We start from the raw sequence: 53857 nt of genomic DNA, 5'->3' as shown, positions 1-53857 counted from the left end.
TCGATCCTCGCGTTCATGAAGCAGGACTACAAACTCTATCGCTACTTCGACAGCGCCGCCCGCACCGTCGCGTTTGACGCGATGATGGAAGACCTCGCCGCGGTGAAAGCCGGAGATGTGGTGCTGCTGCACGGCTGCTGCCACAACCCGACCGGGGCGAACCTGACGCTTGAGCAATGGGCCGCCGTGGCTGACCTGCTGGAAGCGAAGGGCGCCGTGCCGATGATCGACCTCGCCTATCAGGGCTTTGGCGACGGGCTGGAGCAAGATGCCGCCGGCACCCGCCTCATTGCGGCCCGCCTGCCCGAGGTGATCATCGCCGCCTCCTGCTCGAAGAACTTCGGCATCTACCGCGAGCGCACCGGCTGCCTGATGGTGCTCTCGGATGCCGCGTCGAAAGAGGTCACGCAAGGCACGCTCGCCTATCTCAACCGGCAGAGCTACTCCTTCGCGCCCGATCATGGGGCGCGGCTCGTCACGATGGTGCTCACCGATCCGGCGCTGAAAGCGGACTGGATGGCGGAGCTGGAAGAGGTGCGCACCGGCATGCTGGGCCTGCGCGAACAGCTCGCCGCCGAGCTGCGCCAGCTCTCCAACTCCGACCGGTTCGATTTCATCGCCCGCCACCGCGGCATGTTCTCGCGGCTGGGCGCGAGCCCCGAAGCGGTGGAAAAGATGCGTGTCGACAATGCGATCTACATGGTGGGCGATTCGCGGCTCAACATCGCCGGGCTGAACGCCAAGACGGTGCCGCTGCTCGCCCGCGCGATCATCGCCGCCGGCGTCTGAGCACCAACACAGCGAATTGTCCGGGCGGCCCCTGCGGGGGCCGTCTTTTTTTGATTATATCACTTGATTTAATAAGCACGCTTACAATATACACGCTCACCTCATGGAGGATGCGATGAGCGATTGTGAGATACCCCGGGAGAGCCTCGGCTTTCTGTTGCAAGACGCAACGCGTCTGATGCGGCGGCGTTTTGAGATGCGCGCCGCAGAGCTTGGCCTCACCTCGTCGCAATGGCGGCTTCTGGTAACACTGATGAAGCGCGGCCCCCAGCCCCAGGCCCGGCTGGCCGAATTTCTCGAAATCGAGCCGATCTCGCTGTCGCGCCTTGTCGACCGGATGCAGGAAGCGAGCTGGGTCGAACGCCGCCCCGACCCGACAGACCGGCGCGTGCGGATCGTTTATCCGACCGAACGCACGAAAACCGCGATTTGCGAGGTCAAGACGATTGCCGAGGCCATCTATGCCGATGCGCTTGATGGCCTTTCTCCCGAAATGCGGCTGAGCCTGATCGACTCGCTGCGCAGGATCATTTCCAACCTTTCTCAAACGACCGAGACCGCCGATGAGTGCTGATATTCAAAGCTCGAAAAGAAAACCGAAAACCCTGCTGATGGTGGCGCTTCCGCTGGTGCTGGTCGTTGCGGGCCTGTGGGTCTGGCTGTCCTCGGGGCGCTACGAGAGCACCGACAACGCCGCCGTGCAACAGGCGCGGATCTCTGTCGCCTCCGATATTTCCGGCCGGGTGACCGAGGTCTTCGTGGCCGACAACGCGGTGGTGAAAGCGGGAGATCCGTTGTTCCGCGTCGATCCCGAGCCCTACCGGCTGGCACTGGCGCAGGCGCAGGCCGCGCTGGCGCAGGCGCGGCTTCAGGTGGAGCAGCTTCGCGCCAATTGGGCCGCAGCCGTGGCGCAAGAAAAGGTCGCCCAGGATGACGCCAGTTACCGCGCCACCGAACTCAAGCGCCAGGAAGCCATCACCGGGCGCGGCGCGGGCACGGAATCCGCGCTCGACGAGGCGCGCCACAATGCCAATGCCGCGCAGCAAACGCTGGCCGCCGCAGCGCAAAACGTGGCCGCGGCCCTCGCTGCCCTTGGCGGCGACCCCGGGGTCAAGACCGACGATCACCCCATGGTTCAAGCCGCCCTCGTGGCGCGCGACACCGCCGCCTACAACCTTGGCCTCACCACCGTCAAAGCGCCGGCGGATGGGGTGATCTACCGCGCCGACAGCTTCAAGACCGGGCAATTCGTCAGTGCCGGGGCGGCGCTCTATTCGCTCGTGGAAACCGGCGACACCTGGATCGAGGCCAATTTCAAGGAAACGCAAATCGGCCATATGGTCGCCGGGCAAAAGGCAACGGTCGAGTTCGACACCTATCCGGGCAAGGAATATGATGCCGTGGTGAGCGCCGTCGGCGCCGGCACCGGGGCGGAATTCTCGATGCTGCCCGCGCAAAACGCCACCGGCAACTGGGTGAAGGTGACGCAAAGGGTGCCGGTGATGCTGCGCCTCGCGCCGGGCACCGAAGTGAGCGGGCTGCGCACCGGGCTCTCGGCCTATGTCACCATCGACACCAAGGCCAGCACGCATTTCGATGCGCTGCTGAGCACGGTCGAGGCTTCTACGGCGCAGGCCGCGACGGCCGAGTAACCGGAGAGAACCGCGATGAGCGCCCCCGCCTCCGACGGCCCCTCGATCGTGGTCAAGCATCACGGGCTGATCACCGCCTCGCTGATGCTGGCCACGATCATGCAGGTGCTCGACACCACGATTGCCAACGTCGCCCTGCCCTCGATGCGCGCCGATCTCGGTGCCTCGTCGGATACAATCAACTGGGTGCTGACCTCGTATATCGTCGCCTCGGCAATCGCGACGCCGCTCACCGGCTGGTTCTCCGAACGCTTCGGGCGCAAGGAGATCTTCATCGGCTCGGTGATCGGCTTCGTGCTCAGCTCGATGCTGTGCGGCATCGCCTGGAGCCTTGAGGCGATGGTGGTCTTCCGCATGCTGCAAGGCGTGTTCGGCGCCGCCATCGTGCCGCTTTCGCAGACCTTCCTGCTCGATATCAACCCGCGCGAAAAGCACGGTCAGGCAATGGCGATCTGGGGCGCGGGGATCATGGTCGGCCCGATCATCGGCCCGACCCTCGGCGGCTATCTGACCGACACGATCAACTGGCGCTGGGTGTTTTACATCAACGTTCCGCTCGGGGCCGTGGCGCTGCTGGGCTGCATCGCCTATCTGCCCAATGCCGCGCGCCGGATCCGGCGGTTCGATTTCATCGGCTTCGCCGCGCTTGCCATTGGCGTGGGTGCGCTGCAATTGCTGCTCGACCGCGGCAGCGAGGTAGACTGGTTCAACGCGGCCGAGATCTGGATCGAGCTTGCTGTCTCGATCAGCGGCTTCTGGGTCTTCATCATCTGGATCCTTGGCGCGGCGCAACCCTTCCTTGAGCCGCGCATGTTCCTGGACCGCAACTTCGCCACCGGGCTCGTGTTCATCTTCGTGGTCGGGATCATCCTGTTGTCCTCGCTGGCGCTGTTGCCGCCGATGCTGTCGAACATCTTCAATTACCCGATCGTCACCACCGGGCTTGTGATGGCGCCGCGGGGGGTGGGCACGATGATCACGATGGTGCTCGCGGGCAAGCTCGTGCGCATCATCGACCCGCGCAAGCTCGTGGTCGCCGGGCTGTTGCTCGCCGCCTGGTCGCTCCACATCATGACCGGCTTCGGCCCGCAGATGGATTCGACGCTGATCATCGTCTCGGGGCTGGTGCAGGGGCTCGGGCTCGGGCTCGTTTTCGTGCCGCTCTCCACCGTCGCCTTTGCCACGATCGAGGCGCGCTACCGTGGCGATGCCACCGCGCTCTTCAGCCTTGTGCGCAATATCGGCTCTTCGATCGGGATCTCGCTCGTCACCTTGCTGCTCACCCGCAACACGCAGATCAACCACACCGATCTCGTGGCCAGCATCTCGCTGCTCGATCCCGAATTCTCCTCGCTGGCAAACGGCTCGCTCTCGGGGCTGATGCATTCGCTCACGCTCAGCCGCGGCGAAGGCGCGTTCTGGTCCTTCCTCAACCAGTTGGTGACGCAGCAGGCGATGATGATTTCCTATATCGACGACTTCAAGCTGCTGACATGGATCACGCTCTCGGCGATCCCGCTTGCGCTGTTGCTGCGCAAACCCACCGCGGCCCCGCCCGGGGGCCTGCCGGCGGCGGCGGACTGAGCCCGGCACGGGCGCATCAAAAAAGGCCCGGGGTCGCCCCCGGGCCTTTCTTTTGATGTGCCGCTCTTACGAGTGGTAGGCGCTTTCGCCGTGGGTCGTGAGGTCGAGACCCTGACGTTCGTCATCCGCCGCCACACGCAGGCCGGTAACCGCCTTGACGATGTAGAGCAGGATCAGCGAGCCGACGCCCGACCAGACGATGGTCACGAGAACCGCCTTGGCCTGGATGAACACTTGCGAAGCGATCGAGAAATCGTCGCCGCCCGTGCCGCCGAAGGCCGGAGCCATCAGCACGCCGGTCATGATCGCGCCGACCATACCGCCCACACCGTGCACGCCGAAGACGTCGAGGCTGTCGTCGTATTTCAGCATCGCCTTCACTTTGGTGACGAAGAAGTAGCAGACCGGGGAGACGATCAGGCCGAGCACGATCGCACCCACCGGGCCCGAGGTGCCGCAAGCCGGGGTGATCGCCACGAGGCCAGCCACCATGCCCGACGCCGCGCCGAGACCCGAGGGCTTGCCACGGAACAGCGCTTCAACGGCAACCCAGCTCACGACGGCGGCAGCAGTGGCCACGAAGGTGTTGAGCAGCGGCAGCGCGGCAGCGGCGGTCGCTTCGAGGTTCGAACCGGCGTTGAAGCCGAACCAGCCAACCCACAGCATCGCGGCGCCGGTCATGGTCAGCGTCATCGAATGCGGGGCCATGTTCTCTTTGCCAAGGCCGATGCGCGGGCCGATCACGAAGGCGAAAACGAGCGCGGTGATGCCGGCGTTGATGTGCACAACGGTGCCGCCCGCGAAGTCGATGGCGCCCCAGTTGAAGATCAGGCCCGAGCCATCCCACACCATGTGCGCGATCGGGAAGTAGATCACGGTGACCCAGAGGATGGTGAAGAGCACCACGGCCGAGAATTTCACCCGCTCGGCGAAAGCGCCGACATAGAGCGCGGGCGTGATCGCGGCGAAGGTCATCTGGAAGGCGATGAACACATATTCGGGCAGCACCACACCATCGGTGAAGGTGGCGGCGGTCGAATCAAGGTTCACGCCGGACAGGAAGAGCTTGCCAAGGCCGCCCCAGAACGGGTTGGTGCCGCCGCCAAAGGCGAAGGAATAGCCCCAAAGGACCCAGACGATCATCACCACCGAGGTGATCATCGTGGTCTGCATCAGCACGGAGAGCATGTTCTTGGTGCGCACGAGGCCGCCGTAGAACAGCGCGAGGCCCGGCACGATCATGAACAGAACGAGCACCGAGGCGGTCATCATCCACGCCACGTCACCCTTGTCGATGACCGGCGCGGCCTCCACCACTTCGGCCACGGCTTCGGCCGCAACGGCCGTCTCCTGAGCGAAAGCGGGCAGCGCGAGCGCGGAAAGCGCCGCGGCAAGGCCCGAAATTTTTGCGAGGTTTTTCATTTGTCTCTGGTCCCCCTGAGCTTGCTTAGAGCGCGTCGTCGCCGGCTTCGCCGGTGCGCACTCGCACCGCCTGGTTGACGTCGAGCACGAAGATTTTGCCATCGCCGATCTTGTCGGTCTTGGCCGCTTTCAGGATCGTCTCGACGACTTCATCGGCGAGGCCATCGCCGACCACGATTTCGAGTTTCACCTTCGGTACAAAATTCACCGCATATTCGGCACCGCGATAAATTTCCGTGTGGCCCGACTGAGCGCCGAAGCCCTTGATTTCAGTCACCATCATGCCGCGCACGCCGATGGCGGTGAGCGCTTCGCGCACCTCCTCGAGCTTGAACGGCTTGATTGCTGCAATGATGAGTTTCACTGGATGTCCCTTCCTATTGTCAGCACTCCCCGATGCCCCGGAGGCACCGCACGGACGTAGAAGGCGCGGGAAGGGGGGTTCGCACAAGGACACCCGCCTCATTCCTGAGCAGCGTAAATCCGATTCTCGACGCCGGAGGCACAATTTGGGCAAACCGCATAAAAATTGAGCATATGAAAAACCGAATCGTGATGCGTTGCGGCTCGAAATGGCCGCGGCCTGCGTGTAAGTTGCCCAAAACAACGGGCATGGACGGACAATGGCAGGATCGGGCGGGCGGCGCGGACCCTTGGTCGCGGACAAGCGATATGCAGCGAAACAAGGCGCGAACGCGCCGCCGAAGCCAGCCGCAACTGCGGCGCGCAAACCTGCGCGCAAGCCCCGCAAACCGCGGCGCAGCGGGCCGATCCGCGCCTTCATAGGCGGGCTTTTCGGGCTCGTCTGGCGGGTGATCTGGGGCTTCACCTGGCGGTCGGGCGCGATCCTCGGGCTGATCCTCGGCCTTGCCACGTTCTACTTCTACAGCCAGCTGCCCGATTACACGGCACTTCTCGATGGCCGCAACCGCGGCTCGGTGACGATGCTGGACCGTGACGGCAAGGTGTTTGCCTGGCGCGGCGAGACCTTCGGCGGCCAGACCACGGCGGACAGCGTCTCGCCCTATCTGCGCAACGCCATCGTCGCCACCGAGGACAAGCGCTTTTACCACCATTTCGGCGTCAGCCCGCGCGGCATCATCTCGGCGATCCGCATCAACCTCTCCGAGGGGCGCGGCCCGCTCTCCGGCAACGGCGGCTCGACCATCACCCAGCAGGTGGCCAAGCTCCTCTGCCTTGGTGTCCCCTATGACCCGAAGCTCTGGAAGACCGAGGCTGAATACGAGACCGACTGCCGCTCCGGCGGCGTGAAGCGCAAGATCAAGGAGATCCCCTATGCGCTCGCGATGGAGGTCAAATATTCCAAGGCGGAGATCCTGACGATCTACCTCAACCGCGCCTATCTTGGCGCGGGGGCGCGCGGGTTCGAGGCTGCGGCGCAGCGCTACTTTGGCATCTCCGCCGCCAATGTGAACCCGCAGCAAGCGGCGATGCTGGCGGGGCTTTTGAAGGCCCCCTCGACCTATGCGCCCACCACCAACCTCAAGCGCTCGCAAGAGCGCGCGGGCATGGTGCTCGCGCTGATGCATGATCAGGGCTACCTGACCGACGCGCAATGGAGCGAGGCACGCGCCCATCCCGCCACGCTCTCGGAGGCGGCGCAGGCGCGGGCGGGCGGCTATTTTGCCGATTGGGTGATGGATTCGATCCCGGATTTCCTTGCCAAGGACACAACCGAGGACGTGGTGATCCGCACCACGCTCGACCAAAGGGTGCAGGCGGCGGCAGAGACGGCGCTGAAAAGCGTGTTCGAGACCAAGGTCAAGGAAGGCTCGGAGGCGGAAGCCGCAATCGTGGTGATGTCGGCGGATGGCGCGGTGCGCGCAATGGTGGGCGGGCGCGCCTCGAAAGTCTCGGGCGCGTTCAACCGCGCCACCCAGGCGCGCCGCCAGACCGGCTCCACCTTCAAGCCTTTCGTCTATGCGGTCGCGCTCGACATGGGCTGGACGCCCGACACGATTGTGGAGGATGCGCCGCTGACCATCAACGTGCCCGGTTCCGGCCCCTGGACGCCGAAGAACTACGACAAGGATTACCTCGGCGCGATCCCGCTCTGGAAGGCGCTCGCCAGATCGATCAACACCGCCACCGTGCGCGTGGGGCAGGCCGTGGGCTTTGACGCGGTGCGCCGCGCCGCGACGGATTTCGGCTTCGCCTCCGATCTCGCCAAAGGCCCTGCCGTGGTGCTCGGCGTCTCGGAATCGACCCTGCTCGAAATGACGGGCGCCTTTGCGGGCATTCTCAACGGCGGCTCCTCGGTGCGGCCCTATGGTCTCACCGATTTGCGGCTCAAGGGCGACAGTGATCCGCTGTTCGGCGCGGGCGGCGGCATGGGTGAGCGGGTGATCTCCGAGACCGCCGCGCGCGAACTGATGTGGATGATGCACCAGGGCGTCGAGCAAGGCACCGGCATGCGCGCGCGCCTTGATGGCCGCGAGGTTGCGGGCAAGACGGGCACGACCCAGGCCGCCCGCGATGCCTGGTTTATCGGCTTCACCGCCGATTATGTGGCCGGGGTCTGGATGGGCTATGACAACAACCGCCCGCTTGCCGGCGTCACCGGCGGCGGCCTGCCTGCCGAGATCTGGCACGAGGTGATGGCGCGGGTCGAAGAGGGCCAGCCGGTCAATCCGCTGCCGATGGCCAGCCCCGAGGAATGGCGGGGCGCCGGGGGCAACAATGCCTATGCCGGGCAAAGCTGGAACTCCGGCGACCCGATCCCGGAGGGCGGCGTGCCGGTGGTGAATGGTCAGTTGATGGCGCCGGGGCAAGTGCCGCCGCAGCCCGACAACCGCAGCAGGCCGCAAAGCGGCCTGGGTCAGGCAATCGATTCCCTGCTGCGCGGGCTTTATTAAAAAAACGCGGCCCATTAAAAAAAACGCGACCCGGGGGGCCGCGTTTCAGATCCGGTTTCTGTGCCAGCGCTCAGCTTGCCGTTTTCAGATCGGCGATCAGCGCATCCAGATTGCCCCGCCGGGCATCGAGCATGGCGCCGATCTCGGTGCGCTCGGCGGCGAGCATGTTCACACCCTCGATGATGATGTTGAAGAACAGGTTCTTGCCCGACTTGTCGGAGACATGCCACAGCGCCTCGAACGGCGCCTGGCCACGCAGATGCGCCACCGTGCTCACTTCATAGAAGGTCTTGACCTTGCGCGCGCCTTCCACCTCGAAGCGCGCCCCGATGAACTCGCGGAACCGCTTGCCGTATTTGCGCGAGATATAGCCGCGGAACGCGGTGGTGAAGGCCGCCATCTGGCTCGCGCTCGCCTGACGCGCGGCGACACCCAGCGCCGAGCGCGCGATCGTCGGCACATCGGCATATTTCACGAAGATCGTCTCGAACAGCGCATAGAGCGCCGGGCCGGTTTTGCCCGAAGCGATCGCGGCGTTGATGTCACCCACGGCTTGGCCGATCAGCGCACGCGCCTGACCATCGTCGAGCGCGAAGGCTGCGCCCGGGCGCAACACACCCGCCGCCATCAGCCCCGCTGCGCCCGCGCCCATCAGCACGCGGCGCCGGTCGGCGCGAATCTCATTGAGCATCGGGCTCTCCATAAGGATCGGCATAGGGATCCCAGGCTTCCTCATCATTCGTCTCCTTCGCCCCCACCTGATGGCGGCGCATCTGCAAATAGAGCAGGCGTTCCTGCGCATAGCTGTCGGCGCTGTCATAGAGCACCGATTCGATGATATCGCCGTGCTGTTTACGCTCGGCCACCTTGCCACCCACCGTGACCGCGGCCGCCGCACTCGCCTCTCGGCTGTCGAACACATTTCCGAGCGGATCGAACGCCATGTCGACCACACGGCCAACGGCATCGCGCGCGGTCGAGGGGCCGAGGATCGGCAGCTCGACATAAGCGCCCTCTCCCACGCCCCAGACCGCCAGCGTCTCGCCAAAATCAGTATCGGTCTCGGGCAGGGCCAGCGCATGGCCCGCCGGATCGAAGATCCCGCCAATCCCGATCGTGGTGTTGATCACGAAGCGGAAGGTATTCTTTGCTGCGGGGGCCGGGCGGCCCTGCAACAGCGAGTTGACCACCTTACCCGGCAGCGAAAGGTTGGAACTCGCGTTCGAGAAGCCGCGATAAACGGCGTTGTCAACCGAGCGCGGCTCGCCCTCGCGCGCTTTGAACAGGGCGCGGTCAACGCCCTTGTTGAAGGCGTGGATATGCCGGTTCGTGCCCTCATAGGGGTCGTTTATGCCCCCGGGCGTGGAAGGCCCCGCAGAAGTGGTCCCGCCACCACATGCCGCCAGAGTGATACTCGCAATAAGGCAGAGACCGAATATTTTCCGCATCGTTCCCCCGGCTGCCATGCGCCGGATGCGTCAAGGCAGGTGACAATCGCTGTTTTTTGGGCCAAACCCCTGCCAAGCATTAAGGACGCAGCGCGGAGGAAACAAGGCGCTGACGCATATTTTATGGTTTGGTTGCGCCGGACGGGCCGCCCGCATGTGCGGCTCGGCGGGGAATCGCCGGTGGGGGGCGGGGACGAGGGCATGAAAAAAGACGAACTGGCGGCAGGCAAAGCAGAGCTCCGCGCCGCACGCCGCGAGGACCGACAGCTGTTCTGGGCCGTGGGGCTGTTTTCGGCCTTTGTGAACCTGCTGATGCTGACCGGCCCCATGTTCATGCTGCAGGTTTATGACCGGGTGCTGGGCGCGCGCTCGGTGGAAACGCTCACGGCGCTGTTCCTTCTGGTCGCGTTCCTGTTCGCGGCGATGGGGCTTCTTGATTACGCGCGCGCACGCGTTACCGCGCGCATCGGCGCGCGTCTGCAGGCGCGGCTCGAAGCGCGCGTGTTTGATGCGGCGCTGCGGCGCAATGCGCTTGCCCCCAATGATGCGGTCTCGGCTGCCGGATTGCGCGATCTTGATTCTGTCAACCGCTGCCTCTCCGCGCCGGTGTTTCTCGCGCTGTTCGACCTGCCCTGGGTGCCGGTTTTCCTCTCGGCGATTTTTCTGTTCCACCCGATGCTCGGCCTGCTCTCCATCACGGGGGGCGTCTTGCTCATTTTCGCCACGCTGCTCAACCAGACCCTGAGCGCCCGCCCGCTGTCTGAAGCGACCGGCACCCAGCTTCGCTCGGACCGGCTCGCCGACCAACTGCGTGACGAGGCCGAACTGGTGCAGGCGCTCGGCATGCGCGGGGCCGCGTTTCGCCGCTGGCAGCAAGCGCGCAGCCGCGCGGTGGAAGCCAGCCTCGGCGCCGCCGATCTGAGCGGCGGCTTTTCCACCTTCACCCGCACGTTCCGGCTGTTTTTGCAATCTGCTATCCTCGCTCTCGGCGCGTGGCTGGTGCTGCAAGGGGAGCTCACCCCCGGCGCGATGATCGCGGGCTCGATCCTGATGGGGCGCACCCTTGCGCCGGTTGAGCAGGCGGTGGCAGGCTGGGCCATTCTGGCGCGCGCGCGCGACGGATGGGCGCGGCTCTCGCTTCTGCTCACCGCGACCCCGCTTGAGCAGCCGCGCACATCTTTGCCGCGCCCGCGGGCAAGGCTGGAGGCACAGGCCCTCACCGTGGTGCCGCCGGGCGGGCAGGTGCCGACGCTGCGTGCCGTCACCTTCCGCATCGATCCGGGGCAGGCGCTTGGCGTGATCGGCCCCTCGGGCGCAGGCAAATCAACCCTCGCACGCGCCATCTGCGGGCTTTGGCGCCCCGCCAACGGCGCGCTGCGCCTTGATGGTGCAACGCTCGACCAATACGACCCGGATGTTCTGGGCCATCTGATCGGCTATCTGCCGCAACGTGTTGGCCTGTTTGACGGCACAATCGCCGAGAACATTGCCCGCCTCGCCGAAAAGCCCGATCCGGCGATGGTGGTCGATGCTGCCAAACGCGCCGCGGCGCACCAGCTCATTCTCGATCTGCCCGAGGGCTATGACACCAAGGTCAGCCAGACCGGCGGGCGGCTCTCGGGCGGGCAAATCCAACGCATCGGTCTGGCCCGCGCCCTTTACGGCAACCCGGTGCTGCTGGTGCTCGACGAACCGAACGCCAATCTCGACAACGAGGGCAGTCAGGCGCTCAACGCCGCGGTGCGGGGCATGAAAGCCGCGGGGGGGGCCGTTTTGATCATGGCCCACCGCCCCGCCGCGATTGCCGAATGTGACACGCTGCTCGTGCTCGACAACGGCACGCGGCGCGCCTTTGGCCCGCGCGAGGACGTGCTCAAGGCGATGGTTCAGAACGCCAACGAGATCGCAACCGCCACCAAACCCGGAGGTGTGGCATGACCCGCAAGGAAGACGCGGAAAACGGCCAACTGCCGGAAACATCCAATGCCGCGACCGATCTGGTGCACAAGGCGATGCCCCCGCGCCCCGAAAAGCGCGGCCTCGCGGGCACGTTGCAACGTGCGCTCGCGCCAGCCGCGCCCAGCGAGCCCGCGCCGGGGCCCTCGGCCCGGCTCTCGCCGCGAGCGGCGCTTGTGCTTGGCTTCCTGACCCTTGCCCTACTGGTCGGCGGCTTCGGCGCATGGTCTGTCTTTTCCTCGATTGCCGGGGCCGTGGTCGCCTCGGGCCGGGTCGAGGTGGACCAGCATCGGCAGGTGGTGCAACACCCCGATGGCGGTGTGGTGGCCGAGATTGCCGTGAAGGAAGGCGATCGCGTTGCCGCCGGCCAGCTTTTGATCCGGCTTGACGGGGAGCTTGTGCAATCCGAACGGTCGATCGTTGAAGGGCAGTTCTTTGAAGTTCTCGCGCGGCGCGGGCGGCTTGAAGCCGAGCGCGCCGATGCCGCCGAAATCAGCTTCAATGCGGAACTGCTCGAAGAGGCGACCAAAAGCGCCAGTGTGGCCGAACTGGTCGAGGGCCAGCGCAGGCTCTTTGCGGCGCGGCTCGATACGCTGCAAAAATCGCTCGAACAAGTCGCCAAGCGGCGCGAGCAGACGCAATCCCAGATCGACGGCATCGAGGCACAACGTGCCGCGCTGGAGCGCCAGCAAGCGCTGATCGAGCAGGAACTCGTCGACCAGCGCGGGCTTTACGACAAGGGTCTTGCGCAAGCGAGCCGCGTGCTGGCGCTGGAACGCGAAGCCGCCAATCTGGCGGGCGACATGGGCGAGCTCACCGCCGAGAAGGCGCAATCCGAAGGGCGAATCACCGAGCTGGAGCTGGAGGCGCTGCGGCTCTCCTCGAAGCGGCGCGAAGATGCCGAGAGCGAGCTGCGCGACATCGGCTACCGCGAGCTGGAACTCGCCGAGCGGCGCCGCTCGCTGACCGAACAGATCAACCGGCTCGAACTGCGCGCCCCCGTGGAGGGCCGGGTCTACGAACTCGCGGTGACCACGCCTCGCGCGGTGATTCGGGCCGCCGAGCCAGTGCTTTACATCGTGCCGCAAGATCGCCCGCTCGTGGTGATGGTGCAGGTCTCGCCGATCAATATCGACGAAATCACCGTGGGCCAGCCGGTCACCTTGCGCTTTCCGGCCTTTGCCAGCCGCACCACGCCCGAGATGTTTGGACAGGTCACGCGCATTTCCGCCGATGCGATCACCGATGAAACAACCCGGGCAAGCTATTTCCGCGTTGAGGTGATGCTGAACCCGGGCGAGATAGACAAGCTTGGCGGGCTCGTGCTGCTGCCGGGCATGCCCGCCGAGGCCTATATCCGCACCGGCGACCGCAGCCCTCTGGCTTACCTCACCAAGCCCTTCACCGACTATTTTGCCCGCGCCTTCCGCGAGAATTAAAGCTTCGAGAGCAGCGTCGGCGTTGGCCAGGCATCGGCGGGCAGGCCCAGGCGGGTCTGCTCGCGCTGCACCGCCTCGCGGGTCTTTTCGCCCAGAATCCCGTCGATCGGGCCAACATCATGGCCGCGCGCTGCGAGCTTCTTTTGCAGCGCCTTCATCTGCTCGACGCCAAGCCCCGGCTCGGCCGCGCGCGGGTCGAGCCGGGGCGCGCCTTCCAGCCGGGTCGCAAAATAGGCGGCCGTGGTCACATAGACAAAGCTCTTGTTCCACTCGAACAGCACCTCGAAATTCGGATAGGCGATAAAGGCCGGCCCCTTGCGCCCCATCGGCAAGAGCACCGCGCCCTGGCGCCCCTGAAAGGCGCCCGAGCGGGGCCGCACCCCCATCCGCGCCCATTGATCGGTCGAAAGGCTGTGGTTGAGCCCGGTTTGCGCCCAGTCCATCTGCTCGGGCACGGTGATCTCCTGCAGCCAAGGCTCGCCCCGGCGCCAGCCCATGCCCGAGATCATCTTTGCGCCCGACATCAGCGCATCGGCGCTCGATCCTTTCAGGTTCACATGGCCGTCGCCGTCGCCATCCACGCCGTTGCGCAGAATATCGGCCGGCAGCATCTGCACCTGCCCGACCTCGCCCGCCCAGGCGCCGATGGTGCGCGCGGGGTCAAAATCGCCCCTCTGGTAAAGCTGCGCCGCGGCAATGACCTGCGGCCGGAACAGATCCGGGCGGCGGCAATCATGCGCAAGGGTGACGAGGGCATCGCGGGTGTTGAAATCCCCCTGCACCTGCCCGAAATCTGTCTCCAGCCCCCAAAAGGCCAAAAGCACCCCGCGCGAGACGCCATAGTCCCGCTCGATCCGGTCGAACACCGCATCATAGCGCTGCGCCATTTTTGCGCCCGTGCTGAGCCGGTTTTGCGAGATCACCGCAGAGGCAAAATCGACAAAACTCTTGCGGAACACGCCCTGTGCCCGGTCTGCCTTGAGCACGCGGCCATCCTGCCGCACGCCCTTGAAAAAGGCATTCGCCTCGGCGGCGCTCAATCCGGCGCGCTGCGCCTCGGCCTTGAGCCCGGCCACGAAGCTGGAAAAATCGCCGCCGCATTGCGCCTGCGCCGCAAGCGGCAGGCAGGCGGTCAGGCAAAGGGCAGAAAGGAAAGCGCGCATGGAGACCCCCGTCAAAGCAATGCCGGCAAGCTAGCCGCGGCACGTCCGCAGGGCAACCGTCGCACCGGCACACGGTCGTGTCGAGCGCGGCACGAACGGAAAATCTTTGCGGCATAACGCGACGATCCGCTTGAATTTTAAACTTTATGTTACAGATTTAGCTTAAGCGTTCTGGGGAGAGGGCGCGTGACTTGGGGGCCCGATTGGGAGGGTGCGATGGAGTTCTTGCCGAACGACATTCTGGATGGTCTGCAACAGGCGCGTCGCCGGGAGACGAAGCGCCCCTTGCGTTTGAGCGTGCATGCGGCGGGGAAGGTCTGGCCGGTGCTGCGGCGCTGGGTGGGCGGCTTCTCGCTGGATGCTGAAGGTGTCAGCAAACTGCGTGGCCACGTTGATCTTTATGAGGGGCCGCGCCATGTCTCGACGGCGCTGATCATGGCCTCGGAGGTCGAGGGCAGCGAGCTTCTGTGCACCACCAAGCGCGAAACCCCGGTGCGTCAGGGACCGGCGCTTGATTTTGTGCGCGATGAGAATGCGCCCGCGGGCTATCTGCCCTCCGCCTGATCCCCGAATCAGTCGAGCCGGTCGGGGAGCGTCAGCCCCTTGAGCACCTCGCCCGCCGGCATCGGTTTCTTGCCCTCGCGCTGGGCTTCCAGCACGCGCAGCGCCCCCGTGGCACAGGCAATATCGAAGCCCTCGAGCACCTGACCGGGCGCGCCCGCGCCCTCTGCAATGGTCGCGCGCAAGAGCTTCACCCGTTCCCCCCCCACAAGGCACCAGGCCCCCGGGAAGGGCGAGAGCCCGTTGATATGGCGCACGACCTCCGCCGCCGGGCGGGCCCACTCTACCCGCGCCTCGGCCTTGTCGATCTTTTTTGCATAGGTGACACCCAGCTCGGGTTGCACCTCCGGGGTCAGCTCACCGAGCAGATCGAGCGCTTCAAGGATCAGCTTTGCGCCCAGCGCACTCAGCCGGTCATGCAACGCGCCGGTGGTCTCGGTTGCGCCAATCGCAAGCGACTCACGCAACAGCACCGGCCCGGTATCGAGCCCCGCTTCCATCTGCATGATGCACACGCCCGTCTCGGCATCGCCCGCCATCACCGCACGGTGGATCGGCGCCGCGCCGCGCCAGCGCGGCAAAAGCGAGGCATGAATATTGAGACAGCCAAGCCGCGGCGCATCGAGCACAGCTTGGGGCAACAGCAGCCCGTAAGCGACGACCACGGCAATATCGGCATCAAGCGCGGCCAGCGCCTCGCGGTCTTCGGCGGCCTTGAAATTCAGCGGATGGCGCACCGCAAGCCCCAGAGCCTCGGCCCGTGCCTGCACCGGCGCGGGACGAAGCGCCTTGCCGCGCCCGGCGGGCCGCGGCGGCTGGGTATAAACGGCGCAGATCTCGTGGCGCGCCGCCAGCGCGTCGAGCACCGGCACAGAAAAATCGGGGGTGCCCATGAAGAGGATGCGCATCAGGCTCTCTTTGCGAATTTGGCCGATTTCGCCACCAGCATCTTGCGCCGCAGCGCGCTGAGGTGGTCCACGTAAGTCTTGCCGTTCAGATGGTCGATCTGGTGCTGCACCGAAGTGGCCCAGAGCCCGACAAAATCGCGCTCTTCCACCGCGCCCTGATCGTTGAGAAACCGCACCGTCACCGCGCGGGGGCGCTCGACCGCGGCCCAGACGCCGGGCAGATTCGGGCTGCCCTCTTCGTGCTTGCGGAACTGCACCGAGGCATGAAGCACCTCGGGGTTCGCCATCCGCACCACCTGCCCCCGCGCCTCGGAGGCATCGACCACGGCGAGCCGCATCAGAATGCCGATTTGCGGCGCGGCCAAGCCAACGCCCTGCCCCGGCATCGCCTCCATCGTGTCGATCATGTCATCCCAGATCATCCGCACCGTCTCGGTGATCGCGGCAACCGGGTCGGCAGGCGTATGCAGGCGCTTGTCGTCGTAAGCAATGAACGGGCGGACAGCCATCTCAGACCCAGCTGCTGCTCTTGGCTTCCCGCGCTTTCTCGCGCTTCCACTTTTCGAGCTTGCGGGTGATCATCTGCCGCTTGAGCGGCCCCAGATGGTCGATGAAAAGCGTGCCGTTGAGGTGATCAAGCTCATGCTGTGCACAGGTCGCCCAGAGGCTGTCGAACTGTTCCTCATGCATCTGCCCGTCAAGACCAAGCCAGCGCATCCGCACCTCTTTCGGGCGGGTGACATCGGCATATTGTTCGGGCAGCGACAGGCAGCCCTCTTCATGCACGTTCTTTTCCTCGGAGACCCAGCTGATCTCCGGGTTCACCATCACCATCGGCTCGGGAATGCCGAGCTTGTCCTTGGCGCAATCCATCACGAAGATGCGCTTGAGCACGCCCACCTGCGGCCCCGCAAGGCCAACGCCGGGGGCGTCATACATCGTCTCGAGCATGTCATCGGCCAATTGCCGGATCTCGTCGTCAATCGTGGCGACGGGGTCGCAGGTCTTCTTGAGCCGCGGATCGGGATGGAGCAGGATGGTTTTCAACGTCATGAAACTGATCTAAGCCATGGCTCGCGCGCGTGCAATATCTGCGCCGATAACGACACGGCGACCTTTGCGCGCAGGTCTGTTCCTGAAATTGGCAAAATTTCAGGAATTTGTTCTATGTTTTTTATCTTCACTGGAACAATGGACCGGAATATCACTCACCACAAGAACATCGCCCCAAGGAGCCCGGCATGACCACCCTTCCCGACTTCGATGAAGTCATCGACCGTATCGGCACCCATTCGGTGAAATGGGACTGCATGGAAGAAATTTACGGCGTGCCGCCGGGCGAGGGCATCGCGATGTGGGTGGCGGACATGGATTTCCGCCCGCCGCAAGCGGTGACCGAGGCGGTCGAAAAGCTCATCCATCAGGGCGTTTTCGGCTACTGGGGCGACGACCGCCCCTATCACGCCGCGATCCAGTGGTGGATGGCGCACCGGCATGGCTGGCAGGTGGCGCCCGAGTGGATCTTCACCACCCATGGGTTGGTGAACGGAACCGCGCTCTGCCTTGATGCCTTCACCCAGCCGGGCGACGGCGTGGTGCTGATGACGCCGGTCTACCATTCCTTCGCGCGGGTGATCCGGGCCGCGGGCCGCAAGGTCGTCGATTGCCAGCTCAAACTTGAGAACGGCCGCTATGAGATGGATTTCGACGCCTGGGACGCGCAGATGGACGGCACCGCGAAAATGCTGATCCTGTGCTCGCCGCACAATCCGGGCGGGCGGGTCTGGAGCCGCGCAGATATCGAGGCGACGGCCGCCTTTGCGAAGCGGCACGGGCTGGTGCTGGTGTCGGACGAGATCCACCATGACCTCGTGATGCCCGGCCACACGCATATTCCCGCAGCGGTCGCCCTGCCCGATCAGCCGCTGGTGATGATGTCGGCCACAACGAAAACCTTCAACATCGCCGGCGCGCATTCGGGCAATGTGATCATTGCCGACCCGGAGCTGCGCAAACGCTTTGCGGGCGCGATGGCGGCGCAGGCGATCTCGCCCAACAGCTTCGGCCTTGCCATGGCAACCGCCGCCTATTCGCCCGAAGGCGCCGCCTGGGTCGATGCGCTCAACCACTATCTCGACGGCAACCGCCGCCTGTTCGATGACAAGGTGAACGCGATTCCGGGGCTCAAATCCATGCCGCTCGAAGCGACCTATCTGGCCTGGGTCGATTTTGCCGGCACCGGCATGGCGGCAGAAGAGTTCATCGCCCGCGTCGAGAAGGGCGCGAAAATCGCGGCCAACCACGGCGCCACTTTCGGGCCCGGCGGCGAGAGCTTCCTGCGCTTCAACCTCGCCACCCCGCGCGCGCGGGTGATCGAGGCCGCCGAGCGCCTCGCCAGCGCCTTCGCCGATCTGCAATAGTCCGCCACCAGAAGCGGCCCCTCGCCCCGGCCTCTGCGCCGGGGCTTTTCTTTGCGCCCCGCCCCGCCCATATTGGACCGGCATTCGGGATGGACCGGAGGAGTGCCCTTGCCCGTGATCACCTTCATCTTGATCGGCATCGCCGCCGGATTTCTGGCCACACGGCTGATGAAGATCGACACAGATATTCCCACCACCATCGCCATCGGCGTCTTTGGCGCGCTGGTGGGGGGCCTTGTGCTGCGCTTCCTGATCGCGATCATGGGGCTGATGGCGGGGCTCGTGGGCGCCGTGCTCGGCGCCATGGCGCTCATTTGGGCATGGCAGGCCTATGGAGGAAAACGCTGATGTGGGGACCGCTTCTGAGCTTTGCCGGCATGGCCTCGATGCGCACCGCGCTCGGGCTCTTTGGCATCGGGCTGTGGCTGATGTCGCGCCCGGGCGGCTGGGCCGTGGTTGTCGCGGCGATTCTCGTTGGCGTCAAACTCTTGCCTCAGCCGGTGGATAAGGCGCCCGAGATCCTCGCCGCCCCCGCGGCCGTGGTGAGCCCCGCACCGGAACAAGCCCTGCCCGAGGAACGGGCGCCGAACCTGCCCTCGGATATTGCCAAGCCCTGAGCGGGCGCGCCTTGCGCATTTTTCAAAGGAGATTGATCCGTGACCCCTGAAGACCTGATCGGCGGCAATGCCGTGATGCTGGCGCTGGCCGCGTTCCTCATTCTCGCTGTGTTCCTCGGCGTGCGGATCGTGCCGCAATCGGAAAAACATGTGGTCGAGCGATTCGGGCGGCTGCGCGCCGTGCTCGGGCCGGGGATCAACTTCATCGTCCCCTTCCTCGACCGGGTGGCGCACAAGGTCTCGGTGCTCGAACGCCAGCTTCCCACCACGCGGCAGGATGCGATCACCGCCGACAACGTGCTGGTGCAGGTGGATACCTCGGTCTTTTACCGCGTCACCGAACCGGAAAAGACCGTCTACCGGATCCGCGACATCGACGCCGCCATCGCCACCACCGTGGCCGGGATCGTGCGCTCCCAGATCGGGCAGATGGAGCTGGATACGGTGCAGTCCAACCGCTCCGGCCTCATTTCGCATATCCGCGACAATGTGGCGAATGTGGTTGATGACTGGGGGATCGAGGTCACCCGCGCCGAGATCCTTGATGTGAATCTCGACGAGGCGACGCGCGCGGCGATGTTGCAGCAACTCAATGCCGAGCGGGCGCGGCGTGCGCAGGTGACCGAGGCCGAGGGGCGCAAACGCGCGGTCGAACTTGCCGCCGATGCCGATCTCTATGCCGCCGAGCAACAAGCCAAAGCAAAGCGCATCACCGCCGAGGCGGAGGCCTTTGCCACGGCGGTGATCGCTGCGGCGATTGCCGAAAACGGGCTTGAGGCGGCGCAGTATCAGGTCGCGCTCAAACAGGTCGACGCAATTTCCAAGGTTGCCGCCGGTCAGGGCAAGCAAACGGTGATTCTGCCCACCTCCGCGGTGGAAGCCTTTGGCGAGGCGTTCAAGCTCCTGAAAGGAAAAGGCTGATGTCCTGGCAAGACCCCTGGATCTGGATTGTGGCGGGCGTTGTGCTGGGCGGGCTCGAGATGGTGCTGCCCGGCTTCATCCTCCTGGGCTTCGCGGCAGGCTCGGTGCTTGTGGGCGTTTTGCTCTGGCTTGGCCTGCTTGCAAACTCGCTGCCGCTGACGGTGCTTGTGCTTGCCATTGCCGCTGTGCTCGTGTGGTATGCATTGCGGCGCATTCTTGGCGTGCGCGCCGGCCAGACGCGGATCTGGGACCGCGATATCAACGAAAACTGAGCGGAACCTGCGCATTCCTGCATGTGAGACTGGACGGATCGACGCATGCGGCGTAAGGACGCGGAAGGAGCACAGGAGCGCGACCATGACCAATGACTTTCCCCAAGAAACCAAGGGCCTCAAGTTTTTTCTGACGGCTGTGATTGTCTGTTTTGTCGGCCTGGTGCTCTGGCTGACTTTTGCGCAACCGATGAGCCTGTCGCACCACGCGCCGGTGGCCGAAGGCGCGGCGCACTGACGCCAGACACCCGCATTCAGACCCAAGAACCGGCGGCCATTGGCCGCCGCTTGTATGTGTGCCGCCCCGCTCAGATCGCCGCGATCTCGCGCAAGATCGCCTGCGCCGCGGCGCGCGGATCTTCCGCCCTCCAGACCGGGCGCCCGACGACGATATGATCGGCCCCGGCCGTGAGCGCGGCGGCAGGCGTTTCCACCCGCTTTTGATCGCCAAGCGCCGCCCCGGCAGGCCGCACGCCCGGCGTGACGATGAGCTTGCCCGCCGCCTCGGGAAGGGCGCGAATCAGCGCCGCCTCACGCGGGGAGGCAATCACCCCGTCCGCTCCGGCGGCAAAGGCCTTGCCCGCCCGCTCCACCACGAGATCGGCAATCTCCCCCGCCCGGATCATCGCGCCGTCGAGATCGGCGCGGTCGAGCGAGGTCAGGATCGTTACCGCGAGGATCTTCAGATCCTTGCCCGCCGCCCCCTCTTTCGCCGCTTTCACCACATAGGGGTCGCCATGCACGGTGAGAAAGTCGAGGTCATACCGCGCAATGCCGCGCACCGCCGCCTCGACCGTGGCGCCGATGTCGAAGAATTTCATGTCGAGAAAGATCTTCTTGCCCTGCTCGGCCTTGAGCTCGTTGGCCAGCGCCAGCCCGCCGCCCGTCAGCATCCCGAGCCCGATCTTGTAAAAGCTCACCGCATCGCCAAGCTGCGCCGCAAGCTCCAGCCCCGCCACAGCATTTGGCACATCCATCGCAACGATCAGTCGGTCATCGGCAGGCAAGCTCATGGCACTCTCCGGGCAAAAGGGCAAACGGCCGCGTTCTGCCCCCGATCCCGGACCCGGTCAAGGCATTTAGAGCCTGCCAATGCCGCGGCGCTGCGCCTCGCGGGTGAGCACATCAACAAGGCGGCGATGCGAGATGTCGGGCGCGGCGGAAACACGCACAGGCACCCGCAGCGGCACCGGCATGCCGGGCGCAAAAAACTCAACCACGGCCTCAAACTGGCGGCGTGCGGCATCGTAAAGCAGATGCGCAATGCGGATGGCGGTGCTCTGACGCATGGGCGGACCTCGCGAAGGGAAGCTCAAGCTTCAACGCTTGAGGTTACCAAAAAGTTTCCAGCGCCCCGCCACGCGGAAATTTTGCCGCCTCGACGCCCGCCCTCTTGAACCCTGACGGCACAAAAACCACCTCTCTCTCAAGACCCGCAGACGGGGCGTGCCATGATGGGCGCCTCTGGGCCGGGGGCTTGATAGAGGAGAGAACCGATGAACATGGAGAAGTTCACGGAACGGTCGCGCAGCTTTTTGCAAGCCGCCCAGACGATCGCGATGCGCGAGGGGCATCAACGCGTGGTGCCCGAACACCTTCTGAAAGCGCTGATGGATGACGATCAGGGGCTCTCGGCCAATCTGATCAGCCGCGCTGGCGGCGAGCCCAAACGCGTGCAGGAAACGGTTGATCTTTACGTCTCGAAACTGCCGAAGGTCTCGGGCGGCGACGGGCAGGTTTACGTGGAGCAAAGCCTTGTGCGGGTGCTCGACGAGGCCGAGAAACTGGCGAAAAAGGCGGGCGACAGCTTCGTTCCGGTGGAGCGGATGCTGATGGCGCTCGCCATGGTCAATACAAAGGCGAAAGACGCGCTCGATGCGGGCGCGGTGACGGCGCAAAAGCTCAACACCGCGATCAATGACATCCGCAAGGGCCGCACCGCCGACACTGCCTCCGCCGAAGAGGGCTATGACGCGCTGAAGAAATATGCCCGCGACCTGACGGCCGCCGCGGAGGACGGCAAGATCGACCCGATCATCGGTCGTGATGACGAGATCCGCCGCACCATGCAGGTGCTTTCGCGCCGCACCAAGAACAACCCGGTGCTGATCGGGGAGCCCGGCGTGGGCAAAACCGCCATCGCCGAGGGGCTGGCGCTGCGCATCATCGACGGCGACGTGCCCGAGAGCCTGAAGAACAAGAAACTTCTGGCGCTCGACATGGGCGCGCTGATTGCAGGCGCCAAATACCGCGGCGAGTTCGAAGAACGGCTGAAAGCGATCCTGAAAGAGATCGAGGCGGCCGCGGGCGAGATCATCCTTTTCATCGACGAGATGCACACGCTTGTGGGCGCGGGCAAATCCGATGGCGCGATGGATGCGGCCAACCTGATCAAGCCCGCGCTGGCGCGGGGCGAGCTGCATTGCGTCGGCGCCACCACGCTCGATGAATACCGCAAATATGTCGAGAAAGACGCGGCCCTTGCGCGGCGCTTCCAGCCGGTGATGGTGAGCGAGCCCACGGTCGAGGACACGATCTCGATCCTGCGCGGCATCAAGGAAAAATACGAGCTGCACCACGGCGTGCGGATCTCCGACTCGGCTCTGGTGGCCGCGGCGCAGCTCTCGCACCGCTACATCACCGACCGGTTTCTCCCCGACAAGGCGATCGACCTTGTCGACGAGGCCGCGAGCCGGCTGCGGATGGAAGTGGACAGCAAGCCCGAAGAGCTTGACGCGCTCGACCGGCAGATCCTGCAGATGCAGATCGAGGCCGAGGCGCTCAAGCGCGAGGATGATGCCGCCTCCAAGGACCGGCTCGAAAAGCTCGAAAAAGATCTGGCCGAGGTGCAGGACCGCTCTGCGGCAATGACCGCGAAATGGCAGGCCGAACGCGACATGCTAGAAGCTTCCCGCTCGGTCAAGGAGCAGCTTGAGCAGGCGCGCGCGCAACTGGAGCAGGCCAAACGCGAGGGCAACTTCGCCAAGGCGGGCGAGTTGCAATATGGGCGCATTCCCGAGCTTGAGCGGGTGCTGGCCGAGGCCGAAGAGGCGAGCGAGGCGAAGATGGTCGAAGAGGCCGTCCGCCCCGAGCAGATCGCCGAAGTGGTCGAACGCTGGACCGGCATCCCGACCTCGAAAATGCTCGAGGGCGAGCGCGAGAAACTGCTGAAGATGGAGGAAGAACTCCATCGCCGGGTGATCGGGCAGGATGCGGCGATCACCGCCGTCTCGAATGCCGTGCGCCGTGCCCGTGCGGGGCTGAACGATGAAAACCGCCCGCTCGGCTCCTTCCTGTTCCTCGGCCCGACCGGGGTCGGCAAGACCGAGCTCACCAAAGCCGTCGCCAACTACCTCTTTGACGACGACGCGGCGATGGTGCGGATCGACATGTCGGAATTCATGGAGAAACATTCCGTGGCCCGGCTGATCGGCGCCCCGCCCGGCTATGTCGGCTATGACGAGGGCGGCGTGCTCACCGAGGCGGTGCGGCGGCGCCCCTATCAGGTCGTGCTCTTTGACGAGGTGGAGAAGGCACACCCCGATGTGTTCAACGTGCTCTTGCAGGTGCTCGATGATGGCGTGCTCACCGATGGCCAGGGCCGCACGGTCGATTTCAAGCAGACGCTGATCGTGCTGACCTCGAACCTCGGCTCCCAGGCCTTGAGCCGCCTGCCCGAGGGCTCGGATGCTTCGGAGGCGAAAGCGGAGGTGATGGAAGCGGTGCGGATGCATTTCCGCCCCGAATTCCTGAACCGCCTGGACGAGATGGTGATCTTCGACCGGCTCAACCGCGCCAATATGGACGGCATCGTCACGATCCAGCTCGCCCGGCTCGAAAAACGGCTCGCCGCGCGCAAGATCACGCTCGCGCTCGATGAGGCCGCGCGGCAATGGCTCGCCGACGAGGGCTATGACCCGGTGTTCGGCGCGCGCCCGCTCAAACGGGTGATCCAGCGCGCGCTGCAAGATCCGCTGGCCGAGCTGATCCTTGCGGGCGAAGTGCTGGACGGCGCCGAGGTCAAGGTCACCGCCGGCCCCGACGGGCTTGTGGTGGGCGGCCGCCTCTCCGCCTCGCAGCGCATCCAGCCCGAGGACCGCGTCCTGAACTGACCCGGGGAGAGGGGGGCCGTCTGCCCCCCTCTTCGGCTTTGCCGAATTCACCCCCCGAGGATATTTGCGCAAAGTCGAAGCAGGCCCGGTTCTTCCCTTCGACTTTGTGCAAATATCCCGGGGGTGAGGCGCGGCACGCGCCGAGGGGGCAGCGCCCCCTCCCGCCCGGCGCGGCCTTGCGTTAGATTGGGCGTCATGCCCGCCCTGTGCCGCGATTGCCTTGCCACCTTCGATACCGCCCCCGCGCGCTGCCCGCGCTGCGGGCGCCCACGCATGCTCTCGCATCCTGAGCTTTTCCGCCTCTCGATCGCCCATGTCGATTGCGACAGCTTCTTTGCCTCGGTCGAGAAGCGCGATGATCCCGCGCTTTCGGGCACGCCGATCATTGTTGGCGGGGGCACCCGCGGCGTTGTCACCACCTGCTGCTATATTGCGCGCATCGCCGGGGTGCGCTCGGCCATGCCGATGTTCGAGGCGCGCAGGCTCTGCCCCGAGGCCACCGTGATTGCGCCGCGCCGCGCGCGCTATGCCGAGGTCTCGGCGCAGATCCGCGCCAAATTCACCGCGCTCACCCCGCTGGTCGAACCGCTCTCGCTTGATGAGGCTTTTCTGGACCTGACCGGCACCGAGAGGCTCCATCACGCGCCGCCCGCCCTGGTGCTGGCCCGGCTGATCCGCGAGATCGAAGCCGAGATCGGCGTCACCGCCTCGATCGGGCTGTCGCACAACAAGTTCCTCGCCAAGATCGCCTCCGATCTCGACAAGCCGCGCGGCTTCTCGGTGCTCGGGCGCGCCGATACCGAGGCTTTCTTGCGCGACAAGCCGGTGTCGATCCTTTGGGGGGTGGGGGAGGCGACGCGCGCCGCGCTCGCCCGCGCCGGGCTGCGCACGCTTGCAGATGTGCGCCGCGCCGGGAAGCCCGCGCTCGAGGCGCGCTTTGGCGCCACGGGCGCGCGCATCGCCGATCTGGCGCAGGGCATTGACCGGCGCTCCATCACCGCCGATGCGCCGCTCAAATCCGTCTCGCATGAGACCACGTTCGAGACGGATATCAAGGACCGCGAGACGCTTGAGAATCATCTCTGGAGCATGTGCGAGAAAGCCGCCGACCGGATGAAGGCCAAGGGGCTCGCGGGACGCACGGCGGTGTTGAAGCTGCGTCGCGCCGATTTCAGTGCGATCAGCCGCCAGACCCGGCTGGATGAGCCCGCGCAACTGGCGGACACGCTGTTTCGCGCCAGCCGGGCGCTTTTGCGGGCGCTGCCCGAGCCTGGGCCGTTTCGCCTGATCGGCGCGGGCTATACCGACCTTGTGCCCGCCACCGGCGCGGACCCGACGGGTGATCTGTTTGACCCGCAAGCCAAAGCCCGCGCCGGGGCGGAGCGGGCCGCCGATGCGATTCGGGCAAAATTTGGCGACGCGGCGATTCGGCTCGGGCGCGGCTGGGAGCGCTCCTGAGCCTATTCGGCGGCGAGCGGTTCGGCCCCGGCGCGCACCAGATCGGCGAGTTCGGCCGTGACCGCGCCAATCAGATGCGCAAACAGCTCGAAATGCGGCAACGGCTCGACCCGCTCCTCATCCATGTAAAGCGCGCGCGAGATCTCGATCTGCACCACTTCAAGCCCGGCGGTCGGGCGACCGTAGCGGCTGACGATATACGCGCCGGCAAAGGGCGTGTTGCGTGCCACGCTGAAGCCCGCAGAGCGAAACGCCGCTTCGACCTGCGCCATGGTTTCGGCCCGGGCCGAAGTGCCAAACCGATCCCCCAGCACGATCTCGCTCACGCGGCTGCGCGGGGTGGTGGCCTCGCTCGGCATCGAATGCACATCAAACAGGACGGCCCGGCCAAACTGTGCCCGGCGTGCCTGCATCAAGGCCTGAAGTTGCGCGTGGTAGGGGCGCCAAACGCCGTTCAACCGCGCCTCGGCAGAGGCGCGCGGAATCCGGCCGCGAAAGATCTCGCGCCCGCCCGCCACAACGCGGGGAATCACGCCCAGCCCCATCGCCGCGCGCGAGCCGCCCGAGCCACGGGCCACCCCCTCGATCAGGGCCGGATCAAGCTCGTCCTCGCCCCGGTTGAGATCGACATAGGCGCGCGGATAAAGCGCCTCGATCAGGGTTGCGCCATGATCGGGCACGGCCCCGAGCAACTGATCAACGAATGCATCTTCGGAGGACCGCAGCCGGAGCAGGTCAAGCTGTGATGCATCGATGAAATCGGGCGGATAAAACCGCCCCGAATGCGGGGATGCAAAGACGGCGCCCGAGCTGAGAGGCTCGGGAAGATGCAACCGGAACGCTGGCGATGATAGCTCTGCCTGGGGCATGGACTCTCCTTGCGCTAGGGAGCTTACACCAATTTCTTTTCCTGCCAAAAGGGCCTTGAAAGCCGCCGCGACTCCTTCTATAGACCGCCAGACCGACGCGGTTTGGCCCGCGTCCTTTCTTTTCGGAGAGGATGGCGGCGGGCTGTGTAAGGTTTTCGGGCGGTTAGCTCAGCGGTAGAGCACTACGTTGACATCGTAGGGGTCACTGGTTCGATCCCAGTACCGCCCACCATTCACCGCCCCTTCTGGGGCATTTGCTTTCAAGGCGCACGTCGCCGCGAACAGGAGAAGGCCGATGAAGGTCCGCAACTCGCTCCGCTCGCTCAAGCAGCGTCATCGCGATTGCCAGATCGTGCGCCGCAAAGGCCGCGTCTACGTGATCAACAAGACGCAGAAGCGCTTCAAAGCCCGTCAGGGCTGAGGCTTGCTTCGAGCAGGTTAGAATGGCCGCAGGGGCAACCCGGCGGCCTTTTTCTTTTGGCTATGCGCAAATTACTTGCCCAATCGTCGCCGGCGCAGATCAGGCCAGCCCGATTCGCGCCGGGATCTCGCCCAGATCGGCAATCAACTCCGCCCCCACTTCCGTGAGCGTTTCGCGCGCATGGGCCGAGGCCCCGGGCGGCACGAGGCCAAAACAGCGCATGCCCGCCGCCAGCGCCGAGCGCGCGCCGGTGGCGCTGTCTTCCACCACCACGCAGGCCTCGGGCGGCTGGCCCAGAAAGGCCGCGGCATGCAGGTAAAGCCCCGGATCGGGCTTGGGGCATCCGAGTTCCTGACCGGAAAAGAGCCGGTCCTTGAGCCGCGCCCAAAGGGCGGGGTGCTGGCCGAGCGTGGCCTCCATCTTGCGGCGGTGCCCGTTCGAACCCACGGCATAAACGACCCCCGCCGCATCGAGCCGGTCCAGCAGCGCCGCGATCCCCGGCATCGTGGGCGTGCCCTGCCGCAGATGCGCATAGAGTTTCTCGTAGAACGCCCCCACCCATTCGGGCGGCAGCCCGGCGCCAAGCGTATTCGCGGTCTGGCGCAGCTTCTCCATCGTGCCGCCGATAAAAAGCCGCTCCATCTCATCCATGCCGAGGTGCAGCCCATGGGCGGCCAGCTCGATCTGAAGCGCGGCAAAAGTGGCGGGTTCACTGTCGACGAGCACCCCGTCGCAGTCAAAGAGAACGGCTTTGATGGTCATGAAGGCATCCGGGCAAGGGTCACGAGCGTGTCGCCATAGCGGCGCTGGTCGATTTCTTCGAGGGGCGCGGGCACGAGGGGGGCGGTGTTTTCCTCCCAGACCACCATCGCGCCGGGCGCGATCCAGCCATTGGCGAGGCAGGAGGCAAGCGCCTTCTCGCCCAGCCCCATGCCATAGGGCGGATCAAGAAACACGAGCCCATAGCCCGCGCCGCGGCAGGGACCCATATTGGTGGCATCGCGCCGCCAGATGTCGGTCACGCCCATGGCGCGCATCAGCTCCACATTCTTGCGCAACAGCACCCGCGCCGCGGTGCCGTCATCGACAAAGGCCACCCGCGCCGCGCCACGGCTCAGCGCCTCAAGGCCGAGCGCCCCGGTGCCGGCAAAGAGGTCAAGCACACGCGCGCCCGGAATCGGGTTGCCATGGGTGCCATTGATCAGCAGGTTGAAGATGCTTTCGCGCACCCGGTCGGTGGTGGGGCGCAAATGCGCCTCCGCATCGCCCGCGCCCACATCGGTGAGCTTCAGCCCCCGCCGCTCGCCGCCAATGATCCTCATGCCATCAGCGCCTTCAGATCCGTGGCGGCTTCGACGGCCTCGGGGCGCACAACCTTGCCCCCCTCAATCAGCCGTTTGCCGATCATGTAGGCGCGCGGCGCATTGAGCGCATCGACCGCGATCAGTTGGCCGTTGCGGAAATACCAGAAGGATTTCCCGTCGATTTCCTTGGTCACCACCTGGTCGTAGCCGGTGCAGAGGCCCGCGATCTGCAGCTTGGCATCGAACTGATCCGACCAGAACCAGGGTTTGGGCACATAGGTCTTTGCGGCGCCCAGCATGTTCTCCGCCACGATCTCGCCCATGTCGATGGCGTTGCCAACCGATTCAAGCCGCATCCGCCCCTCCGGCCCCGGGAAGGACGCGCAATCCCCCGCAGACCAGATCAATGGGTCGGAGGTCCGCCCCTCCGCATCGACCGCAATGCCATTCTCGATCATGAGCCCCGCGGCTTCGGCCAGCTCCGTTTCCGGCGCCACACCGATCCCGACAATCACGAAATCGGCCGCAATCACGCGCCCGTCGGCAAGCGCGACCGCGCTCACGCGGCCCTCGCCGGTCAGCCGGGCAAGGCCCACGCCTTCGATGATCTCGACCCCATGCGCGTGATGCAGGGCGCGGATCGCTGCCGCCGTCTCGGCGCTTGCCACCCGGCCAAGGATCCGCGGCGCCGCCTCGACCAGCGTCACCGTCAGGCCAAGCTTCGCCGCCACCGCAGCCGCCTCCAGCCCGATATAGCCGCCACCAACAACCACGAGCCGTCGCCCGGCGACAAAGTCGCCTGCCATGGCATCGACATCGGCGAGCGTCCGCACCGTGTGAACGCCCGCCAGATCGCCGCCGATGGCCGCGGGCAGGGTCCGCGGCATGGCCCCGGTGCACAGCGCAAGCTGGTCATAAGAGAGGCGCTCTTCGCCCAGCACGACCTCTTTGGCCGCGCGGTCAATCGCCGTCACCCCGGCGCCGGTGCGCAGGGTGATCCCGTTCGCCGCGTACCAGTCGTCGCCGCGCAGCGTCAGCCGCTCCAGCGGCATGGTGCCAAGCAGATAGCCTTTCGAGAGCGGCGGGCGTTGATAGGGCGGCACCGGCTCGGCGCCAAGAAGGGTCACCGGCCCCGGATACCCGAGCCCGCGCAGTTTCGCCGCAAGCGCCGCCGCCGCCTGCCCGCCGCCGATGATCACGATCCCGCTCATGTCTTCCTCTGGTCAGTCGTTGTGTCCCTCCTATATCCTTCCCGCAAGTCATAGCAATGCGAAGGGAGACGGAGATGAGTATTACGGTTGGGGACAAGCTTCCCGGCGCGACGCTTCTGAAATTGGGCGAGAGCGGCCCCGAAACGGTCGATCTGGGGGCCAAACTGGCGGGCCGCAAGGTCGTGCTGTTCGCGGTGCCGGGCGCCTATACCGGCGTGTGCACCACCGCGCATGTGCCGAGCTTCATCCGCACCAAGGGCAAGTTCGACGCCAAGGGCGTGGATGAGATCATCTGCCTATCGGTCAACGACCCGTTCGTGATGGCCGCCTGGGGTGAAAGCACCGGGGCGACGGCGGCGGGGATCACCATGCTGGCCGATGCCGAGAGCGCCTTCACCACGGCGATCGGCATGGATTTCTCTGCCCCTCCGGCGGGGTTGCTCCATCGTTCGGCGCGCTATGCGATGCTGGTGGAAGATGGCGTGGTCAAGGTGCTGCACCGCGAAGAAAGCCCCGGCACCTGCGAGATTTCCGCGGGCGAGAGCCTTCTCGACGCGATCTGAGCAGAACAGACAGAAGGGCCGGGGATCCCCGGCCCTCACCCCGCCTTGAAGGGGCCAAGCTCGGTCAGCCCTTCAATATCGTCGGCCACCGCCGCGCGCTCCTGTTCGAGATAATCCTCGACCGCGCGGCGCAGCCCCGGATGGGCGATGAAATGGACCGAATGGGTCGTGACGGGCAGATAGCCACGGGCGAGCTTGTGCTCGCCCTGCGCCCCCGCCTCGACGCGTTGGAGACCCCGCGCAATCGCCCAATCCGTTGCCTGATGGTAGCAAAGCTCGAAATGCAGAAAGGCGTGATCTTCAAGGCAGCCCCAGTAGCGCCCGAAGAGCGCCTCTCGGCCAATGAAATTGAGCGCCCCGGCAACCGGGCGGCCATCGCGCTCGGCCAGGATCAGCAAGATATCGTCGCGCATCTCGTGAAGCGCGTCGAAGAAGGCGCGGGTCAGATAGGGCGTGCCCCATTTGCGCGCGCCCGTGTCTTGATAAAAGGCCCACATCGCCGCCCAATGCGCAGGCGCGATCTCGTCCCCCGTCAGCGCGCGGATCGTGCCGCCAAAGGCTTGCGCCTTTTCACGCTCCTTGCGCAGCGCCTTGCGCTTGCGGGAGGCGAGCGTGGCGAGAAAATCCTCGAAGCTGGCGTAGCCGCGGTTTTCCCAGTGAAATTGCAGCCCCGTGCGGTGCAGCCAGCCTAACGCCTCGGCCGTCTCGGCCTCCGCGGCGGAACAGAAGGTCAGATGCGCCGAAGAGAGCCGGTTTTGCATGGTGAGTTGCGCGAGCCCCTGAAGGAGCGCCGCGCGCCCCGCCGCCTCAAGCCCGGCGCGGCACAGCAGGCGCTGCCCCGGCACCGGCGTAAAGGGCACCGCACCCTGAAGCTTGGGATAGTAATCCCCCCCGGCGCGCTCGAATGCATCCGCCCAGGCATGGTCGAACACATATTCGCCCTGAGAATGGCTTTTCAGGTAAAGCGGCATGACAGCGATCACCGCGCCGTCGATGCGGGCCACCAGATGCTGCGCAGACCAGCCCGTGCCGGGCCCGACCGAGCCCGAAGCCTCCAGCGCCGCCAGAAACCGATGCCGCGTGAACGGGTCAAACGGGGGCGAGCCGTCTTTTGCCTCGGGGCAGGCGCAGGCGTCCCAGTCTTGTTCGGGGATATCCGAAATTCGGGAATGGAGTGTGATCTCTACGCTATTTTGCATGATCCCCCGCGCATATCCCAAAAGAGGATGGAGCGCGCGGGGGATTGGTCAAGCCGCGTAGCCTTCGAAGGTGATGTTCCGCGCAATCTGGCGTGCCGCGGCCTCGGCCTCGGGGCTGCGGATCGTCCAGCACAGGATCGCGGCGCCCTTCTGCGCAAGCTCCGCCACCCGCGGCGCGCCAAGATCGGCGGCCTCATGCGAGATGAAGGAACAGCCCAAGCGTTCGAAATCCGGGATCATCCGCAGATGATCGCGGGTCTTCGCCGGAAGGAGCGGCCAGCCCTCTGGATCATAGGCCGAAGTGGTGAGCCCGATCGCCACCTCTGGCGCAAGCGCATGGAAGGCCGCCACCGCATGCGGGTTGAAAGACATCACCGCAAGCGGGCCCGCATAACCTTTCAGGAGTGCCGCCGCCACTTCCTCGAGCGCGCCCACTTCGGGGCCCATGCCGCCATCCTGATCCTTGATCTCGACCAGAAGTGGCACTTGCCCCGCAACAATCTCGAGCACCTCGGCCAAAGTCGGAATGCCCTCGTCGCCGCCGGTGAGCGCTGTTGCGCCCAGTTCGGCGGCGGTGAGGCCCCGCACCCGCCCCGTGCGCCCGGTCAGGCGGCGCAGGTCATAATCATGAAACACCATCGGCACGCCATCGGCGGAGGGCTGCAGGTCGATCTCGATCCCGTAGCCCGCCGCCACCGCGGCACGCACCGCGGCCCGGCTGTTTTCCGGCCGACCTGCGCTGCGGTCATGATAGGCCCGATGCGCGATCGGGCGGCCGAGGAAAGCCTCGGGAAGCGGCACGGCCATCATTCGACCTCGAAGATCGCCTCGATCTCGACGGCAACGCCCATCGGCAACGCGCCCGCAGAGACCGCCGAGCGGGCATGCCGCCCGGCTTCGCCGAACACTTCCACCATCAGATCGGAGCAGCCGTTCACCACCTTCGGCTGATCGGTGAAATCGGGCGCGGAATTGACAAAGCCCACAAGCTTCACCACGCGCTTCACCTTGTCCAGATCGCCCGTCGCGGCGCGCGCCTGCGCGATCAGCGCAAGCCCGCAGCGGCGTGCCGCCGCCGCGCCCTCTTCGACCGAGAGATCCGTGCCGAGCTTGCCGGTGATCAGCCCGTCCGGCCCCGCCGAGATCTGGCCGGAGACAAAGAGCAGGTTGCCCGTGCGCACGAAGGGCACATAGTTTGCCGCCGGCATCGGTGCTTCGGGCAGGGTGATATTGAGCGCGCTCAGCCGCGCTTCGATGTCGGATGCCATTTGGTCCTCTGTTTACCAGTCGATGAAGTCTTTGAACTCGCTCAGCACAACGCGCCACAGGTCGATCGTGTCGTCGAAATTGCGCCCGCCGCAACCGTCGAAGTCGAGGTTGACGTCATATTCGATATAGGGGTCGCCCTCGTCGTCGAGATAGGCCTTGCCGAAGCGCTTCTTGCGGTTCCATTCGTTGATCTTCCACGCGCTCATCGGCTTGGTGAGATCGAACCCGGCCGAGAACTGGATCGAATCGCACACGCCCTTCTGACAGCCGTAGAAATAGACCTTGAAGTTGGTGCCCTCGATCCGGCTCGACAGCCGCGGATCGCCCGATTTGTCGGTATCGCGACTGACTTGCAGGCCGTAGGTTTGCAGGAAACTCTGGATCACATCCGGGTCGCCCATCACCTGGGCCGGTGCGGGTGCTGCGCCAAGGAAAAGCGCCGCGACAAGCGAAAGCGCGAACGGGCTGCGTTTCATCCATACCTCCTTGCTTTGGCGCGACCTTAGGCGCTTGCGCCCGGTTTGGCCAGATCAGGCGACCAATTGTTCGGCCCGTTTGAGGTCGACCGAAACCAGTTGGCTCACGCCCTGTTCCTGCATCGTCACGCCAAAGAGCCGGTCCATCCGGCTCATCGTCACCGCATGGTGGGTGATGACAAGAAAGCGCGTGTCGGTGCGCCGGGTCATCTCGTCCAGCATATCGCAAAAGCGGGTCACGTTGGCATCGTCGAGCGGGGCATCCACCTCGTCGAGCACGCAGATCGGTGCCGGGTTGGCGAGGAACACGGCAAAGATCAGCGCCATCGCGGTGAGCGTCTGCTCGCCCCCCGACAAAAGGCTCAGCGTGGAGAGTTTTTTGCCCGGAGGCTGGCACATGATCTCGAGCCCGGCCTCAAGCGGGTCATCGCTCTCGACGAGTTGCAGGCTCGCCGCGCCGCCGCCAAAAAGGTGGGTGAAAAGCGTGCGGAAGCTCTCGTTGACCTGTTCAAACGCGGTGAGCAGCCGTTCGCGCCCCTCCCGGTTGAGCCCGGAAATGCCCGAGCGCAGCTTGCGGATCGCCTCTTCAAGGTCAGCCTTTTCCTTTGCCAAGGCATCATGCTCGTCAGAGACCGCGCGGGCATCTTCCTCGGCGCGCAGGTTGACCGCGCCAAGCGCCTCGCGGGCGCGTTTGAGCCGCGCCACCTCGGCCTCCAGATGCTCGGCAGACGGAAGCTCCTCGGATGCGGTTTCAAGCGTTGCAAAAAGCGCCTCCGGCGCAAGATCCGTGGCGTCGTTGATACGCTCGACGGCATGGGCGAGCGTTTCGCGTGCCGCCTCAAGGCGGGCCTCGGCGCGGGCCTTGCCCTCGCGCGCCTCTCCCGCCAGCCGCTCGGCATCGCGCTCGGCGATCTGGGCCTCGCGCGCCGCCGCTTCCGCCTCGGCAAGCCGGTCGACGGCGATGGTGCGGCGCTCTTCGGCGGCCTCGATCGCCTCGTTCAGATCCTCGCGCTTCGCGGCCAGTTCTTCGGGAACCGCGGCGGCATCCTCAAGCTCGCCCGCCGCCTCCTCGCGCCGCGCGGCCAGTTCTGCCGAGCGTTTTTCTGCGGTTTCCAGCCGGTGCCGCCAGCCCGAAAGCTCCTTTGTCACTTCCTGACGGCGGCGCAACCGCGCCTCGCCCTCGCGGCGGATCTCGTCATGCGCAGAGCGGCGGGTGAGCATCGTCACCCGCGCCGCCTCGACGGTCAGTTTGATGCGCTCGACGGTGGCCCGCGCGGCATCAAGATCGGGCAAACCGGCAAGCTGCGCCTCGGCCTCCTCCAGCGCCTCGCGGGCAAGCGCTGCCGCATCGCGGTGGCGCGTCTGCGCCAGCCGTGCCGCCTCAAGCTTGCCGCCCGAAATCGAGCGCTCTGCCTCGGCGCGCGAGAGCGCCCGCCCCGCCTCGGCAAGGCGCGTGTCGGCGCTGCGGCGCGCCTCACGGGCGCGCGCATCTGCCTCGGAGGCCTGCGTCAGGGCGCGTGACAGAAGCTCATGCGCCTGCCGCGCCCCCTCGGCCCGCGCCGCGACCTCTTCAAGGTCGCGCTTGAGCTCCACCAGCCGGTTGAGCTGGCGCAGCCGCAGCGCCGCGGCAGTCGGCGCATCTTCGGCACCCGCGCGAAACCCGTCCCACCGCCACAGATCGCCCGCAAGCGAGACCAGCCTTTGCCCGGGGCGCAGTTCGGCCTGCCGCCGGGCGCCCTCGGCGGCATCGGCCACCAGCCCGATCTGCGCAATCCGGCGCGCGAGCACCGGCGGCACCTCGACATGGCTGGAGAGCGCCTCGATGCCCGCGGGCAGAAGCTGCAGCGTCGGGTAATCAGGAAGCATGGTCCAGCCCGACCGCGCCTCGGGGTCAATTTCCGGGGCGCGCAGGTCATCGGCAAGCGCCGCGCCAAGCGCCGCCTCATAGCCCGGCGTCACCTTGAGACGGTCAAGAAGCTGATGCCCGCTCGCGGCCTCGCGCTCCACAAGCCGCCCGAGGGCCGCCACTTCCGCGCGCAAGGCCCCGGCCTCGCCTTCGGCCTCCGAGCGCGCGGCACGGGCCGCACTCTCGCGCGCCTGCACCTCGGCGCGGGCCTCATCGGCGGCGGCAAGGGCTTCCTCGGCGGCCTCGGCGCGCTCTTGCGCCTCTTCCTGTGCCACCTGCGCCGCCGCAAAAGCCTCTTCGGCGCGGGCCAGCGCCGCCTCCGCCTCCGCCCCCGCGGCCTCCGCCCGGCTCGCCTCTGTCTCCGCTTTCGCGCGCGTGGCCCGGCCATCCGTCACAAGCCGTTGCGCCGAGCCATGGCGCGCGGCAAGCCGCGCCACATCCTCGGTGCGCTCACTCAATTGCGCTTCCAGCTCGGCCAGCACGGCGGCCGCCTCGGCAGAGGCCTCGGCGGCGGCCTCAAGCTTGTCGTCCTGCCCTTCGGCGGCCTTGGCGAGTTGGCCAAGCTCCCATTCGAGGCGCGCAATCGTCTCGCCCGCGTCGCGGTTCAGCCCCGCCTCGCGGTCCATGTCCCGATCCAGTTGCGCGATGCGCGAGGCGAGCCCGGAAATCCGGCTTTGCGCCTGCGCCTCGGCCTCCCCCAAGGCCTCGCGTTGCATCGCAAGGCGCTGCAAAATCGCGCCGGCCACGGCCTCTTCCTCCCGCAGGGGCGGCAGACGCTCCTCAAGCTCGCCGCGCGCCTTGGCGGCAGCGCGCGCTGCGCTCTCGGCCTGCGCGGCCGCCATCATCGCCGACCGCACGAAACCCTCTGCCTCGATCCGGCCCTGATCCGCCTCGCGCCAGCGCCGATAGAGCAGCATCCCTTCGGCGCGGCGCAACTCGGTGCCGATGTCGCGATAGCGCGCGGCCTGCCGCGCCTGACGGGCAAGCGCGGCAAGCTGGGTGGCGAGCTGCTCAAGCACGTCATCCACGCGTGCCAGATTTTGCTCGGCGCCCGAGAGCTTCAGCTCCGCCTCGTGGCGGCGCTGGTAAAGCCCCGAGATCCCTGCGGCCTCTTCAAGAATCCGCCGCCGCGCCTTGGGCCGGGCGTTGATCAATTCGGCAATCTGGCCCTGCCGCACCAGAGCCGGGCTTTGCGAGCCGGTCGAGGCATCGGCAAAAAGCATCTGCACGTCGCGCGCGCGCACATCCTTGGTGTTGACCTTGTAGGCCGAGCCCGCATCGCGGGTGATCCGGCGCACGATCTCCAGCGTGTCGGCATCGTTGAAGCCCGAGGGCGCGAGCCGTTCGCTGTTGTCGATCGAGAGAGAGACCTCAGCAAAATGGCGCGCCGGGCGCGTGGCGGCGCCCGCAAAGATCACATCTTCCATGCCGCCGCCGCGCATCGCGGTGGGGCGGTTCTCGCCCATCACCCAGCGCAAAGCCTCGAGCAGGTTGGACTTGCCACAGCCATTCGGCCCGACCACGCCGGTGAGCCCGTCATGGATGACGAGATCGGTCGGGTCGACGAAGCTCTTGAAGCCATTGAGACGAAGCCGGGTAAAACGCACGGAAGGGTCCGATTCCTAGGAGCGGGCCTGTCACTTTCGGGGCAGGCGAAGGGCAAGTCAACGCCACCCCCTCACGTTGTGGCGAGCCACCGGGGCTTATCCACAGGATCGACAGGTTTTCGCTTGCACCGCGAGGCCGACCCCCTAAAGTGGTAAGACTTTTTGTCCAATAATGGGTGAATCATGGTTCCGGCCCTAGCCGTCATTCTGGCGTTTCAGCTCGCGGGCGAGGTGATCTCGCGCGGCGCGCATCTGCCGCTTCCCGGGCCCGTGCTCGGCATGCTGGGCATGGCCCTCGCGATCAGCCTGAGCGCGCGGCTGCGGGAGATGATCCGCCCGGTTGCGCAAGGGCTGCTGGGCCATCTGTCGCTGCTCTTCGTGCCCGCGGGCGTGGGCGTGGTGGCGCATATGCCCACGCTGATCGCGCATGGCCCGGCGCTGGCCATCGCGCTTGTGGTCTCGACGCTTCTGGCCATCGTCGTCGGCGCCGTCACCTTCACCCTCGTCGCCCGCCTCATCGGGAGCGCGTCTGATGACTGATGCCGCGCTGATCTGGTCCTATCTTGCGTCGCAACCGCTGTTGTGGCTCACCGCCACGCTCTTTGCCTATTGGGGCGGAGACACGGTGTTTCGCCTTGCCCGGCGCAGCCCGCTTGCCAACCCGGTGATGATCGCAGTGATCCTGCTCGCGCTTCTGCTCTGGGTCACCGGCACCAATTACAGCGCCTATTTCGAGGGCGCGCAATTTGTCCACTTCATGCTCGGCCCCGCCACTGTCTGCCTTGCTGTGCCCTTGCAGGCAAACCTCAAGGCGATCCGCAAGGCGCTGGTGCCGATCATCGCGGCGCTGTTTGCGGGCTCGTTCACCGCCGTCGCCTCGGCCCTCGGGATCGCCAAGCTCTTTGGCGCCGATCCCGTGCTGATGGCCTCGCTCGCCCCGAAATCGGCCACCGCACCGGTCGCCATCGGCATTTCCGAGGCGCTCGGCGGCCAGCCCACGCTGACCGCGGTGCTGGTGCTGCTCACCGGCATGATCGGGGCGATTTTCGTTACACCGATGCTGAACGCGCTCGGCTTGACGGATTGGCGCGCGCGCGGCTTTGCCACCGGCGTGGCGGCCCATGGCATCGGCACCGCGCGCGCCTTTCAGGTGCATGACACCGCGGGCGCCTTCGCCTCGATCGGCATGGGGCTCAACGCCATCCTGACCGCGGTGCTGGCGCCGCTTGTGCTGCCGTTCTTCCTCTAGCCTTTCGCGGGCTTGAACGGCGCCATGCCCGCGCGGGCCAGTTCATCGGCGCGCTCGTTCTCGGCATGGCCCGCATGGCCCTTGATCCATTTCCACACCACCTTGTGGCGCGCCTGCGCGGCATCGAGGCGCTGCCAGAGGTCAACATTTTTCACCGGCTTCTTGTCCGCGGTGCGCCAGCCATTGCGCTTCCAGCCATGGATCCAGCTTTGCACGCCGTTTTTGACATAGGCCGAATCGGTGGTGATGGTGATGGTCGAGGCGCGGGTCAGCGCCTCAAGCGCCGAGATCGCCGCCATCAGCTCCATGCGGTTGTTGGTGGTGTCGGCCTCGCCGCCGTTGAGCTCGCGCTCTTTCAGCACGCTCTCGCCGTCCATCGCGCGCATCAACACGCCCCAGCCCCCGGGCCCCGGGTTGCCGGAGCAGGCTCCGTCCGTCCAGGCAAAAAGCTCGCTCATCAGGCGCGCTCAAAAGCCAGACGCAGGCCAAGCGCCGCGAAGGAGGCGGCAAAGGCGCGCCGCATCCACGCCATCACGGCGGGCCGCGAAAGCACCGCCTCCCGCCCCGAGGCCGCAAGCCCCGCATAACCGATAAACACCAGAAAAGTGATCGCGGCAAAAACGATACCGAGCCCGGCCATCACCTCTGTGCCATCGCTCGGCGCCATGAATTGCGGCAGGAAGGCGAGGAAGAACATCGGCAGTTTCGGGTTCAGGAGGTTGAGCAGGATGCCCTGCCGCACCAGCCGCGCAGGCGAGGCGGGATCGGCTGCGGCGATGGTGAGCCCGCCCGTGCCCTTGAGCGTGCCCCAGGCCATCCACAAAAGGTAGGCGACGCCCGCGTATTTCAGGCCCTGGAACAGCAGCGCAGAGGTGTGCAGCACCGCCGCAAGCCCCGCCATTGCCACGCCAAGGTGGACAAGCGTGGCGATGGTGCAGCCGATTGCGGCCAGAAAGCCCGCCCGGAAGCCCTGCCCCAGCGTGGCCGAAAGCGTGTAGACCACGCCGATGCCAGGAGCGACGCAAACGACAAGCGCGGTGACGAGAAATTCAAAGCTCATCACGGCCTCAGGCTTCGTGGCGGAAGATCCGCGGCGTCTTGAACTCGATCCGTTCCTTCGCGGTCTCGACCGTCTCGACGGTGAGATCGAAGTGATCCTTGAACGCGTTCAGCACTTCCTCGATCAGCGCATCGGGCGCAGAAGCCCCCGCGGTGAGGCCGACCTTGTCGAGCCCGGAAAGCGCGTCCCACGGAATGTCGCTGGCCCGCTCGATCAGGTGCGAGACGGCGCAGCCCGCGGTGCGGCCCACCTCGACCAGCCGTTTCGAGTTCGACGAATTCGGCGCGCCGATCACCAGGAGCGCCTCGACCTGCGGCGCCACCGCCTTCACCGCCGCCTGACGGTTGGTCGTGGCGTAGCAGATGTCATCCTTGCCCGGCCCCACAAGGCTCGGGAAGCGGGCTTTGAGCGCGGCGACCACCTCGGCGGTGTCATCGACCGAGAGCGTGGTCTGGGTGATCCAGGCGAGTTTGTCCGGGTTGCGCACCTCAAGCGCTGCCACATCGGCCGCGGTTTCCACCAGCAGCACCTCGCCCTCGGGGAGTTGCCCCATCGTGCCGATCACCTCCGGGTGGCCGGCATGGCCAATCATGACAATCTGCAGGCCCTCTTCGGCATGGCGCTCGGCTTCCAGATGCACCTTGCTCACCAAGGGGCAGGTCGCATCGACATAGATCATGTTGCGCCGCTCGGCCTCGGCGGGCACCGATTTCGGCACGCCATGGGCGGAAAAGATCACCGGGCGGTCGATCGGGCATTCGTCGAGTTCCTCAACGAAAACGGCGCCTTTCGCCGCGAGCGTGTCGACCACGTATTTGTTGTGCACGATCTCATGGCGAACATAGACCGGCGCGCCCCATTTCTCGAGCGACATCTCGACGATCTTCACGGCCCGGTCCACGCCCGCGCAAAAGCCGCGCGGGGCGGCGAGGTAAAGGGTAAGGGCAGGTTTCATGATGCGCTCCGTCTTTGCCCCCCAGAGGTAATGCCCCGCGCGGCCCGCGTAAAGTGCGCCCCTGTCGCGGCGGCGATCGGGCGCGGGCGCGGGCTATTCCCAGCGCACCTCGCCAAGGAAGATATAACCCGCGCCATAGATCGTCTTGATCAGGCGCGGGTTCTTCGGGTCTTCGCCAAGCTTGGTGCGCAGCCGCGAGATCCGCACATCCATCGCCCGGTCAAAGCTTTCCCCCGCTGCGCCGCCCAGCGCCTGCTGCATTTGCGCGCGCGAAATCAACCGGTTCGGACTGTCGAGAAAAAGCCGCAGAACTTCTCCCTCGGCATGGGAAAAGGGGGTCTCCGCCCCTCCGGCATCAATCAGCACATAGCGGTCAAACGCCGCCTGCCATCCGGCAAAATGGGCCACTTGCGCCGGGGCAGCCGTGTCGGGGCGCGGCTTTCGCAGCCGCGCACGGATCCGCGCCACCACCTCGGCGGGATCGAAGGGCTTGATGATGTAATCATCCGCCCCGAGTTCGAGCCCGGTGACCCGGTCCTGCACCTGGGCGCGGCCCGAGATGATGATGATCGCCGCCCCCGATTCGAGCGCAAGCCGATGCACCAGCGCCAGCCCGTCGCGGTCGGGCAGCCCCAGATCGACAAGGCAGACATCGGGCTGCGACCGCTTCAACCCCGCCTCGAATTCGGTCGCACGGCCATAGGCGGTGGTGCGGAACCCCGCCTCTTCGAGCGCGTCGACAAGCATCCGGCGGATCTCGGGCTCGTCATCGAGAATGGCGACATGAGGCAGGGTCATCGGGGCACTCCGGCGATGAGCGCAGCGAGTTCCGCCGCGACAAAGGGTTTTTGCAACACCGGGCAGGGCGCAGAGGCACGCAGACGGTCTCCGGGCGGCAGCGAGGTCATCAGCGCCACGGGCAGCCGGTCCATCAGCCGCTCGGCCAGCGCCACGCCGGTTTCTCCGCCCGGAAGCTGGATGTCGGAGAGCACCATGCCAATCTCGGGCAGCGTCGCAAGCGCGCGCGCCTCGGCGGCGCTTTCCGCCTCAAGCACCGAATGGCCAAGGCCGCGCAGCATCTCGCGCACGCTTGCGCGAATATCGGCATCGTCCTCCACCAGCAGCACCAGCATTGGCGCGAGCCCGCTTTCCACCACGCGCAAGGGCAGGCGCAGCGTCACGCAGGCGCCCGGCTCGCAATTCTCGATCCGGACCGTGCCACCCGCGAGTTTGGTCTGGTCATAGACCATGCTCAAGCCGAGCCCGGACCCCTCGCCGCCCTTGGTGGTGTAAAACGGGTCCAGCGCGCGCGTGAGCGCCTCCGGGCTGAAGCCCGGCCCGGTATCGGTGACGGAAATCTCGATCCAGGTATCCTGCACCGGATGGGCGGCAATGCGGATCGCGCCGCCCTTTGCCCCCATCGCGTCGCGGGCGTTGAGAAGCAGGTTCAGGAGGCTGTCCTGCAACGGGCCGGGGTCGAGCAGGATCGGCGCGGCCAGCCCGTCGACATCAATCGACACCGTGACGCGCGCGCCGAGCGTGGGCGCGGCCATCGTGGCAAGGTCGACTATCAGCGCGGGCAGGTTCACCGCCTGAGGGCGCAGCGCGCGCTTGCCGGAAATGGCCGCGATCCGGTCAAGGAGCGTGCCGCCGCGCCGCGCCGCCGAAAGCGTGGCCCGCACCGCGCCCAAAGCCTCGGCGGGCATTCCTTCGGTGCGCATCAACCGCCCCTGCAGCCCGAGGATGATGGTGAGAAGGTTGGCAAAATCATGCGCCATGCCGGAGGTGAGCTGCGCTGCAAGTTCGCGCTTGGCCGATTGCGTCAGCGCCGCCCGCGCCTGCGTTTCCTGCGTCACATCCGCCGAGAGGATATAGACCCCGCGCACCGCGCCATCTTCTCCGGCATCGGGGGTCAGAGCAATGCGGATGCGACGACCGGAGAGATCATGGGTGATCTCGATCACATTCGCCTCGCCCGCGAAGGCCTTCAAGAAGCCGGGCAGAATGCGCCGGAACGTCTCTGCCCCCAGCACCGCCTCGGCCGCATGGCCGACCGGGTCATCCAGCGAGCCCGGCATCACCGAGGTGATGCGCCGGTTCGAGAAGGTGTAGATGTAATCCACCCCCATATGCGCGATATGGGCGGGCGTCATTTCCGTCACCTGCCGGATCCGCGCCGCGGTTTGCATCAGCTCGTATTGCGTCTCTTCGAGCGCGGCATTGGTCGCGGCCAGCTCGCGGTTCGCCGCGGCCAGCCGCTCTGAATGGTCGAGCACCTGTTCGGACAGCTCTGCCGAGCGCGCGCGCAACAGCGCCTCCTGCCGCTTGATCCCGGTGATGTCAGTGTAAACGGTGATCCAGCCGCCCTCGGCCAGCGGCGCCCCCTCAACCGCGATGGTACGCCCGTTCGCCCGTGTGCGCTCCATGTAATGCGGCGCAAAGACCCGCGCCTGCTCCACCCGCGTCGCCACCCATGTCTCGAGATCATCGACCTCGCCATATTCGCCCTTTTCGGCCAGATAGCGGATCGTTTCCGAGAACGGCGTGCCCGGGCGGGTAAGCCGCTCCGGCAGGTCGAACATCACCTGATACTGCCGGTTGGACACCGCCAGCCGCAGATCGCTGTCAAAGATCGACAGCGCCTGACCAATCAGATTGAGCCCCGCCTGCGTCAGCCGGGCGCGTGCATCCTCGCTCATCGGGCTCCCCTCCCGCCCCATCGCTAGCATCGGATGGCGGCGGCGCAAAGCCCCCAACGCGCCCCCGCGGCGCGCGCAAGAATTCGTTAGGATTGGGTAAAAATCAGGAAACCTTTGCCCGCGAGCTTCGAGACAGGTGCCGACGAGGGGGAGACTCGCCCGCACCCGGCGCCGACCGAGTTGGGGCCCGTCCGGCACGAGGGAGGAAAAATGGCAGATCAAGATGTGGCGGAGCAATTCGCCCAGTCGATTCCTGCGCTTCTGGCGAAAAACGTCGAAAGGTTCGGTCACCGCCCGGCCTATCGCGAGAAGGAATTCGGCATCTGGCAGAGCTGGACCTGGGCTGAAGCGGCCGATGAGATCCGGGCCATGGCGATGGGCTTTCTGAGCCTTGGCGTGGAACGGGGCGATCATATCGCCATCATCGGCCGCAACCGTCCGGCGCATTACTGGGCAATGGTGGCGGCGCAGATGTGCGGCGCGGTGCCGGTGCCGCTTTATCAAGACGCCGTGGCCGAAGAGATGGCCTATGTGCTGGAGCATTGCGGCGCGCGGTTTGTCGTTTGCGGCGATCAGGAGCAGGTCGACAAGGTGGTCGAGGTCGAGCACCGGATCCACCATATCAGCCACGTCATGTATACCGACAAGCGCGGCATGCGGAAATACGACCACTCCCGCATGAACGCGCTGGAAGACATCGTGGCCGAGGGCAAGGCGGGCCATTTCCGCTATGAGGGCGAGATTGCGGATCGCATCGCGGAGCTGACCTACGACAGCACCTGCGTGATGCTTTACACCTCGGGCACCACGGGCAAGCCGAAGGGCGTGGTGCTCTCGAACAGAAACATCATCGAAACGGCGAAGAATTCCGCCGCCTTCGACCACCTTGGCCCCGATGAAGACGTGCTCGCCTATCTGCCGATGGCCTGGGTGGGCGATTTCATCTTTTCGATCGGACAGGCGATGGTGGCGGGCTTTTGCGTCAACTGCCCCGAAAGCCCCGCCACCATGATGACCGATCTGCGCGAGATCGGGCCGACCTACTTTTTTGCGCCGCCTCGCATCTTCGAGACGATGCTCACCAATGTGATGATCCGCATGGAGGATGCGGGCGATCTCAAGCACGGGCTCTTCAAGCATTTCATGGAATTCGCCAAGGGCACGGGCGAAGAGTTCGGCATGCCGCGCTACCGGGTGAAACGCTCCAAGCCCACGTTGCGGCGGCGGTTGCGCTGGGCTTACCGCTTTTCCATGGGGATCGGCTTTTCCATCGAGACGATGGTGGAAAACGCCGTGCGCCTTGCCATTGTGCGGCTGCGCCACCCGATGGAGCACCGCAAATACTTCACGGCGAAAGGGCCGATCCTCAATATCTATCCGCAGCCCTTGCGCGACTATTTCAATTACCGCACCGGTGATGTGACGATTTACGCGCCGCTCAAGAACACGCTCGGGCTGAGCCGCATCCGCGTGGCCTATACCGCGGGCGAGGCGATCGGGCCGGAGATCTTCGAGTTTTACCGCTCGCTCGGCATCAACCTGAAGCAGCTCTACGGCCAGACCGAGGCCTCCGTCTTCATCACCCAGCAGCCCGACGGGCAGGTGCGCGCCGATACGGTGGGCGTGCCCTCCCCCGGCGTCGAGGTGAAAATCGGCGAAAACGGCGAGGTGTTCTACCGCTCGCCCGGCACTTTCGTCGAATATTACAACAACCCGGACAGCACGGCCTCCACCAAGGATGCCGAGGGCTGGGTGGCGACAGGCGATGCCGGTTTCTTCGAGGAGGGCACCGGCCACCTGCGCATCATCGACCGCGCCAAGGACGTGGGCAAGATGGCTGATGGCCGGCTCTTCGCGCCCAAATACGTGGAAAACAAGCTCAAGTTCTACCCCAACATTCTTGAGGCCGTGGTCTTTGGCGCGGGCCGGGATCGCTGCACCGCCTTCATCAACATCGACCTCACCGCGGTCGGCAACTGGGCAGAGCGCAACAACATCGCCTATGCGAGCTATCAGGAGCTGGCCGGGCATCCGCGCGTTTACGAGATGATCCGCGAGCATATCGACGCGGTGAACCGGAGCGTGGCGCAAGACCCGATGCTTTCGGGCTGCCAGATCCACCGCTTCCTCGTTTTGCACAAGGAACTCGATGCCGACGACGGTGAGATGACCCGCACCCGCAAGGTGCGCCGCAATGTGATCGCCGAGAAATACGCCGATCTGATTGCCGCGCTCTATGACGGCGCGACGACCATCTCCACCGAAACCGAGGTGACCTACGAAGATGGCCGCAAGGGGGCGATCAAGGCCACGCTGCGGATCGAAGATGCAAGCGTTGCGCCCGAAGGGCAGATTCACCGGGAGGCCGCGGAATGAAAGACATGATCGAGGGCTACATCACGGCCGATGGCCGCCAGATCGGCGGCGTGCTGATGGAGTTGAAAAACATCACCCTCCGCTTTGGTGGCGTGGTGGCGATCAAGGATATCTCGTTTGATATCCGCGAGGGCGAGATCCGCGCCATCATCGGCCCGAACGGCGCGGGCAAAAGCTCGATGCTGAACGTGATCTCGGGCTTTTATGTGCCCACCGAGGGCGAGGTCTGGTTTCGCGGCGAGCGGCGCCCGGCCATGCGCCCCTATCAGGTCGCCCGCCTCGGCATTGCCCGCACCTTCCAGAACATCGCGCTCTTTGATGGCATGTCGGTGCTCGACAACATCATGACCGGGCGGCTCACGCTGATGAAATCGGGCCTTCTGAGCCAGGCGCTCTGGATGGGCAAGGCGGCTGAGGAGGAAGACGCCCACCGCGAAAAGGTCGAGAAGATCATCGACTTCCTCGAAATTCAGAATATTCGGAAAACACCCGTGGGCCGTCTGCCCTATGGGCTGAAAAAGCGGGTGGAACTGGCCCGCGCGCTCGCCGCCGAGCCGAAGATCCTGCTGCTCGACGAGCCGATGGCCGGGATGAACGTTGAAGAGAAGGAGGACATGTGCCGCTTCATCCTTGATGTGAACGACGAATTCGGCACCACCACCGTGCTCATCGAGCATGACATGGGCGTGGTGATGGACCTCTCCGACCGCGTGGTGGTGATGGATTACGGTCGCAAGATCGGCGACGGCCCGCCCGACGAGGTGCGCAACAATCAAGATGTGATCGACGCCTATCTGGGGGTGGCCCATGACTGACCAGCTTCTTTACGCCGCCGAGGCCGCGCTGAACGGCCTGATGACGGGGGTGATGTATGCGCTCGTCGCCCTTGGTTTCGTCTTGATCTACAAATCCTCCGGCGTCTTCAACTATGCGCAAGGGGTGCTTGCCCTTTTCGCCGCGCTCACGCTCGTTGGCATCCAGAAAGGTCAGGTGCCCTTTGCGCATCTGATCAATGCGATGACCGGCGGGCATCTCGAAACCTTCCCCTGGCAGGTGCCGGCCTTCCTTGCGATTCTGCTCACCGCGGGGGTGATGGTGGGGATGGCGCTCCTCATCGAAAAACTGGTGCTCAAGCATCTTGTCAATCAGGCGCCGATCATCCTCTTCATGGCCACGATCGGGCTTGCCTATTTCCTTGAAGGTTTTGGCGATGTGATGTGGGGCGCTGATATCAAGACGCTTGATGTCGGCCTGCCGCAGGGCATCAACGAGACCATCGAATCGGTGACTGACAGCCTTCTGGGCTACGGCTTCTTCATCGACAATCTCGATATTGTCGCCTCCATCGTCGCCGTGCTTCTGGTCGCGGCGCTCACGCTTTTCAGCCAATATTCCAAACAGGGCCGGGCGCTGCGCGCCGTGGCCGATGACCATCAGGCCGCGCTTTCGGTCGGGATCTCGCTGCGCTTCATCTGGGTTCTGGTGTGGTCCATCGCGGGCTTTGTGGCGCTCGTTGCGGGCATCATGTGGGGCTCCAAATCCGGCGTGCAATTCTCGCTCTCGCTCATCGCCTTGAAAGCGCTTCCCGTTCTGATGCTGGGCGGCTTCACCTCGATCCCCGGCGCCATCGTCGGCGGGCTGATCATCGGCATGGGCGAGAAACTCTTTGAATTCTGGATCGGTCCGCTGATCGGCGGCGCCACCGAAAACTGGTTCGCCTATGTGCTCGCGCTCCTCTTCCTCGTGTTCCGGCCTCAGGGCCTGTTCGGCGAGCGGATCATCGAGAGGGTCTGAGCATGCTGCGGATGCAAAAGGAAAAAACTGTTGATCGGCGGGCAGAGCTGCGACATCCTGTCTCTCCCGCGGTCCGTCAGGGAGAGGCGGAACGGGGGGATGGGTTGCAACACGCGCGGCCCGGCACCGGGGCTGCGCAAGAGGTAGGGAGGCCTCTTCGCAATGACGCTCAAGACCTGTTCCATCGCCTTCACCGTCGGCTGGCTGGCGGCGCTAACCTTCGGCTGGATCGCGCTTGCCGCCCCGCCGGAAGAACCGGCGATGCTGCGCACCATCAACATGACACTGGCCGCCTTCGGCGCCGGCACCGGGATCTGGTCCTGGATGCGGATCCGGCGCGGCTTCTGAGGGGAATGGCATCGGCCCTCCCCCGCATTCAAGAACGGGGGAGAGGCTGATGTTCTACCGTGAGGCAGGCGATTTCAAGACGAGCTACCGGGCGGACAGCCAGACCTTTCCGATCCGGCTGGACCGGATGGGGTTCTGGGCCGCGATGCTCATAGCCTATGCCGTTGTGCCCTTCGTGGTCGATGATTACTGGGCGAACGCGGTGTTCGTGCCGTTCCTGATCTATGCGATCGCGGCGATCGGGCTCAATATTCTGGTGGGCTATGCCGGGCAGGTGAGCCTTGGCACCGGCGGCTTCATGGCTGTGGGGGCCTATGCGGTCTACAAGCTGATGACCAGCTTCCCGGAGGTGCCCTTTTTCTTCCATGTGATCCTTGCGGGGGGCGTCACCGCCTTCGTGGGTGTGCTCTTTGGCCTGCCGTCGCTTCGGATCAAGGGGTTTTATCTCGCCGTCGCCACCTTGGCCGCGCAGTTCTTTTTGGTCTGGCTCTTCAACAAGGTGCCGTGGTTTTACAACTACTCCGCCTCGGGCCAGATCACCGCGCCCGACCGCACCATGCTGGGCATCTACATCACCGGCGCGCAAACCTCGGCGGTTGCCAAATATCTGTTCTGCCTCGTGATCCTGACGCTGGTGGCGCTCATTGCGCGCAACCTCACCCGTGGCACCGTCGGGCGCAAATGGATGGCCATTCGCGACATGGACATTGCCGCCGAGATCATCGGGGTGAATCCGCTCACCGCCAAAGTCACCGCCTTTGCCGTCTCCTCGTTCTTCATCGGCATCGCCGGGGCGCTTCTGTTCTCGGTCTATCTCGGCGCTGCGGAAGTGGGCGAGGCCTTCGGCATCAACAAGAGCTTTCTTGTGCTTTTCATGGTGATCATCGGCGGTTTGGGCTCGATCTTTGGCTCCTTTGCGGGGGCGGCTTTCCTCGTATTGCTTCCGGTGTTCCTCAAGAACGTGCTTGTCGGCACGCTCGGCTGGCCCACCGATGTGGCCGCCCATCTTGAGCTGATGATCGTCGGCGCGCTGATCGTGGTGTTCCTGATCGTCGAACCGCACGGGCTCGCGCAGCTCTGGCGCATCGCCAAGGAAAAACTGAGACTTTGGCCCTTCCCGCATTGAGGGGCGCAAAAGGCCGGAGCACCGGCAGACTGCAATGAATACGTGATTGGGAGGATGAACGTATGAAGAAGACCTTTGCCGCACTGGCCGCAGCGGCCCTCGTGGCCTCGGCGCAAACAGCCAGCGCCGATCTGACCGTGCCGAACCTGAGCTATCGCACCGGTTCTTATGCCGCCAACGGCATTCCCTATGCCGACGGCTTTGCCGATTACTTCACGCTGCTGAACGAGCGCGATGGCGGTATCGGCGGCGAAAAAGTGGCCGTGCCGGAATGCGAAACCGCCTATAACACCGAAAAGGGCGTGGAATGCTACGAGAGCACCAAGGGGCAGGCGGCGCTCGCCTATAACCCGCTCTCGACCGGCATCACCTATCAGCTGATCCCGAAAGTCACCGCCGACCATCACGTCCTTTATACCCCCGGCTACGGGCGCACCTCGGCGGCGAATGGCTCGGTGTTCGAATGGGTTTTCAACTACCCGGCGAACTATTGGGACGGCGCCTCGGTTGCGGTCAAATATCTGCTCGATGAAAACGGCGGCAGCCTTGAGGGCAAGAAGATCGCGCTTGTCTACCACAACTCTGCCTATGGCAAGGAGCCGATCCGCACGCTTGAGGAACTGGCGAAAAAGCACGGCTTCAGCCTGAGCCTGCTGCCGGTTGACCCGCCCGGCCAGGAGCAAAAGTCGCAATGGCTGCAAATCCGCCGCGACAAGCCCGATTACGTGCTGATGTGGGGCTGGGGCGTGATGAACCAGGTGGCGATTCAGGAGGCCGTCAACATCCGCTTCCCGATGGAGCACATGATCGGTGTCTGGTGGTCGGGCTCGGAGAATGACGTGGGCCCCGCGGGCGACAAGGCCAATGGCTACAAGTCGATCAGCTTCCACGGCGTCGGCGACGAATTCCCGATCTATGCGGACCTCAAGCAATATGTGTTCGATCCGGGCAAGGCCGCGGGCGCGGGCGACAACCTCGGCAACGTGCTCTATTCGCGCGGCATGTATGCGGCGATGATCATCTCCGAGGCGATCCGCACCGCGCAAGAGATGGCGGGCCATGCCGCGGTGACGCCCGATGAGGTGCGCGAGGGCTTCGAGAACCTCAACCTCACCGAGGCGCGTCTGACCGAGCTTGGCCTGCCGGGCTTCGCGCAGGAAATCCACGCCAGCTGCGCCGACCACGGCGGCCCGGGCTCGGCGATGATCCTGCAATGGGATGCGGGCACGAAGAAATGGAGCGCCGTCTCGGATTGGATCACCTCGGATGCCGAGGTGCTCGACCCGCTGATTGCCGAGGATTCGGCGGCTTTTGCCGCAGAATCGGGCATCACGCCGCGCTGCCAGTAACCCAACTCCCCGGCCTTCGGGCCGGGGGTTTCCCCCCGGAGGACGCCCATGCTTGACGCCGCCAAGACCGATACGCTGCTCGAAGTGAACAACATCGAGGTGATCTACAACCACGTGATCCTTGTGCTCAAGGGCGTCAGCCTGTCGGTGCCCAAGGGCGGCATCACCGCGCTTCTGGGCGGCAATGGCGCGGGCAAGACGACAACGTTGAAAGCAATCTCGAACCTGTTGCGCTCCGAGCGCGGCGAGGTGACGAAGGGCACGATCCTTTACCGCGGCGAGCGGGTGCAGGATGGCTCCCCCGCTGATCTCGTGCGCAAGGGGGTCATTCAGGTGATGGAGGGGCGGCATTGCTTTGAGCACCTGACGGTGGAGGAGAACCTGCTCACCGGCGCCTACACCCGCAAGGATGGCCGCGCCGAGGTGATGAAAGACCTCGAGATGGTCTACAGCTACTTTCCCCGCCTGAAAGAGCGCCGCAAATCGCAGGCGGGCTACACATCGGGCGGCGAGCAGCAGATGGTGGCGATGGGGCGCGCGCTGATGTCCCGCCCGGAGACGATCTTGCTTGACGAGCCCTCGATGGGGCTGGCGCCGCAGCTTGTGGAGCAGATCTTCGAGATCGTGAAGGCGGTGAACGAGGGCGAGGGCGTGACCTTCCTTTTGGCCGAGCAAAACACCAACGTGGCGCTGCGCTACGCGCATTACGGCTACATTCTCGAAAGCGGTCGGGTGGTGATGGATGGCCCGGCCGCGCAACTGCGCGAGAACCCGGATGTGAAAGAGTTCTACCTCGGCATGTCGGATGATGGCCGCAAGAGCTTCCGCGATGTTCGCTCCTACCGCCGCCGCAAGCGCTGGCTTGCCTGACAAATACCTGTTTTTGTTTAATTGCTGCGCAGCATTCTGCAGCGCAGAAAGTCCCGCCAAGGCAAGGGAGAGCCTGCCATGAGCCGCTACTACGACGACCTGGAGACCCGCTCAGCCGATGCCCGCGCCGCAGCCCTTGCGGTGGCGCTGCCGCAGGCGATTGCGCGCGCGCGCACCGCGCCGGGTCTGGCGGCGCATCTGGGCGCGGTTGCGGCGGCAGAGATCACCAGCCGTGACGCGCTGGCAAAATTGCCGGTGCTGCGAAAATCGGATCTCGGTGCGGCGCAGAAATCTGCCGCGCCCTTCGGCGGGATGACACCCAAACCGGCCCATGCCTTCGCCCATATCTTCCAGAGCCCCGGGCCGATTTATGAGCCCGGCGACACCTCGGCCGACTGGTGGCGGATGGGGCGGTTTTTGCATGCGGCGGGGGTGCGCCCCGGCGATATCGTGCAGAACTGCTTTGGCTATCACCTGACACCGGCGGGGATGATCTTCGAGAGCGGCGCGCGCGCCGTGGGCGCGGCGGTGCTGCCCGCGGGCACCGGTCAGACCGAACTGCAGGTGCGCGCCGCGGTGGATGTGGGCACCACCGTCTATGCTGGCACCCCCGATTACCTCAAGGTGATCCTCGACAAGGCCGAAGAGATGGGCGAGCGGCTCGCGATCACCCGCGCGGCGGTGGGCGGCGGCGCGCTCTTCCCGAGCCTGCGCGCCGAATATGCCGCGCGCGGCATCGCCTGCCTGCAATGCTATGCCACCGCAGACCTCGGCAATATCGCCTATGAAAGCCCGGCGATGGAGGGGATGATCGTCGACGAGGGCGTGATCGTCGAGATCGTCCGCCCCGGCACGGGCGATCCGGTGGCCGCGGGCGAGGTGGGCGAAGTGGTGGTGACCACGCTCAACCCCGATTACCCGCTCATTCGCTTTGCCACCGGCGATCTGAGCGCCGTGCTGCCCGGCGCCTCGCCCTGCGGGCGCACCAACACCCGCATCAAGGGCTGGATGGGCCGTGCCGATCAGACCACGAAGATCAAGGGCATGTTCGTGCGCCCCGAGCAGGTCGCGGCCTTTGTCGCGGCCCACCCCGAGGTGAAACGCGCCCGCGTCATCGCCACCCGCGAGGGCGAGATGGATGCGATGACGGTGCAGATCGAAACCGACGCCTGCACGCCAGAGCGCTATGCCGCGGGCGTGGTCGAGGCGCTCAAGCTCAAGGGCAAGATCGAACTGGTCGCCCCGGGCGCCCTCCCCAATGACGGCAAAGTGATCGAGGATCTGCGCAAATACGACTAGAGGCCGAGCGCGATGCCCCGACCGAGTGCGAGCAAGATCAAAAGCGCGCCGAAATCGAAGGCGAGCGCCCGGCGGACCCGTTGGGACGGGGCCATTTCTCCCGCCGCCCGTGCCCGGCGCAGGGCAGACTTTGTGCGGATCACGGCTGCGGAAGCGGCGATGAAAAGCGCAAGCTTGAGCCAGAACAGCGGGTCGTGCAGGTAGAGTGCTGCGGGTTTGGCAAGGCCGCGCGCCATGGCGATGCCGGTGGCGGCGACGAGCACCGCCGACACACCGGAAACTTTGTCGAGCCGCACAAGCCACAAAAGCGGCGCGCCCCGCAAGGTGTCACGCCGGAGGATCAGGTTTTTGGCCGCGCTCGCGCCCAAACATCCCGCGGCGCCGAGCAGATGCAGCACCTTCACGATCAACAAGATCATGCTCACCCCGAATCTAAACAGATGCGTTCAGTTTCGGGGCAAGCTTGGCAAAAAGCAAGCGGTCAGTGCCGCGGCTCAGCCCCAGGTCGGGTGAAACCGGTTTGCCGGGCTCAACGTGAAGATCTCGCAGCCATCCGCCGTCACCCCCACCGCATGTTCAAACTGCGCGGAAAGCGACTTGTCGCGGGTGACTGCGGTCCAGTCATCGGCCAGCACCTTGGTTTCGGGCCGGCCAAGGTTCACCATCGGCTCGATGGTGAAGATCATCCCTTCTTCCAACACCGCGCCCGCACCCTTGCGGCCATAGTGCAGCACGTTCGGCGGGGCGTGGAACACCCGGCCCACACCGTGGCCGCAGAAATCGCGCACCACGCTCATGCGCTGCGCCTCGACATAGGCCTGAATCGCATGGCCGATGTCCCCGAAGGTATTGCCCGGTTTCACCTGCTCGATGCCGATCATCAGCGCATCATGCGTGACCTGAATGAGCCGCTCGGCCTTGCGTGACAGGTTCCCCGCCACATACATCCGCGAGGTGTCACCAAACCAGCCATCCAAAATCACCGTCACGTCGATGTTGAGAATGTCGCCGTCTTTCAGCACTTTCGGGCCCGGAATGCCGTGGCACACCACGTGGTTCACCGAAATGCACGAGGCGTGCTTGTAGCCCCGGTAACCGATTGTCGCCGAGGTCGCCCCCAGTTCTTCCACCCGGTTGCGCACAAAATCGTCGAGCGCGGCGGTGGTCACTCCGGGCTCGATCAGTGGCGCCACCTCGTCAAGGATGCGCGCGGCCAGATGGCCCGCCGCCTGCATGCCCTCGTATTCCGCCACGTCATAGATCCGGATACCATCCTTCGTCACGCGTCCCGCTGCGTCTGTCACTTTACATCTCCTGCACGAACCGCCCCTAGATAGTCACAATTGCGCCGCTTGGCCAGAGCCGGGCTTTTCCGCAGGGTCGCAGGGGCTTATACCGGGGCCAAGGAGGCCCGAATGCCCAATCCCACAGCAGCAATCCTGATCATCGGCGACGAGATCCTGACCGGGCGCACCCGGGAGGGCAACGCCCATCATCTGGCGGGCGAACTGGTCAAGGTCGGGATTGACCTGCGCCAGATCCGGGTGATTTCGGATGATCACGCCACCATCGTCGCCGCGGTGCGCGCGCTTTCGGCGGAGCATGACCATCTGTTCACCTCGGGCGGGATCGGGCCCACGCATGACGACATCACCGCGGATGCCGTGGCCGCAGCTTTCGGGCAGAGCATCTCCGTGCGCGAGGATGCGCGTGCCCTGCTTGCGGCGCATTATGCCGCCCGCGGGGTCGAATTTACCGAGGCGCGGCTCAGGATGGCGCGCATTCCTGAGGGCGCGGCGCTGATCGACAATCCGGTCTCCGGCGCGCCCGGTTTTTCGATCGGCACCTGTCATGTCATGGCCGGCGTGCCGAACATCTTTCAGGCGATGGTGGCGGGGCTTTTGCCGCGGCTGGCGGGGGGCGCGCCGCTCCTCAGCCGCACCTGGCAGCTGATGCTCGCCGAAGCCGCGATTGCCGATGATCTGCGCGCGCTCGCAAAGGCGCATCCCGCGGTCTCCCTCGGCTCTTATCCCTTCGTGACAGACGGCAATTACGGCACCAATCTGGTGGCGCGGTCCACCGATCCGGCGGCGCTGGAAGCCGCTTATGCCGCGCTGCAAGCCGCCTTCCCGGAGGGGCAATGACCGATTTCTTCGCGGTGATTGATGCCACATGGCCCGCAGCGGCGCAGCACCGCGCCGGGGGCTTTGTGGTGCGCGAGGGTTTGGGCGGCGGCGCGCGGGTGAGCTGCGCAAGCTTGGCCGGCCCGTTCGAGGCGGCCAATATCGCTGCCGCCGAAGCCGCGCACC

At 65.5% G+C, this 53857-nt stretch carries 56 protein-coding genes and 1 tRNA gene (2 of these 57 only partly in view); 31 read left to right on the top strand and 26 right to left on the bottom strand.

The features are described 5' to 3' along the window. The 4 genes from ACFSM0_RS16180 to ACFSM0_RS16165 all read left to right on the top strand — a co-directional run. Positions 1–789, top strand: the 3' portion of a protein-coding gene (locus ACFSM0_RS16180; protein ID WP_377392820.1) for an amino acid aminotransferase. 393 nt of this gene lie to the left of the window's left edge; 789 of the gene's 1182 nt are visible here — the last part of the coding sequence; the start codon falls outside the window, past its left edge; its stop codon occupies positions 787–789. Positions 790–904: 115 nt separating this feature from the next. After that, on the top strand, positions 905–1363 hold the full coding sequence (locus ACFSM0_RS16175) for a MarR family winged helix-turn-helix transcriptional regulator (protein ID WP_377392817.1): 459 nt from the start codon (positions 905–907) through the stop codon (positions 1361–1363). Continuing rightward, positions 1353–2441, top strand: coding sequence for an HlyD family secretion protein (locus tag ACFSM0_RS16170; protein WP_377392814.1), 1089 nt, complete (start codon positions 1353–1355; stop codon positions 2439–2441). The genes ACFSM0_RS16175 and ACFSM0_RS16170 overlap by 11 nt, the downstream gene beginning before the upstream one ends. A gap of 15 nt (positions 2442–2456) precedes the next feature. After that, entirely contained in the window at positions 2457–4025 is a 1569-nt protein-coding gene (locus tag ACFSM0_RS16165; protein ID WP_377392810.1) for a DHA2 family efflux MFS transporter permease subunit, read from the top strand. A 66-nt stretch (positions 4026–4091) separates the two neighbouring features. Here the strand turns inward: ACFSM0_RS16165 and ACFSM0_RS16160 are convergent, their stop codons facing one another. Continuing rightward, positions 4092–5447: an ammonium transporter gene (locus ACFSM0_RS16160; RefSeq protein WP_377392807.1), complete on the bottom strand. Its 1356-nt coding sequence runs from the start codon at positions 5445–5447 to the stop codon at positions 4092–4094. A 25-nt stretch (positions 5448–5472) separates the two neighbouring features. Then, positions 5473–5811: a P-II family nitrogen regulator gene (locus tag ACFSM0_RS16155; protein ID WP_377392804.1), complete on the bottom strand. Its 339-nt coding sequence runs from the start codon at positions 5809–5811 to the stop codon at positions 5473–5475. A gap of 259 nt (positions 5812–6070) precedes the next feature. Here ACFSM0_RS16155 and ACFSM0_RS16150 point away from each other — a divergent pair, with 259 nt between their 5' ends. Continuing rightward, positions 6071–8323 (top strand): transglycosylase domain-containing protein, encoded by a 2253-nt coding sequence (locus ACFSM0_RS16150; protein WP_377392801.1) that lies wholly within the window; start codon positions 6071–6073, stop codon positions 8321–8323. 70 nt (positions 8324–8393) lie between these two features. Here ACFSM0_RS16150 and ACFSM0_RS16145 read toward each other — a convergent pair whose 3' ends face one another. Both ACFSM0_RS16145 and ACFSM0_RS16140 read right to left on the bottom strand, forming a co-directional pair. Beyond that, entirely contained in the window at positions 8394–9014 is a 621-nt protein-coding gene (locus tag ACFSM0_RS16145; protein WP_377392798.1) for an MlaC/ttg2D family ABC transporter substrate-binding protein, read from the bottom strand. After that, complete coding sequence (locus ACFSM0_RS16140; protein WP_377392795.1) at positions 9004–9771, bottom strand: MlaA family lipoprotein; 768 nt, start codon at positions 9769–9771, stop codon at positions 9004–9006. Before ACFSM0_RS16140 ends, ACFSM0_RS16145 begins: the two co-directional genes overlap by 11 nt. A gap of 201 nt (positions 9772–9972) precedes the next feature. On the opposite strand from ACFSM0_RS16140, the gene ACFSM0_RS16135 reads away from it, so the two are divergent. Both ACFSM0_RS16135 and ACFSM0_RS16130 read left to right on the top strand, forming a co-directional pair. Further along, complete coding sequence (locus ACFSM0_RS16135) at positions 9973–11709, top strand: type I secretion system permease/ATPase (protein ID WP_377392792.1); 1737 nt, start codon at positions 9973–9975, stop codon at positions 11707–11709. Next, positions 11706–13166 carry an HlyD family type I secretion periplasmic adaptor subunit gene (locus tag ACFSM0_RS16130; RefSeq protein ID WP_377392789.1) on the top strand — a complete coding sequence of 487 codons (1461 nt, stop codon included), beginning with the start codon at positions 11706–11708 and terminating at the stop codon, positions 13164–13166. Before ACFSM0_RS16135 ends, ACFSM0_RS16130 begins: the two co-directional genes overlap by 4 nt. Here ACFSM0_RS16130 and ACFSM0_RS16125 read toward each other — a convergent pair. Next, positions 13163–14329 (bottom strand): lytic murein transglycosylase, encoded by a 1167-nt coding sequence (locus tag ACFSM0_RS16125; protein WP_377392786.1) that lies wholly within the window; start codon positions 14327–14329, stop codon positions 13163–13165. The genes ACFSM0_RS16130 and ACFSM0_RS16125 overlap by 4 nt on opposite strands. A gap of 216 nt (positions 14330–14545) precedes the next feature. Here ACFSM0_RS16125 and ACFSM0_RS16120 point away from each other — a divergent pair, with 216 nt between their 5' ends. Next, positions 14546–14893: a hypothetical protein gene (locus ACFSM0_RS16120; protein ID WP_377392783.1), complete on the top strand. Its 348-nt coding sequence runs from the start codon at positions 14546–14548 to the stop codon at positions 14891–14893. Between the two features lie 8 nt (positions 14894–14901). Here the strand turns inward: ACFSM0_RS16120 and fmt are convergent, their stop codons facing one another. Genes fmt through def (ACFSM0_RS16105) form a run of 3 tightly spaced genes read right to left on the bottom strand, consistent with a single transcriptional unit; the run spans position 14902 to position 16851 of the window. Further along, positions 14902–15798 carry a methionyl-tRNA formyltransferase gene (gene fmt / locus ACFSM0_RS16115; RefSeq protein WP_377392780.1) on the bottom strand — a complete coding sequence of 299 codons (897 nt, stop codon included), beginning with the start codon at positions 15796–15798 and terminating at the stop codon, positions 14902–14904. Further along, positions 15798–16307 (bottom strand): peptide deformylase, encoded by a 510-nt coding sequence (gene def, locus ACFSM0_RS16110; RefSeq protein WP_377392777.1) that lies wholly within the window; start codon positions 16305–16307, stop codon positions 15798–15800. The genes fmt and def (ACFSM0_RS16110) overlap by 1 nt, the downstream gene beginning before the upstream one ends. A gap of 1 nt (position 16308) precedes the next feature. After that, positions 16309–16851, bottom strand: coding sequence for a peptide deformylase (def, locus tag ACFSM0_RS16105; RefSeq protein WP_377392774.1), 543 nt, complete (start codon positions 16849–16851; stop codon positions 16309–16311). A gap of 188 nt (positions 16852–17039) precedes the next feature. On the opposite strand from def (ACFSM0_RS16105), the gene ACFSM0_RS16100 reads away from it, so the two are divergent. The 6 genes from ACFSM0_RS16100 to ACFSM0_RS16075 all read left to right on the top strand — a co-directional run bounded on the left by ACFSM0_RS16100 (position 17040) and on the right by ACFSM0_RS16075 (position 20266). Beyond that, on the top strand, positions 17040–18218 hold the full coding sequence (locus tag ACFSM0_RS16100) for a MalY/PatB family protein (protein ID WP_377392771.1): 1179 nt from the start codon (positions 17040–17042) through the stop codon (positions 18216–18218). A gap of 108 nt (positions 18219–18326) precedes the next feature. Beyond that, positions 18327–18566, top strand: a complete 240-nt coding sequence (locus tag ACFSM0_RS16095) for a GlsB/YeaQ/YmgE family stress response membrane protein (protein WP_377392768.1) — start codon at positions 18327–18329, stop codon at positions 18564–18566. Continuing rightward, on the top strand, positions 18566–18835 hold the full coding sequence (locus ACFSM0_RS16090; protein ID WP_377392765.1) for a hypothetical protein: 270 nt from the start codon (positions 18566–18568) through the stop codon (positions 18833–18835). The genes ACFSM0_RS16095 and ACFSM0_RS16090 overlap by 1 nt, the downstream gene beginning before the upstream one ends. Positions 18836–18874: 39 nt before the next feature. Further along, on the top strand, positions 18875–19756 hold the full coding sequence (locus ACFSM0_RS16085) for an SPFH domain-containing protein (protein ID WP_377392763.1): 882 nt from the start codon (positions 18875–18877) through the stop codon (positions 19754–19756). Continuing rightward, positions 19756–20028 (top strand): NfeD family protein, encoded by a 273-nt coding sequence (locus tag ACFSM0_RS16080; protein ID WP_377392761.1) that lies wholly within the window; start codon positions 19756–19758, stop codon positions 20026–20028. Before ACFSM0_RS16085 ends, ACFSM0_RS16080 begins: the two co-directional genes overlap by 1 nt. A gap of 85 nt (positions 20029–20113) precedes the next feature. Continuing rightward, on the top strand, positions 20114–20266 hold the full coding sequence (locus ACFSM0_RS16075) for a hypothetical protein (RefSeq protein ID WP_377392758.1): 153 nt from the start codon (positions 20114–20116) through the stop codon (positions 20264–20266). Between the two features lie 70 nt (positions 20267–20336). Here the strand turns inward: ACFSM0_RS16075 and pyrF are convergent, their stop codons facing one another. Beyond that, positions 20337–21041 carry an orotidine-5'-phosphate decarboxylase gene (gene pyrF / locus ACFSM0_RS16070; protein ID WP_377392756.1) on the bottom strand — a complete coding sequence of 235 codons (705 nt, stop codon included), beginning with the start codon at positions 21039–21041 and terminating at the stop codon, positions 20337–20339. Positions 21042–21107: 66 nt separating this feature from the next. Beyond that, on the bottom strand, positions 21108–21317 hold the full coding sequence (locus tag ACFSM0_RS16065; RefSeq protein WP_377392754.1) for a hypothetical protein: 210 nt from the start codon (positions 21315–21317) through the stop codon (positions 21108–21110). 207 nt (positions 21318–21524) lie between these two features. Between ACFSM0_RS16065 and clpB the strand changes: the two genes are divergently transcribed. Continuing rightward, the gene (gene clpB, locus ACFSM0_RS16060; protein ID WP_377392751.1) at positions 21525–24140 is read left to right on the top strand and encodes an ATP-dependent chaperone ClpB; all 2616 of its coding nucleotides are present in this window, start codon (positions 21525–21527) and stop codon (positions 24138–24140) included. A gap of 195 nt (positions 24141–24335) precedes the next feature. Then, a complete protein-coding gene (locus tag ACFSM0_RS16055; protein WP_377392748.1) occupies positions 24336–25598 on the top strand; it encodes a DNA polymerase IV in 1263 nt (420 codons plus the stop codon). A 2-nt stretch (positions 25599–25600) separates the two neighbouring features. On the opposite strand, the gene ACFSM0_RS16050 is transcribed toward ACFSM0_RS16055, so the two are convergent. Next, positions 25601–26467 carry an N-formylglutamate amidohydrolase gene (locus ACFSM0_RS16050; RefSeq protein ID WP_377392745.1) on the bottom strand — a complete coding sequence of 289 codons (867 nt, stop codon included), beginning with the start codon at positions 26465–26467 and terminating at the stop codon, positions 25601–25603. A gap of 157 nt (positions 26468–26624) precedes the next feature. Here ACFSM0_RS16050 and ACFSM0_RS16045 point away from each other — a divergent pair. Both ACFSM0_RS16045 and ykgO read left to right on the top strand, forming a co-directional pair. Further along, positions 26625–26699, top strand: a tRNA-Val gene (locus ACFSM0_RS16045). A 63-nt stretch (positions 26700–26762) separates the two neighbouring features. Then, a complete protein-coding gene (gene ykgO, locus ACFSM0_RS16040; protein ID WP_013069105.1) occupies positions 26763–26888 on the top strand; it encodes a type B 50S ribosomal protein L36 in 126 nt (41 codons plus the stop codon). Between the two features lie 99 nt (positions 26889–26987). Here ykgO and ACFSM0_RS16035 read toward each other — a convergent pair whose 3' ends face one another. Genes ACFSM0_RS16035 through ACFSM0_RS16025 form a run of 3 tightly spaced genes read right to left on the bottom strand, consistent with a single transcriptional unit; the run spans position 26988 to position 29403 of the window. Continuing rightward, positions 26988–27650 (bottom strand): HAD family hydrolase, encoded by a 663-nt coding sequence (locus ACFSM0_RS16035; protein ID WP_377392740.1) that lies wholly within the window; start codon positions 27648–27650, stop codon positions 26988–26990. Then, entirely contained in the window at positions 27647–28210 is a 564-nt protein-coding gene (rsmD, locus tag ACFSM0_RS16030) for a 16S rRNA (guanine(966)-N(2))-methyltransferase RsmD (RefSeq protein ID WP_377392737.1), read from the bottom strand. The genes ACFSM0_RS16035 and rsmD overlap by 4 nt, the downstream gene beginning before the upstream one ends. Further along, entirely contained in the window at positions 28207–29403 is a 1197-nt protein-coding gene (locus ACFSM0_RS16025; protein WP_377392734.1) for an NAD(P)/FAD-dependent oxidoreductase, read from the bottom strand. Before ACFSM0_RS16025 ends, rsmD begins: the two co-directional genes overlap by 4 nt. Before the next feature lie 74 nt (positions 29404–29477). Between ACFSM0_RS16025 and ACFSM0_RS16020 the strand changes: the two genes are divergently transcribed. Then, on the top strand, positions 29478–29966 hold the full coding sequence (locus tag ACFSM0_RS16020; RefSeq protein ID WP_377392731.1) for a peroxiredoxin: 489 nt from the start codon (positions 29478–29480) through the stop codon (positions 29964–29966). 35 nt (positions 29967–30001) lie between these two features. Here ACFSM0_RS16020 and ACFSM0_RS16015 read toward each other — a convergent pair whose 3' ends face one another. The 5 genes from ACFSM0_RS16015 to smc are packed head-to-tail and all read right to left on the bottom strand — an operon-like array spanning position 30002 to position 36423. Continuing rightward, entirely contained in the window at positions 30002–31165 is a 1164-nt protein-coding gene (locus ACFSM0_RS16015; protein ID WP_377392728.1) for a GNAT family N-acetyltransferase, read from the bottom strand. 48 nt (positions 31166–31213) lie between these two features. Continuing rightward, positions 31214–31972 carry a glycerophosphodiester phosphodiesterase family protein gene (locus ACFSM0_RS16010; RefSeq protein WP_377392841.1) on the bottom strand — a complete coding sequence of 253 codons (759 nt, stop codon included), beginning with the start codon at positions 31970–31972 and terminating at the stop codon, positions 31214–31216. Next, positions 31972–32433 carry a RidA family protein gene (locus ACFSM0_RS16005; RefSeq protein ID WP_377392725.1) on the bottom strand — a complete coding sequence of 154 codons (462 nt, stop codon included), beginning with the start codon at positions 32431–32433 and terminating at the stop codon, positions 31972–31974. Before ACFSM0_RS16005 ends, ACFSM0_RS16010 begins: the two co-directional genes overlap by 1 nt. Before the next feature lie 12 nt (positions 32434–32445). After that, positions 32446–32910: a YbjN domain-containing protein gene (locus ACFSM0_RS16000; RefSeq protein ID WP_377392722.1), complete on the bottom strand. Its 465-nt coding sequence runs from the start codon at positions 32908–32910 to the stop codon at positions 32446–32448. 54 nt (positions 32911–32964) lie between these two features. Then, positions 32965–36423 (bottom strand): chromosome segregation protein SMC, encoded by a 3459-nt coding sequence (smc, locus tag ACFSM0_RS15995; protein ID WP_377392719.1) that lies wholly within the window; start codon positions 36421–36423, stop codon positions 32965–32967. 183 nt (positions 36424–36606) lie between these two features. On the opposite strand from smc, the gene ACFSM0_RS15990 reads away from it, so the two are divergent. Beyond that, positions 36607–36963 carry a CidA/LrgA family protein gene (locus ACFSM0_RS15990; protein ID WP_377392716.1) on the top strand — a complete coding sequence of 119 codons (357 nt, stop codon included), beginning with the start codon at positions 36607–36609 and terminating at the stop codon, positions 36961–36963. Beyond that, on the top strand, positions 36956–37672 hold the full coding sequence (locus ACFSM0_RS15985; protein ID WP_377392713.1) for an LrgB family protein: 717 nt from the start codon (positions 36956–36958) through the stop codon (positions 37670–37672). The genes ACFSM0_RS15990 and ACFSM0_RS15985 overlap by 8 nt, the downstream gene beginning before the upstream one ends. On the opposite strand, the gene rnhA is transcribed toward ACFSM0_RS15985, so the two are convergent. The 5 genes from rnhA to ACFSM0_RS15960 form a co-directional block, all read right to left on the bottom strand. After that, the gene (gene rnhA, locus ACFSM0_RS15980) at positions 37669–38130 is read right to left on the bottom strand and encodes a ribonuclease HI (protein WP_377392709.1); all 462 of its coding nucleotides are present in this window, start codon (positions 38128–38130) and stop codon (positions 37669–37671) included. The two genes, ACFSM0_RS15985 and rnhA, sit on opposite strands and share 4 nt — an antisense overlap. Continuing rightward, entirely contained in the window at positions 38130–38732 is a 603-nt protein-coding gene (locus ACFSM0_RS15975; RefSeq protein ID WP_377392706.1) for a LysE family translocator, read from the bottom strand. Before ACFSM0_RS15975 ends, rnhA begins: the two co-directional genes overlap by 1 nt. A 7-nt stretch (positions 38733–38739) precedes the next feature. Then, a complete protein-coding gene (gene ispH, locus ACFSM0_RS15970) occupies positions 38740–39690 on the bottom strand; it encodes a 4-hydroxy-3-methylbut-2-enyl diphosphate reductase (RefSeq protein ID WP_377392838.1) in 951 nt (316 codons plus the stop codon). A gap of 90 nt (positions 39691–39780) precedes the next feature. Further along, positions 39781–40485 carry a response regulator transcription factor gene (locus tag ACFSM0_RS15965; protein ID WP_377392704.1) on the bottom strand — a complete coding sequence of 235 codons (705 nt, stop codon included), beginning with the start codon at positions 40483–40485 and terminating at the stop codon, positions 39781–39783. Continuing rightward, the gene (locus ACFSM0_RS15960; RefSeq protein WP_377392702.1) at positions 40482–42386 is read right to left on the bottom strand and encodes a PAS-domain containing protein; all 1905 of its coding nucleotides are present in this window, start codon (positions 42384–42386) and stop codon (positions 40482–40484) included. The genes ACFSM0_RS15965 and ACFSM0_RS15960 overlap by 4 nt, the downstream gene beginning before the upstream one ends. Positions 42387–42596: 210 nt before the next feature. On the opposite strand from ACFSM0_RS15960, the gene ACFSM0_RS15955 reads away from it, so the two are divergent. The 8 genes from ACFSM0_RS15955 (at position 42597) to ACFSM0_RS15920 (ending at position 51548) form a co-directional block, all read left to right on the top strand. Next, complete coding sequence (locus ACFSM0_RS15955) at positions 42597–44762, top strand: AMP-binding protein (RefSeq protein WP_377392700.1); 2166 nt, start codon at positions 42597–42599, stop codon at positions 44760–44762. Further along, positions 44759–45577, top strand: coding sequence for an ABC transporter ATP-binding protein (locus ACFSM0_RS15950; RefSeq protein ID WP_377392698.1), 819 nt, complete (start codon positions 44759–44761; stop codon positions 45575–45577). The genes ACFSM0_RS15955 and ACFSM0_RS15950 overlap by 4 nt, the downstream gene beginning before the upstream one ends. Continuing rightward, positions 45570–46556, top strand: coding sequence for a branched-chain amino acid ABC transporter permease (locus tag ACFSM0_RS15945; protein ID WP_377392695.1), 987 nt, complete (start codon positions 45570–45572; stop codon positions 46554–46556). Before ACFSM0_RS15950 ends, ACFSM0_RS15945 begins: the two co-directional genes overlap by 8 nt. A gap of 162 nt (positions 46557–46718) precedes the next feature. Then, a complete protein-coding gene (locus ACFSM0_RS15940; protein ID WP_377392692.1) occupies positions 46719–46904 on the top strand; it encodes a hypothetical protein in 186 nt (61 codons plus the stop codon). Positions 46905–46953: 49 nt separating this feature from the next. Then, the gene (locus tag ACFSM0_RS15935) at positions 46954–48030 is read left to right on the top strand and encodes a branched-chain amino acid ABC transporter permease (RefSeq protein ID WP_377392690.1); all 1077 of its coding nucleotides are present in this window, start codon (positions 46954–46956) and stop codon (positions 48028–48030) included. A gap of 62 nt (positions 48031–48092) precedes the next feature. Then, on the top strand, positions 48093–49379 hold the full coding sequence (locus ACFSM0_RS15930) for an ABC transporter substrate-binding protein (protein ID WP_377392688.1): 1287 nt from the start codon (positions 48093–48095) through the stop codon (positions 49377–49379). 48 nt (positions 49380–49427) lie between these two features. Next, complete coding sequence (locus ACFSM0_RS15925) at positions 49428–50249, top strand: ABC transporter ATP-binding protein (protein ID WP_097070746.1); 822 nt, start codon at positions 49428–49430, stop codon at positions 50247–50249. Positions 50250–50327: 78 nt separating this feature from the next. Beyond that, positions 50328–51548: a phenylacetate--CoA ligase family protein gene (locus ACFSM0_RS15920; protein ID WP_377392685.1), complete on the top strand. Its 1221-nt coding sequence runs from the start codon at positions 50328–50330 to the stop codon at positions 51546–51548. On the opposite strand, the gene ACFSM0_RS15915 is transcribed toward ACFSM0_RS15920, so the two are convergent. After that, positions 51545–51967 (bottom strand): DUF2214 family protein, encoded by a 423-nt coding sequence (locus tag ACFSM0_RS15915; RefSeq protein WP_377392683.1) that lies wholly within the window; start codon positions 51965–51967, stop codon positions 51545–51547. The two genes, ACFSM0_RS15920 and ACFSM0_RS15915, sit on opposite strands and share 4 nt — an antisense overlap. Positions 51968–52042: 75 nt before the next feature. Further along, positions 52043–52852: a type I methionyl aminopeptidase gene (gene map, locus ACFSM0_RS15910; RefSeq protein ID WP_377392681.1), complete on the bottom strand. Its 810-nt coding sequence runs from the start codon at positions 52850–52852 to the stop codon at positions 52043–52045. A gap of 111 nt (positions 52853–52963) precedes the next feature. Between map and ACFSM0_RS15905 the strand changes: the two genes are divergently transcribed. Both ACFSM0_RS15905 and ACFSM0_RS15900 read left to right on the top strand, forming a co-directional pair. Continuing rightward, positions 52964–53692, top strand: coding sequence for a competence/damage-inducible protein A (locus tag ACFSM0_RS15905; protein ID WP_377392678.1), 729 nt, complete (start codon positions 52964–52966; stop codon positions 53690–53692). After that, on the top strand, positions 53689–53857 hold the start of the coding sequence (locus ACFSM0_RS15900; protein ID WP_377392676.1) for a GNAT family N-acetyltransferase. The gene runs 542 nt beyond the window's last position; the window shows 169 of its 711 coding nt (coding positions 1–169); the start codon lies at positions 53689–53691; its stop codon lies beyond the right edge, outside the window. Before ACFSM0_RS15905 ends, ACFSM0_RS15900 begins: the two co-directional genes overlap by 4 nt.

Source organism: Rhodobacter lacus (assembly GCF_042683065.1).
Taxonomy (GTDB): domain Bacteria; phylum Pseudomonadota; class Alphaproteobacteria; order Rhodobacterales; family Rhodobacteraceae; genus Rhodobacter; species Rhodobacter lacus.
This window is presented reverse-complemented; position numbering and strand designations above follow the sequence as displayed.

Excerpts from the sequence above, each read along its gene's own strand:
- ACFSM0_RS16175 (WP_377392817.1), top strand. The coding sequence starts at position 905 with ATGAGCGATTGTGAGATACCCCGGGAGAGCCTCGGCTTTCTGTTGCAA.
- ACFSM0_RS16170 (WP_377392814.1), top strand. The coding sequence starts at position 1,353 with ATGAGTGCTGATATTCAAAGCTCGAAAAGAAAACCGAAAACCCTGCTG.
- ACFSM0_RS16165 (WP_377392810.1), top strand. The coding sequence starts at position 2,457 with ATGAGCGCCCCCGCCTCCGACGGCCCCTCGATCGTGGTCAAGCATCAC.
- ACFSM0_RS16160 (WP_377392807.1), bottom strand. The coding sequence starts at position 5,447 with ATGAAAAACCTCGCAAAAATTTCGGGCCTTGCCGCGGCGCTTTCCGCG.
- ACFSM0_RS16150 (WP_377392801.1), top strand. The coding sequence starts at position 6,071 with ATGGCAGGATCGGGCGGGCGGCGCGGACCCTTGGTCGCGGACAAGCGA.
- ACFSM0_RS16145 (WP_377392798.1), bottom strand. The coding sequence starts at position 9,014 with ATGCTCAATGAGATTCGCGCCGACCGGCGCCGCGTGCTGATGGGCGCG.
- ACFSM0_RS16140 (WP_377392795.1), bottom strand. The coding sequence starts at position 9,771 with ATGCGGAAAATATTCGGTCTCTGCCTTATTGCGAGTATCACTCTGGCG.
- ACFSM0_RS16135 (WP_377392792.1), top strand. The coding sequence starts at position 9,973 with ATGAAAAAAGACGAACTGGCGGCAGGCAAAGCAGAGCTCCGCGCCGCA.
- ACFSM0_RS16130 (WP_377392789.1), top strand. The coding sequence starts at position 11,706 with ATGACCCGCAAGGAAGACGCGGAAAACGGCCAACTGCCGGAAACATCC.
- ACFSM0_RS16125 (WP_377392786.1), bottom strand. The coding sequence starts at position 14,329 with ATGCGCGCTTTCCTTTCTGCCCTTTGCCTGACCGCCTGCCTGCCGCTT.
- ACFSM0_RS16120 (WP_377392783.1), top strand. The coding sequence starts at position 14,546 with ATGGAGTTCTTGCCGAACGACATTCTGGATGGTCTGCAACAGGCGCGT.
- fmt (WP_377392780.1), bottom strand. The coding sequence starts at position 15,798 with ATGCGCATCCTCTTCATGGGCACCCCCGATTTTTCTGTGCCGGTGCTC.
- def (WP_377392777.1), bottom strand. The coding sequence starts at position 16,307 with ATGGCTGTCCGCCCGTTCATTGCTTACGACGACAAGCGCCTGCATACG.
- def (WP_377392774.1), bottom strand. The coding sequence starts at position 16,851 with ATGACGTTGAAAACCATCCTGCTCCATCCCGATCCGCGGCTCAAGAAG.
- ACFSM0_RS16100 (WP_377392771.1), top strand. The coding sequence starts at position 17,040 with ATGACCACCCTTCCCGACTTCGATGAAGTCATCGACCGTATCGGCACC.
- ACFSM0_RS16090 (WP_377392765.1), top strand. The coding sequence starts at position 18,566 with ATGTGGGGACCGCTTCTGAGCTTTGCCGGCATGGCCTCGATGCGCACC.
- ACFSM0_RS16080 (WP_377392761.1), top strand. The coding sequence starts at position 19,756 with ATGTCCTGGCAAGACCCCTGGATCTGGATTGTGGCGGGCGTTGTGCTG.
- ACFSM0_RS16075 (WP_377392758.1), top strand. The coding sequence starts at position 20,114 with ATGACCAATGACTTTCCCCAAGAAACCAAGGGCCTCAAGTTTTTTCTG.
- pyrF (WP_377392756.1), bottom strand. The coding sequence starts at position 21,041 with ATGAGCTTGCCTGCCGATGACCGACTGATCGTTGCGATGGATGTGCCA.
- ACFSM0_RS16065 (WP_377392754.1), bottom strand. The coding sequence starts at position 21,317 with ATGCGTCAGAGCACCGCCATCCGCATTGCGCATCTGCTTTACGATGCC.
- clpB (WP_377392751.1), top strand. The coding sequence starts at position 21,525 with ATGAACATGGAGAAGTTCACGGAACGGTCGCGCAGCTTTTTGCAAGCC.
- ACFSM0_RS16055 (WP_377392748.1), top strand. The coding sequence starts at position 24,336 with ATGCCCGCCCTGTGCCGCGATTGCCTTGCCACCTTCGATACCGCCCCC.
- ACFSM0_RS16050 (WP_377392745.1), bottom strand. The coding sequence starts at position 26,467 with ATGCCCCAGGCAGAGCTATCATCGCCAGCGTTCCGGTTGCATCTTCCC.
- ykgO (WP_013069105.1), top strand. The coding sequence starts at position 26,763 with ATGAAGGTCCGCAACTCGCTCCGCTCGCTCAAGCAGCGTCATCGCGAT.
- ACFSM0_RS16035 (WP_377392740.1), bottom strand. The coding sequence starts at position 27,650 with ATGACCATCAAAGCCGTTCTCTTTGACTGCGACGGGGTGCTCGTCGAC.
- rsmD (WP_377392737.1), bottom strand. The coding sequence starts at position 28,210 with ATGAGGATCATTGGCGGCGAGCGGCGGGGGCTGAAGCTCACCGATGTG.
- ACFSM0_RS16025 (WP_377392734.1), bottom strand. The coding sequence starts at position 29,403 with ATGAGCGGGATCGTGATCATCGGCGGCGGGCAGGCGGCGGCGGCGCTT.
- ACFSM0_RS16020 (WP_377392731.1), top strand. The coding sequence starts at position 29,478 with ATGAGTATTACGGTTGGGGACAAGCTTCCCGGCGCGACGCTTCTGAAA.
- ACFSM0_RS16015 (WP_377392728.1), bottom strand. The coding sequence starts at position 31,165 with ATGCAAAATAGCGTAGAGATCACACTCCATTCCCGAATTTCGGATATC.
- ACFSM0_RS16010 (WP_377392841.1), bottom strand. The coding sequence starts at position 31,972 with ATGGCCGTGCCGCTTCCCGAGGCTTTCCTCGGCCGCCCGATCGCGCAT.
- ACFSM0_RS16005 (WP_377392725.1), bottom strand. The coding sequence starts at position 32,433 with ATGGCATCCGACATCGAAGCGCGGCTGAGCGCGCTCAATATCACCCTG.
- ACFSM0_RS16000 (WP_377392722.1), bottom strand. The coding sequence starts at position 32,910 with ATGAAACGCAGCCCGTTCGCGCTTTCGCTTGTCGCGGCGCTTTTCCTT.
- ACFSM0_RS15990 (WP_377392716.1), top strand. The coding sequence starts at position 36,607 with ATGGTTCCGGCCCTAGCCGTCATTCTGGCGTTTCAGCTCGCGGGCGAG.
- ACFSM0_RS15985 (WP_377392713.1), top strand. The coding sequence starts at position 36,956 with ATGACTGATGCCGCGCTGATCTGGTCCTATCTTGCGTCGCAACCGCTG.
- rnhA (WP_377392709.1), bottom strand. The coding sequence starts at position 38,130 with ATGAGCGAGCTTTTTGCCTGGACGGACGGAGCCTGCTCCGGCAACCCG.
- ACFSM0_RS15975 (WP_377392706.1), bottom strand. The coding sequence starts at position 38,732 with ATGAGCTTTGAATTTCTCGTCACCGCGCTTGTCGTTTGCGTCGCTCCT.
- ACFSM0_RS15965 (WP_377392704.1), bottom strand. The coding sequence starts at position 40,485 with ATGACCCTGCCTCATGTCGCCATTCTCGATGACGAGCCCGAGATCCGC.
- ACFSM0_RS15960 (WP_377392702.1), bottom strand. The coding sequence starts at position 42,386 with ATGAGCGAGGATGCACGCGCCCGGCTGACGCAGGCGGGGCTCAATCTG.
- ACFSM0_RS15955 (WP_377392700.1), top strand. The coding sequence starts at position 42,597 with ATGGCAGATCAAGATGTGGCGGAGCAATTCGCCCAGTCGATTCCTGCG.
- ACFSM0_RS15950 (WP_377392698.1), top strand. The coding sequence starts at position 44,759 with ATGAAAGACATGATCGAGGGCTACATCACGGCCGATGGCCGCCAGATC.
- ACFSM0_RS15945 (WP_377392695.1), top strand. The coding sequence starts at position 45,570 with ATGACTGACCAGCTTCTTTACGCCGCCGAGGCCGCGCTGAACGGCCTG.
- ACFSM0_RS15940 (WP_377392692.1), top strand. The coding sequence starts at position 46,719 with ATGACGCTCAAGACCTGTTCCATCGCCTTCACCGTCGGCTGGCTGGCG.
- ACFSM0_RS15935 (WP_377392690.1), top strand. The coding sequence starts at position 46,954 with ATGTTCTACCGTGAGGCAGGCGATTTCAAGACGAGCTACCGGGCGGAC.
- ACFSM0_RS15930 (WP_377392688.1), top strand. The coding sequence starts at position 48,093 with ATGAAGAAGACCTTTGCCGCACTGGCCGCAGCGGCCCTCGTGGCCTCG.
- ACFSM0_RS15925 (WP_097070746.1), top strand. The coding sequence starts at position 49,428 with ATGCTTGACGCCGCCAAGACCGATACGCTGCTCGAAGTGAACAACATC.
- ACFSM0_RS15920 (WP_377392685.1), top strand. The coding sequence starts at position 50,328 with ATGAGCCGCTACTACGACGACCTGGAGACCCGCTCAGCCGATGCCCGC.
- ACFSM0_RS15915 (WP_377392683.1), bottom strand. The coding sequence starts at position 51,967 with ATGATCTTGTTGATCGTGAAGGTGCTGCATCTGCTCGGCGCCGCGGGA.
- ACFSM0_RS15905 (WP_377392678.1), top strand. The coding sequence starts at position 52,964 with ATGCCCAATCCCACAGCAGCAATCCTGATCATCGGCGACGAGATCCTG.